General features: G+C 70.1%; 58 protein-coding genes, 1 tRNA gene and 2 pseudogenes (2 of these 61 cut by a window edge). 44 read left to right on the forward strand and 17 right to left on the reverse strand.

Annotation, left to right across the window (positions count from 1 at the left end; translation table 11 throughout):
* From AC07NI_RS24120 to AC07NI_RS24135, 4 genes are all read left to right on the forward strand, one after another.
* A protein-coding gene (locus AC07NI_RS24120) for a c-type cytochrome (RefSeq protein ID WP_494623861.1) crosses the window boundary here: on the forward strand, positions 1-26 show its 3' portion. It extends 376 nt beyond the left edge of the window; only the last 26 of its 402 coding nucleotides appear in the window; its start codon lies off the left edge, out of view; the stop codon is at positions 24-26.
* A gap of 150 nt (positions 27-176) precedes the next feature.
* The gene (locus AC07NI_RS24125) at positions 177-1,655 is read left to right on the forward strand and encodes a tyrosinase family protein (protein WP_494623863.1); all 1,479 of its coding nucleotides are present in this window, start codon (positions 177-179) and stop codon (positions 1,653-1,655) included.
* A 4-nt stretch (positions 1,656-1,659) separates the two neighbouring features.
* Positions 1,660-2,427 carry a copper chaperone gene (locus tag AC07NI_RS24130; RefSeq protein ID WP_494623865.1) on the forward strand — a complete coding sequence of 256 codons (768 nt, stop codon included), beginning with the start codon at positions 1,660-1,662 and terminating at the stop codon, positions 2,425-2,427.
* Positions 2,420-4,327 carry a hypothetical protein gene (locus AC07NI_RS24135; RefSeq protein ID WP_494623867.1) on the forward strand — a complete coding sequence of 636 codons (1,908 nt, stop codon included), beginning with the start codon at positions 2,420-2,422 and terminating at the stop codon, positions 4,325-4,327. Before AC07NI_RS24130 ends, AC07NI_RS24135 begins: the two co-directional genes overlap by 8 nt.
* On the opposite strand, the gene AC07NI_RS24140 is transcribed toward AC07NI_RS24135, so the two are convergent.
* The 3 genes from AC07NI_RS24140 to AC07NI_RS24150 form a co-directional block, all read right to left on the reverse strand.
* Positions 4,324-4,797 carry an SRPBCC family protein gene (locus tag AC07NI_RS24140; protein ID WP_494623869.1) on the reverse strand — a complete coding sequence of 158 codons (474 nt, stop codon included), beginning with the start codon at positions 4,795-4,797 and terminating at the stop codon, positions 4,324-4,326. The two genes, AC07NI_RS24135 and AC07NI_RS24140, sit on opposite strands and share 4 nt — an antisense overlap.
* Positions 4,794-5,105: an ArsR/SmtB family transcription factor gene (locus AC07NI_RS24145; RefSeq protein ID WP_494623871.1), complete on the reverse strand. Its 312-nt coding sequence runs from the start codon at positions 5,103-5,105 to the stop codon at positions 4,794-4,796. Before AC07NI_RS24145 ends, AC07NI_RS24140 begins: the two co-directional genes overlap by 4 nt.
* A 132-nt stretch (positions 5,106-5,237) precedes the next feature.
* Positions 5,238-6,821: an aldehyde dehydrogenase (NADP(+)) gene (locus AC07NI_RS24150; RefSeq protein WP_494623873.1), complete on the reverse strand. Its 1,584-nt coding sequence runs from the start codon at positions 6,819-6,821 to the stop codon at positions 5,238-5,240.
* A 119-nt stretch (positions 6,822-6,940) separates the two neighbouring features.
* On the opposite strand from AC07NI_RS24150, the gene AC07NI_RS24155 reads away from it, so the two are divergent.
* The 3 genes and pseudogenes from AC07NI_RS24155 to AC07NI_RS24165 all read left to right on the forward strand — a co-directional run.
* Complete coding sequence (locus tag AC07NI_RS24155) at positions 6,941-7,822, forward strand: oxygenase MpaB family protein (protein ID WP_494623875.1); 882 nt, start codon at positions 6,941-6,943, stop codon at positions 7,820-7,822.
* Positions 7,823-8,001: 179 nt separating this feature from the next.
* On the forward strand, positions 8,002-8,382 hold the full coding sequence (locus AC07NI_RS24160) for a hypothetical protein (RefSeq protein ID WP_494623877.1): 381 nt from the start codon (positions 8,002-8,004) through the stop codon (positions 8,380-8,382).
* A pseudogene (locus tag AC07NI_RS24165) lies at positions 8,315-9,517 on the forward strand (DNA-packaging protein); the annotation flags it as partial. The gene AC07NI_RS24160 and the pseudogene AC07NI_RS24165, both read left to right, overlap by 68 nt.
* On the opposite strand, the gene AC07NI_RS24170 reads toward AC07NI_RS24165, so the two are convergent.
* Entirely contained in the window at positions 9,514-9,915 is a 402-nt protein-coding gene (locus AC07NI_RS24170; protein WP_494623879.1) for an endonuclease domain-containing protein, read from the reverse strand. The pseudogene AC07NI_RS24165 and the gene AC07NI_RS24170 sit on opposite strands and share 4 nt — an antisense overlap.
* Positions 9,916-9,987: 72 nt before the next feature.
* Between AC07NI_RS24170 and AC07NI_RS24175 the strand changes: the two are divergent.
* From AC07NI_RS24175 to AC07NI_RS24220, 10 genes and pseudogenes are all read left to right on the forward strand, one after another.
* Positions 9,988-11,194 (forward strand): annotated as a pseudogene (locus AC07NI_RS24175) (phage portal protein).
* A complete protein-coding gene (locus AC07NI_RS24180; RefSeq protein ID WP_494623881.1) occupies positions 11,191-11,445 on the forward strand; it encodes a hypothetical protein in 255 nt (84 codons plus the stop codon). Before AC07NI_RS24175 ends, AC07NI_RS24180 begins: the two are co-directional and overlap by 4 nt.
* A complete protein-coding gene (locus AC07NI_RS24185; RefSeq protein ID WP_494623883.1) occupies positions 11,435-11,845 on the forward strand; it encodes an HK97 family phage prohead protease in 411 nt (136 codons plus the stop codon). Before AC07NI_RS24180 ends, AC07NI_RS24185 begins: the two co-directional genes overlap by 11 nt.
* A gap of 32 nt (positions 11,846-11,877) precedes the next feature.
* Positions 11,878-13,101 carry a phage major capsid protein gene (locus AC07NI_RS24190; protein ID WP_494623885.1) on the forward strand — a complete coding sequence of 408 codons (1,224 nt, stop codon included), beginning with the start codon at positions 11,878-11,880 and terminating at the stop codon, positions 13,099-13,101.
* Positions 13,102-13,156: 55 nt separating this feature from the next.
* Entirely contained in the window at positions 13,157-13,411 is a 255-nt protein-coding gene (locus tag AC07NI_RS24195; protein ID WP_494623887.1) for a head-tail connector protein, read from the forward strand.
* A complete protein-coding gene (locus tag AC07NI_RS24200; RefSeq protein ID WP_494623888.1) occupies positions 13,408-13,800 on the forward strand; it encodes a DUF3168 domain-containing protein in 393 nt (130 codons plus the stop codon). Before AC07NI_RS24195 ends, AC07NI_RS24200 begins: the two co-directional genes overlap by 4 nt.
* A 14-nt stretch (positions 13,801-13,814) precedes the next feature.
* A complete protein-coding gene (locus AC07NI_RS24205) occupies positions 13,815-14,225 on the forward strand; it encodes a phage major tail protein, TP901-1 family (protein ID WP_494623890.1) in 411 nt (136 codons plus the stop codon).
* A complete protein-coding gene (locus tag AC07NI_RS24210) occupies positions 14,226-14,510 on the forward strand; it encodes a GTA-gp10 family protein (protein WP_494623892.1) in 285 nt (94 codons plus the stop codon).
* On the forward strand, positions 14,507-14,683 hold the full coding sequence (locus tag AC07NI_RS24215) for a phage tail assembly chaperone (protein ID WP_494623894.1): 177 nt from the start codon (positions 14,507-14,509) through the stop codon (positions 14,681-14,683). The genes AC07NI_RS24210 and AC07NI_RS24215 overlap by 4 nt, the downstream gene beginning before the upstream one ends.
* Positions 14,680-15,174 (forward strand): phage tail tape measure protein, encoded by a 495-nt coding sequence (locus tag AC07NI_RS24220; protein WP_494623896.1) that lies wholly within the window; start codon positions 14,680-14,682, stop codon positions 15,172-15,174. The genes AC07NI_RS24215 and AC07NI_RS24220 overlap by 4 nt, the downstream gene beginning before the upstream one ends.
* Here AC07NI_RS24220 and AC07NI_RS24225 read toward each other — a convergent pair.
* A complete protein-coding gene (locus AC07NI_RS24225; RefSeq protein WP_494623898.1) occupies positions 15,171-15,635 on the reverse strand; it encodes a DUF805 domain-containing protein in 465 nt (154 codons plus the stop codon). The genes AC07NI_RS24220 and AC07NI_RS24225 overlap by 4 nt on opposite strands.
* A 156-nt stretch (positions 15,636-15,791) precedes the next feature.
* Here AC07NI_RS24225 and AC07NI_RS24230 point away from each other — a divergent pair, with 156 nt between their 5' ends.
* The 9 genes from AC07NI_RS24230 to AC07NI_RS24270 all read left to right on the forward strand — a co-directional run bounded on the left by AC07NI_RS24230 (position 15,792) and on the right by AC07NI_RS24270 (position 26,326).
* Complete coding sequence (locus tag AC07NI_RS24230) at positions 15,792-16,391, forward strand: phage distal tail protein, Rcc01695 family (protein ID WP_494623900.1); 600 nt, start codon at positions 15,792-15,794, stop codon at positions 16,389-16,391.
* The gene (locus AC07NI_RS24235; protein ID WP_494623902.1) at positions 16,391-17,017 is read left to right on the forward strand and encodes a phage/gene transfer agent baseplate hub protein; all 627 of its coding nucleotides are present in this window, start codon (positions 16,391-16,393) and stop codon (positions 17,015-17,017) included. Before AC07NI_RS24230 ends, AC07NI_RS24235 begins: the two co-directional genes overlap by 1 nt.
* A 26-nt stretch (positions 17,018-17,043) precedes the next feature.
* On the forward strand, positions 17,044-17,571 hold the full coding sequence (locus AC07NI_RS24240) for an NlpC/P60 family protein (protein ID WP_494623904.1): 528 nt from the start codon (positions 17,044-17,046) through the stop codon (positions 17,569-17,571).
* Positions 17,559-21,224, forward strand: a complete 3,666-nt coding sequence (locus tag AC07NI_RS24245; protein WP_494623906.1) for a baseplate multidomain protein megatron — start codon at positions 17,559-17,561, stop codon at positions 21,222-21,224. The genes AC07NI_RS24240 and AC07NI_RS24245 overlap by 13 nt, the downstream gene beginning before the upstream one ends.
* A gap of 87 nt (positions 21,225-21,311) precedes the next feature.
* On the forward strand, positions 21,312-22,250 hold the full coding sequence (locus tag AC07NI_RS24250; RefSeq protein ID WP_494623908.1) for a DnaJ C-terminal domain-containing protein: 939 nt from the start codon (positions 21,312-21,314) through the stop codon (positions 22,248-22,250).
* 135 nt (positions 22,251-22,385) lie between these two features.
* A complete protein-coding gene (locus AC07NI_RS24255) occupies positions 22,386-22,712 on the forward strand; it encodes a PepSY domain-containing protein (RefSeq protein ID WP_494623910.1) in 327 nt (108 codons plus the stop codon).
* Positions 22,713-22,730: 18 nt separating this feature from the next.
* Positions 22,731-23,408 carry a response regulator transcription factor gene (locus tag AC07NI_RS24260; RefSeq protein WP_494623912.1) on the forward strand — a complete coding sequence of 226 codons (678 nt, stop codon included), beginning with the start codon at positions 22,731-22,733 and terminating at the stop codon, positions 23,406-23,408.
* Positions 23,409-23,412: 4 nt separating this feature from the next.
* Complete coding sequence (locus AC07NI_RS24265) at positions 23,413-24,792, forward strand: ATP-binding protein (protein ID WP_494623914.1); 1,380 nt, start codon at positions 23,413-23,415, stop codon at positions 24,790-24,792.
* 202 nt (positions 24,793-24,994) lie between these two features.
* The gene (locus tag AC07NI_RS24270; protein ID WP_494623915.1) at positions 24,995-26,326 is read left to right on the forward strand and encodes a hypothetical protein; all 1,332 of its coding nucleotides are present in this window, start codon (positions 24,995-24,997) and stop codon (positions 26,324-26,326) included.
* On the opposite strand, the gene AC07NI_RS24275 is transcribed toward AC07NI_RS24270, so the two are convergent.
* On the reverse strand, positions 26,323-27,075 hold the full coding sequence (locus tag AC07NI_RS24275) for a hypothetical protein (RefSeq protein ID WP_494623917.1): 753 nt from the start codon (positions 27,073-27,075) through the stop codon (positions 26,323-26,325). The two genes, AC07NI_RS24270 and AC07NI_RS24275, sit on opposite strands and share 4 nt — an antisense overlap.
* A 164-nt stretch (positions 27,076-27,239) precedes the next feature.
* Between AC07NI_RS24275 and ccmI the strand changes: the two genes are divergently transcribed.
* The 10 genes from ccmI (at position 27,240) to AC07NI_RS24325 (ending at position 37,188) form a co-directional block, all read left to right on the forward strand.
* On the forward strand, positions 27,240-28,343 hold the full coding sequence (gene ccmI, locus AC07NI_RS24280; RefSeq protein ID WP_494623919.1) for a c-type cytochrome biogenesis protein CcmI: 1,104 nt from the start codon (positions 27,240-27,242) through the stop codon (positions 28,341-28,343).
* Positions 28,340-28,828 (forward strand): cytochrome c maturation protein CcmE, encoded by a 489-nt coding sequence (gene ccmE, locus AC07NI_RS24285; protein ID WP_494623921.1) that lies wholly within the window; start codon positions 28,340-28,342, stop codon positions 28,826-28,828. Before ccmI ends, ccmE begins: the two co-directional genes overlap by 4 nt.
* Positions 28,825-30,807, forward strand: coding sequence for a heme lyase CcmF/NrfE family subunit (locus tag AC07NI_RS24290; RefSeq protein ID WP_494623923.1), 1,983 nt, complete (start codon positions 28,825-28,827; stop codon positions 30,805-30,807). The genes ccmE and AC07NI_RS24290 overlap by 4 nt, the downstream gene beginning before the upstream one ends.
* Positions 30,804-31,256 carry a cytochrome c-type biogenesis protein gene (locus AC07NI_RS24295; protein WP_494623925.1) on the forward strand — a complete coding sequence of 151 codons (453 nt, stop codon included), beginning with the start codon at positions 30,804-30,806 and terminating at the stop codon, positions 31,254-31,256. Before AC07NI_RS24290 ends, AC07NI_RS24295 begins: the two co-directional genes overlap by 4 nt.
* A 145-nt stretch (positions 31,257-31,401) precedes the next feature.
* The gene (locus tag AC07NI_RS24300; protein WP_494623927.1) at positions 31,402-32,985 is read left to right on the forward strand and encodes a Do family serine endopeptidase; all 1,584 of its coding nucleotides are present in this window, start codon (positions 31,402-31,404) and stop codon (positions 32,983-32,985) included.
* A 269-nt stretch (positions 32,986-33,254) separates the two neighbouring features.
* Complete coding sequence (gene uczR, locus AC07NI_RS24305) at positions 33,255-33,926, forward strand: two-component system response regulator UczR (RefSeq protein ID WP_494623929.1); 672 nt, start codon at positions 33,255-33,257, stop codon at positions 33,924-33,926.
* 32 nt (positions 33,927-33,958) lie between these two features.
* The gene (locus AC07NI_RS24310) at positions 33,959-34,174 is read left to right on the forward strand and encodes a hypothetical protein (protein ID WP_494623931.1); all 216 of its coding nucleotides are present in this window, start codon (positions 33,959-33,961) and stop codon (positions 34,172-34,174) included.
* A gap of 8 nt (positions 34,175-34,182) precedes the next feature.
* Complete coding sequence (locus AC07NI_RS24315; RefSeq protein ID WP_494623933.1) at positions 34,183-34,497, forward strand: type II toxin-antitoxin system RelE/ParE family toxin; 315 nt, start codon at positions 34,183-34,185, stop codon at positions 34,495-34,497.
* A 6-nt stretch (positions 34,498-34,503) separates the two neighbouring features.
* Positions 34,504-35,910 (forward strand): two-component system sensor histidine kinase UczS, encoded by a 1,407-nt coding sequence (gene uczS, locus AC07NI_RS24320; RefSeq protein ID WP_494623935.1) that lies wholly within the window; start codon positions 34,504-34,506, stop codon positions 35,908-35,910.
* A 138-nt stretch (positions 35,911-36,048) separates the two neighbouring features.
* On the forward strand, positions 36,049-37,188 hold the full coding sequence (locus AC07NI_RS24325; protein ID WP_494623936.1) for a threonine aldolase family protein: 1,140 nt from the start codon (positions 36,049-36,051) through the stop codon (positions 37,186-37,188).
* On the opposite strand, the gene AC07NI_RS24330 is transcribed toward AC07NI_RS24325, so the two are convergent.
* Both AC07NI_RS24330 and AC07NI_RS24335 read right to left on the reverse strand, forming a co-directional pair.
* Positions 37,185-38,069 carry a M56 family metallopeptidase gene (locus AC07NI_RS24330; protein ID WP_494623938.1) on the reverse strand — a complete coding sequence of 295 codons (885 nt, stop codon included), beginning with the start codon at positions 38,067-38,069 and terminating at the stop codon, positions 37,185-37,187. The genes AC07NI_RS24325 and AC07NI_RS24330 overlap by 4 nt on opposite strands.
* A 1-nt stretch (position 38,070) precedes the next feature.
* Positions 38,071-38,961, reverse strand: a complete 891-nt coding sequence (locus tag AC07NI_RS24335; protein ID WP_494623940.1) for a M56 family metallopeptidase — start codon at positions 38,959-38,961, stop codon at positions 38,071-38,073.
* Between the two features lie 196 nt (positions 38,962-39,157).
* Between AC07NI_RS24335 and AC07NI_RS24340 the strand changes: the two genes are divergently transcribed.
* From AC07NI_RS24340 to AC07NI_RS24360, 5 genes are all read left to right on the forward strand, one after another.
* Positions 39,158-42,040, forward strand: a complete 2,883-nt coding sequence (locus AC07NI_RS24340) for a bifunctional [glutamine synthetase] adenylyltransferase/[glutamine synthetase]-adenylyl-L-tyrosine phosphorylase (protein ID WP_494623942.1) — start codon at positions 39,158-39,160, stop codon at positions 42,038-42,040.
* Positions 42,041-42,261: 221 nt separating this feature from the next.
* Entirely contained in the window at positions 42,262-42,693 is a 432-nt protein-coding gene (locus tag AC07NI_RS24345) for an EF-hand domain-containing protein (protein WP_494623944.1), read from the forward strand.
* A 26-nt stretch (positions 42,694-42,719) separates the two neighbouring features.
* Positions 42,720-43,274, forward strand: coding sequence for an RNA polymerase sigma factor (locus AC07NI_RS24350; RefSeq protein ID WP_494623946.1), 555 nt, complete (start codon positions 42,720-42,722; stop codon positions 43,272-43,274).
* 13 nt (positions 43,275-43,287) lie between these two features.
* Positions 43,288-43,722: a hypothetical protein gene (locus tag AC07NI_RS24355; protein ID WP_494623948.1), complete on the forward strand. Its 435-nt coding sequence runs from the start codon at positions 43,288-43,290 to the stop codon at positions 43,720-43,722.
* Complete coding sequence (locus AC07NI_RS24360; RefSeq protein WP_494623950.1) at positions 43,719-44,366, forward strand: periplasmic heavy metal sensor; 648 nt, start codon at positions 43,719-43,721, stop codon at positions 44,364-44,366. Before AC07NI_RS24355 ends, AC07NI_RS24360 begins: the two co-directional genes overlap by 4 nt.
* A gap of 1 nt (position 44,367) precedes the next feature.
* On the opposite strand, the gene AC07NI_RS24365 is transcribed toward AC07NI_RS24360, so the two are convergent.
* From AC07NI_RS24365 to AC07NI_RS24390, 6 genes are all read right to left on the reverse strand, one after another.
* Complete coding sequence (locus AC07NI_RS24365; protein ID WP_494623952.1) at positions 44,368-45,051, reverse strand: lysozyme inhibitor LprI family protein; 684 nt, start codon at positions 45,049-45,051, stop codon at positions 44,368-44,370.
* A 3-nt stretch (positions 45,052-45,054) separates the two neighbouring features.
* Entirely contained in the window at positions 45,055-45,714 is a 660-nt protein-coding gene (locus AC07NI_RS24370) for a lysozyme inhibitor LprI family protein (protein ID WP_494623954.1), read from the reverse strand.
* Between the two features lie 48 nt (positions 45,715-45,762).
* The gene (locus AC07NI_RS24375) at positions 45,763-47,031 is read right to left on the reverse strand and encodes a dipeptidase (protein ID WP_494623956.1); all 1,269 of its coding nucleotides are present in this window, start codon (positions 47,029-47,031) and stop codon (positions 45,763-45,765) included.
* A gap of 104 nt (positions 47,032-47,135) precedes the next feature.
* Positions 47,136-47,882 carry a RadC family protein gene (gene radC, locus AC07NI_RS24380; protein WP_494623958.1) on the reverse strand — a complete coding sequence of 249 codons (747 nt, stop codon included), beginning with the start codon at positions 47,880-47,882 and terminating at the stop codon, positions 47,136-47,138.
* 65 nt (positions 47,883-47,947) lie between these two features.
* Positions 47,948-48,775, reverse strand: coding sequence for a type I methionyl aminopeptidase (gene map / locus AC07NI_RS24385; protein ID WP_494623960.1), 828 nt, complete (start codon positions 48,773-48,775; stop codon positions 47,948-47,950).
* A gap of 107 nt (positions 48,776-48,882) precedes the next feature.
* A complete protein-coding gene (locus AC07NI_RS24390) occupies positions 48,883-49,275 on the reverse strand; it encodes a hypothetical protein (RefSeq protein ID WP_494623962.1) in 393 nt (130 codons plus the stop codon).
* Between the two features lie 187 nt (positions 49,276-49,462).
* On the opposite strand from AC07NI_RS24390, the gene AC07NI_RS24395 reads away from it, so the two are divergent.
* Complete coding sequence (locus AC07NI_RS24395; RefSeq protein WP_494623964.1) at positions 49,463-50,758, forward strand: hypothetical protein; 1,296 nt, start codon at positions 49,463-49,465, stop codon at positions 50,756-50,758.
* Here the strand turns inward: AC07NI_RS24395 and sfsA are convergent.
* Positions 50,755-51,456, reverse strand: coding sequence for a DNA/RNA nuclease SfsA (gene sfsA, locus AC07NI_RS24400; RefSeq protein WP_494623966.1), 702 nt, complete (start codon positions 51,454-51,456; stop codon positions 50,755-50,757). The genes AC07NI_RS24395 and sfsA overlap by 4 nt on opposite strands.
* Positions 51,457-51,508: 52 nt before the next feature.
* Between sfsA and AC07NI_RS24405 the strand changes: the two genes are divergently transcribed.
* Positions 51,509-52,273: a competence/damage-inducible protein A gene (locus AC07NI_RS24405; RefSeq protein WP_494623968.1), complete on the forward strand. Its 765-nt coding sequence runs from the start codon at positions 51,509-51,511 to the stop codon at positions 52,271-52,273.
* A 3-nt stretch (positions 52,274-52,276) separates the two neighbouring features.
* Here AC07NI_RS24405 and AC07NI_RS24410 read toward each other — a convergent pair whose 3' ends face one another.
* On the reverse strand, positions 52,277-52,675 hold the full coding sequence (locus tag AC07NI_RS24410; RefSeq protein ID WP_494623970.1) for a helix-turn-helix domain-containing protein: 399 nt from the start codon (positions 52,673-52,675) through the stop codon (positions 52,277-52,279).
* A 244-nt stretch (positions 52,676-52,919) separates the two neighbouring features.
* Positions 52,920-53,004, reverse strand: a tRNA-Leu gene (locus AC07NI_RS24415).
* A gap of 104 nt (positions 53,005-53,108) precedes the next feature.
* On the opposite strand from AC07NI_RS24415, the gene AC07NI_RS24420 reads away from it, so the two are divergent.
* On the forward strand, positions 53,109-53,874 hold the 5' portion of the coding sequence (locus AC07NI_RS24420) for a Xaa-Pro dipeptidase (protein WP_494623972.1). 512 nt of this gene lie beyond the right edge of the window; the window shows 766 of its 1,278 coding nt (coding positions 1-766); the start codon lies at positions 53,109-53,111; its stop codon lies off the right edge, out of view.

A 53,874-nucleotide genomic window follows, 5' to 3' on the forward strand; every position in this document is an offset into this window, starting at 1 on the left:
AGCCGCCGCCGGCGGCGTCGCACTAGGGTCTCGTGGCGCGCGAAGACCCTCACGAAAAATTCGCGTATCAGCGTTATTCAGAGTCATGACAACTCTGAATTGTTGAGCTATCAAACACCCCTGATGGGCGTGGCGCGCGGCCACGCCCGGATCACGATCATCAGGGGGAAAGCGCCATGTCGGTTCGGCAGGATGTCGCGACTTTGGGTCCGGGTTGGAACAAGACCCTGCTTCACTACGCGATGGCGATGGAGGCGCTGGATGCGCTGGACATCAGCCAGCGCAACAGCTGGAAATTCCTGGGTGCGATGCACGGTTTCGACCGTTCGCTGTGGATCAGCGTCGGCCTGCTGGGTCCCTCGCAACCGGTCCCGCCGGACATCACCAACGCGTACGGCAACCAGTGCCAGCACGGCAGCTGGTACTTCGTCTCCTGGCACCGCGGCTATCTGGCGGCGTTCGAGGCGATCGTCGCCGCCAAGGTCAAGGAGCTGACCGGCGACGGCGACTGGAAGCTGCCCTACTGGAACTATCTGGACGCCACGAATCCGGACGCGCGCAAGATCCCCGACGCCTTCCTGGCCGACACCTATCCGCACCCCAACGGTCCTCGGCCCAATCCGCTGAAGAAGTATCCGCGCCGTCCGGGCATCACCCATCTGCAGCCGGGTCCGCGCGATGCGTTCGACCTGACCGCGGGCCTGGAAAACGACTTCGTCGTCGGGGCCGGCGGCATCGGCTTCGGCGGCGGCATCACCGGCACCTTCGCGCAGTTCGCCCGCTGGACCGGCGCGCTGGAGAACAATCCCCACAACACCGTGCACCGCCTGATCGGCGGCTTCATGGGCGATCCGCGCCTGGCGGGGCTGGAGCCGCTGTTCTGGCTGCACCACTGCAATATCGACCGGTACTGGGAAGCCTGGATGCGCACGCCGGGCAAGAACATGGTCCGCGATCCGCGCTGGCTGACCGGCCCCAGCGACCGCAAGTTCATCATGCCCGACGCCGGCGGCGGTCCGGGCGCGACCTTCGTCAGCCGCGACACGTTGCAAGGCGGCAAATTCCATCCAACCTATGACGATCTGAAGAAGGGCACCGGTTTGTCGCCCGTGGGAGGAGCCGTGGCGCGCGTTGGCATGGGACCGCCCGAACAGCAGACGGTCGAACTGGTCGGCGCCAACAACGCCGTCGTGAAACTGGGCGACGCCCCGGCCAAGGTGCAGGTCGATCTCGACCCGGCCGCCGCCGATGCGGGCGTCAAGGCGATGGGCGCGACGGCGCAGGGCGAGACGGTCTCGCGCCTGTACCTGGCGCTGGAAGCGGTGCGCGGCAAGGCTCCGGCCCCGGCCGTGGCGGTCTATCTGAACCTGCCCGAAGGCGCTTCGGCCGACGACCACGAGGACCTCTTCGTCGGCGGCCTGACCCTGTTCGGCCTCAACGTCGCCTCGGACCCCAACGGCCCGCACGGCGGCGGCGGTCTGGGCTACACGTTGGACATCACCGACGTGGCCCAGAAGCTGGAGGCGGCCGGCGACTTCCAGCCCGACCACCTGCGGGTGACCCTGGTGCCGGTCGAGGGCGTGTCCGACGAGGAGCCGATCACGATCGAGCGGGTCAGCCTGCTGAAGCGCACTGGCGTCGTCACCGGCGAGTAAGGGCATGCGGCTTCCGGCCTGGCTCAGCGCCTTCGCCTATCCGCCCTGGCCGCTGCTGTTTTCTCTGGCGGCGGCCGGGTTTGCTGTCTCGGCCTGGGCGGCGTCCGGGCCGACGGCCCTTGGCGCCCTGTGCTCCGGAGGCTTCGTCCGTCCCCTGACGGCCGAGGGCTGGAGCAGCGTGGTCTGGCTGACCCTGGCGGTCAATCCGCCGGGGCGGCTGCTGGCCGACTGGATGCTGATGCTGCTAGCGATGATGCCGCCGCTGCTGGCCGCGCCGCTGATGCATGTCTGGAGCTCCAGCCTGCCGCGCCGGCGCGCCGGGGCGCTGGCCTGTTTCGTCGCCGGTTACCTGGCCGTCTGGCTGGCGGTCGGGCCGCTGCTGATCGGGACGGCGCTGGTCCTCCAGGCGGGGTTCGGGGCGGCCGGGGCGTTCGCCCTGGCCTTGCTGGCCGCGGGGGTCTGGAGCGCCAGTCCCTGGCAGCGCCGGGCGCTCAACGCCGCCCACCAGCCGCGCCGGATCGGCCTGTTCGGCTGGGCGGCCTGGCGCGACAGCGCGGCCTATGGCGGCGTCCACGCCGGCTGGTGCGTCGCCTCCTGCTGGGCTTGGATGCTGCTGCCGCTGACGGCGGGACGCTGGCACCTGGCGGCCATGGCGCTGACGGGCCTGGTCATGCTGGCCGAACGCCTGGCCGAGCCTGCTCGGCCCCGCTGGCGCGCCCCCCAGCCGTTGTCCTCGGCCCTGGCCCTGAAGTGGAGCCTGACCCATGGGTAGACGCGTCTGCCTGGCGATCGGCGTCGGCTCGATCACGCCGACCGGCAACAAGGCGATGAAGTTCGGCTATCTGGACGGGGCGGTGGTGGCCGCCCGGGGGATCGGCGAATGGGCGCTGCGTTCGGGCTTCGGCCCCGACAATGTCCGCGTCGTCGAGGACGAGAGCGGCCCGGTGACCCAGGCCGTGGTTCAGCAGGCCGTCGACGCGCTGTTCCCGGCGGGCGCCGAGCCCGTCGATCACCTGATCCTGGCCTTCTGCGGCCACGGCCTGACGGGCCAGCAGGTGCAGCAGATCTCCTGGCTGTTCAGCGACTCGCTGAACCAGCGCTATCGCGTCCTGGCCGGCGAGTTCTGCGAGGAGCTGCTGCGCTACGGCGTGCGGCGGATCACCCTGCTGTCGGACGCCTGCCGCGAGGCGCCGATCGGCCTGGACATGCTGCGCTGGGAGGCCCGGCGCGGCATCACGGTCGAGGACGACCAGCGCGCCGACAGCCCCCTGTTCGACCGCCTGGCCGCCACCCAGGACGGCCAGCTGGGCTACATGGTCTCCGAGCCGGCCTCGGCCCTGCCGGGCAAGTGCGTCTTCTCCGGCGTGGTCACCGACATCCTGTGGGGGCAGGAACCGGCCGCCTTTGTCGGCTCGACGATCACCACGACCTCGCTGGGTGTCTGCGTCCGCGCCCGCACGACCGAGCGGGCCAAGGCCTACAAGCTGAAGCTCAATCCGGACTGCCAGGTCGATCCCGAACCGGCGGTGCTCTACGACCAGGCCGCACCGCCGACCCCGATGGCGGAGCTGCAGCCGTGGCCCCAGGTGGCGGGGGCCGTCCCGCTCGGCGCCGAAACCGTGCTTGTGGGTGTGGGTGCGGCGAGTGTGATCACGGGCGGAGCGTCCTTTGATATGGTCGCGGCGCCCGCTCCGAGCCTGACCGCGTCGGTCGGCCGGATGTTCTCCTTCGCCGTCGAGACCGGCAAGTCGTGGCTGGGCGCCGGCGCCAAGCCCGAGCCGCCCGCGCCCGAGCCGGCGGGGTCCGACGCGCGCATGCAAGCGGCCGAAAGCGTGCGGCAAGGCCTGCGCGCAGCCCGCGCCAGCAATGGCGCCGATCTGGTCGTGACGGGCCGCGTGGCCAAGCTGTGGTCGGCCGGCCCGGTGAGGTTCATTCCGCGGGAAGGGGATGGCGCGGCCTTCACCGTCGGTCCCGACCTGAATGGCCTGCCAGCGCTGGTCGAGTTCGAGGACGGCGGCTTCGCACCCGTGACACCCTATGGCGGCCTTTTCGCCGTGGTCGAGCGCGAACCTTCGGGCGAAGTCTATGTCGCTTATGGCAAGGCCGACGTCGGAAGAGTGTTCGACGACGCTGTTGACGCCGTCACCCGGTTCGCGGCCGGCGAGCTGGATGCGGACCGTATCGACCAGCTGGCCATCGATCTGCGCCATGGCAAGCATCGCGACCCGGCCATCGGAGCGGTCTGCGCCCTGCTCTACAGGGCCGTCGGCGACTTCGACAGCATCCGGCGGATGGCCTATTTCTACCAGGAGAACGGCCAGCCCGCGCCGTTCGACATCGCCCTGCTGGGCGGCATGGCGGTGAGCGCCGAACCCGGCGGGGCCTTGCGAGTCCACGTCCCCGCGGTCAAGGCGCGCGAGCCTCGGCCGGGCGCCACGTCGCTGCCCCTGTTCGCGACCGAGGCGACGCCGGAGACCTCCGTCCTGGTGGCCGGCCGCTGTCCCTGGATCGGCTTGAGCTGGGACTATGTCGGCCTGGTGCGGGACAACGCCTTGCCGCTGGTCGCGGGCCTGGCCGAGCATGCGCCCCAGGTCCCGCGTGGCGGCTTCACCGTCCTGCCCGCCAAGACGGGCAAGGCGCTGGCCAAGCTTTGGGGGCTGAAACCGCGCTAGCCCTCGGCCACCGGCGCGATGGCGTCCAGCTGCAGGCGGATGCCGTGCTCGCGGCCCTCGGCGGAGTAGTAGCCATCCAGGAACGCCCCGACCTCGGTGACGGTCACCCGCGTCTGGGCGCCCTCCGCCCGGAACTCGATCGTCGCCACCGAGGCCGAGGCCAGCGGTTCGCCGTGGTGCATCCAGTAGGTGTAGACAATCCGCTCGTTCGGGATGATCTCCAGATAGCGGTTGTAGAACCGGTGCTTGGGCTCTCCCGGCGGGCCGCCGATGCTGTGCTCCTCGCCGCCGACGCGGAAGTCGTACTTCTGGTCGGGCGGACCCCAGGCGTCGGGGCCCTTGAACCACTGCTTCTTCTTCTCCGGATCGGCGAAGGCGGCGAACACCCGGGCGGGCGCGGCGGCGTAGGTCCGCTCGACGGTGAAGGTGGCGTGGATGACGTTTCTCTGAACCATAAGATTGGCGGTCATTTGGTTTCCTCCTCGTCCTCGGCGGCCAGGAACGCCCCGAGGCGGTCGAGGCGCTGCTCCCACTGGGTGCGCCTCTGGTTGATCCATTGTTCGGCCAGGCTCAGCACGTCGGGATTGATCCGGCAGGTGCGCACCCGCCCGACCTTCTCCGACGCCACGATCCCGCCGGCCTCCAGCATGGCCAGGTGCTGCATGACCGCCGGCAGCGACATGTCCAGCGGCCGCGCCAGTTCGCTCACCGAGGCGGGGCCCAGGCTGAGCCGCTCGACCATGCTCCGCCGCGCGGGGTCCGCGAGGGCCTGGAACATGAGGTCGAGCGAAGGCTGTTGGTTAGGCATGGGGTTAAGTATCGGGGTGTGGGTGGATAGTCAAGCAAATGCCTAACTATTGGCGCGGCAAAAAGCCCGCCATCCGGAGACGGCGGGCTCTTCGAACCAGCCTTAAGCCAGCTTCACCTTGCCATCGACGCGGCGAGCGATGCCCAGCGGGTTCTCCGTCCGCAGCTCCGCCGGCAGCAGGGCTTCCGGCAGGTTCTGGTAGCTGACCGGGCGTAGGAAGCGCGCGATCGCCAGGGTGCCGACCGAGGTCGCCTTGGCGTCCGACGTCGCCGGGAACGGACCGCCGTGGACCATGGCGTGGGCCACTTCCACGCCGGTGCCGAAGCCGTTGACCAGGATGCGGCCAGCCTTCAGTTCCAGGGCCGGCAGCAGGGCGCCGGCGATGGCGTGGTCGGCCTCTTCCAGGTGGATGGCGATGGTCAGCTGGCCTTCCAGGGCGTCGATGACCTTGGCCAGTTCGGCCTCGTCGGCGGCGCGGACCACCACCGAGGCGGCGCCGAACACCTCCTCGTGCAGGTGCGGATTGGCCAGGAAGTCGGCGGCCTTGACGCTGAACAGGCCCGCGCGGCCGGTGTGGCTGCCGTCGGCGCCGGGCAGGCCGCGCGCCACGGTGGTGACCGCCTTGTCCTCCGACAGGGCCGAGACGCCGTGGGCGAAGGCCTGGCAGATGCCGGGCGTCAGCATGACGGCGGCCGGGGCGGCTTCCACCACCTTGCCGGCGGCGGCGACGAAGGCGTCCAGTTCCGGACCGTCGATGGCCAGGACCAGGCCCGGATTGGTGCAGAACTGGCCCGCGCCCAGGGTCAGGGCGGCCACGAAGTCGGGGGCGATCTTCTCGCCACGTTCCTTGAGGGCGGCCGGCAGCAGGATGACGGGGTTGATGCTGCTCATCTCGGCATAGAACGGGATCGGCTCGGGGCGACCTTGCGCGACCGCGGCCAGGGCCAGGCCGCCCCGGCGCGAGCCGGTGAAGCCGGCGGCCTTGACGCGCGGATCGGCGACCAGGGCGACGCCCATCTCGTAGCCGCTGTCGTGGATCATCGAGAACACGCCCGGATGCAGGCCGACCGAGGCGACGGCGGCCTGGATGGCGCGGCCGACCAGCTCCGACGTGCCCGGATGGGCCGGGTGGGCCTTGACGATGACCGGGCAGCCGGCCGCCAGGGCCGAGGCTGTGTCGCCGCCGGCCACCGAGAAGGCCAGCGGGAAGTTTGACGCCCCGAACACGGCCACGGGGCCCAGCGGCACGTTGCGCAGGCGCAGGTCCGGACGCGGCAGCGGCTTGCGGTCCGGCATGGCCGGGTCGATGCGGGCTTCCAGGAAGCCGCCGTCGCGCAGCACGCTGGCGAACAGGCGCAGCTGGCCGGTCGTGCGGCCGCGTTCGCCTTCGAGGCGGGCGCGGGGCAGGCCGGTCTCGGCCATGACGCGGACGATCAGGTCGTCGCCGATCGCCTCGATGTGCTCGGCGATGGCTTCCAGGAACGTGGCGCGGGTCTCGTAGGGCAGGGACCGGTACGGGCCAAAGGCCTCGGCCGCCAGCGCCGCGGCCTGGTCGACATCGGCCTTGGTCGCGCCGCCGAACGCGGGCTCCAGGATCTCGCCGGTCGCGGGGTTGATCCCCTTGATCTCGCCGTGGGTTCCCTTGCGGCTCTCGCCGCCGATCAGAAGCTCGCCCGTCAGATGCACGTTCGTCGTCCCGTCTAAGAGTGTTTCGGTCGGTATAAATGGGAGCGCTAACATGACAAGTCCATGCGCGCGTCGGCGGGTTCAGGCGTTAGAAGAGGTTGGACCAGCCGGAGAACCCCTTGAAAGCCCGTTTCGCCGACGCCGCCAAGGCCTTGTTCGAGATTCCCGGCGGTCCAAGCGTCGATTTCACGAAACCGTCGGGCGAACCGGCGCTCGCCGCGCCGGACTCGGTGTCGTGGCGGGTGTTCAAGAACCCGGTCGCCCTGTTCGTCGGCGGGGTGACGGCGGTGATCCTGGAACTGGCCGAGCCGCGTGTGCGGACGGGGGTGTGGGAGCACTCGAGCTTTCGTGTTGATCCGCTGGGCCGGCTGAAGCGCACGGGCCTAGCGGCCATGGTCACGGTCTATGGCGCGCGGTCCGTGGCCGAGGCGATGATCGCCGGGGTGGGCCGCCAGCATGCGCGGGTCGGTGGGGTGACGCCGAGCGGGACGGCCTACCGGGCGGACGAGGTGGAACTCCTGGACTGGGTGCAGGCCACGGCCAGCTTCGGGTTCCTGGGGGCGTATCACAGCCTGGCTCAGCCGCTGTCGGCGGAGGACCGCGACCGGTTCTACAGCGAGGCGGCCCCGGCCGCGCGGCTCTACGGCGCGTTGGGGGCGCCGGCGTCGGAGGCCGCCTGGGAGGCTCAGCTGGCGGCGATGCTGCCGAGGCTGGAGCGCTCGGACATCGTGCTGGAGTTCCTCGACCTGATGCGCGGCGTGAAGGTGGCGGGACCGCTGAGCCGCCTGCAGCATCCGCTGATCCGGGCGGCGGTGGGGCTCGTGCCCGGCGAGGTGCGGGCGGTGCTGGGGCTGGGCGCCGAGTGGCTGCCGAGGCCGCTGGAGCTGCCGATGATCCGCGCGGCGGCGAGGCTGGCCGACCGCACCCCGATCCCGGGCGCGCCGCCGTATGAGGCCTGCGTGCGGGTGGGGCTGCCGGGGAACTGGCTCTATCGGCGCTGACCACGGGGATTGAGGCCGCTGTATCCCCGGCGTTGGCGATACGGAAGCGCGTCAAATCAACGGCTTGTCACTTTTATGGTCGGCTGGATCATCCGCGCCCGCTGGTCCCGTATCTTTGTGTCATGGCCGGAAGAAGCGACGAGACGCAGGGCTGGGGCGAGACGCACCAGCGCACGCTCATGGATCTGGTGGACGCCCAGATCGAACGCCTGAAACACACCACCGACCTCGCCGAGATCGCAGAGGTCGAGAAGATCACCAAGGCCTACGGAACCGTCGCCCGCACCGTGAAGGCGGTGGAGGCGATCGTCCCCGAGCCGAAAGCCAAGCCGGTCGCCCGCGCGGCGGCCGATGACGACGAGGCCCCCATGCATGACGGCATCCCCGACGATCCCGAAGAGCTTCACGCCGCTCTGGCCGAACGCTTCGCTCACGTGGCCGACCTCATCGAGCGCAAGCGACGCGAGGCGGTGGACGGCGGCGGAGACTCTGGATCGCCAACGCCTGCTGAGCGCGATGCTGGCCCGCCCGCTGGACCATCAACAGGCCCCGGATCATGAGACCTGGACCACCTGGCTGATGCTGGGCGGCCGCGGCGCGGGCAAGACCTTCGCCGGGGCGCGGTGGATCACCCGCCAGGCGCTGGTCCATCCCGCCCTGGCTCTGGTCGGTCCCACCCTGCACGACGTGCGCGAGGTGATGATCGAGGGGCCGTCGGGGCTGAAGGCGATGGGCGGGCCGCTGTTCCGCCCGAGGTGGGAAGCCTCCCGCCGGCGGCTGGTCTGGCCCAACGGCGCGACGGCCTACGCCTTCTCGGCCGAGGACCCCGACAGCCTGCGCGGGCCGCAGTTCCACGCGGCGTGGGCGGATGAATTCTGCGCTTGGCCGAAGCCGGCGGAGACCTTGGCGATGCTGCGGTTTGGGTTGCGGCTGGGCGAGGACCCGCGCTTGGTGGTGACCTCGACGCCGAGGCCGATCCGAGCGCTGAAGGCCTTGATCGCGGAGCCTGGTGTTTCGCTGACTCGCGCCGGAACGTCGGCCAACGCCGGCAACCTGGCGCCGGCGTTCTTGCGGACGTTGGAGACCTTGTACGGCGGCACCAGACTGGCCGCCCAGGAGCTGGACGGGATCATCGTCGAGACCGACGGCGGGTTGTTCCGGGCCGAGGACCTGGCGCGCTGCAGGGCCGCCAAACCGGCGCGCTTCGATCGCGTGGTCGTGGCGGTGGATCCGCCGGCTACCGCGACCGGCGATGCCTGCGGGATCGTGGTGGTCGGGCGACGGGACGACCGCGCCTTCGTGCTGGCCGACGAGACCGCGCGGGGCTTGTCCCCGGCGGGATGGGCCGCGAAGGCGGTGGCTGCCGCTCGTAGTTTCAACGCGGACGCGCTGGTGGCCGAAGCCAACCAGGGTGGCGACATGGTGCGCTCCGTGCTCGCGCAAGCCGACCCGCCGTGCCGGGTGAAGCTGGTGCGGGCGAGCATAGGCAAGCGTGCGCGGGCCGAGCCGGTGGCGGCGCTTTACGAGCAGGGCCGGGTGCTCCACTGCGGCGCGTTCGTGGCGCTGGAGGAGGAGCTGATGGCGCTGGGGTCGGGGGACCTGGAGCACAGTCCGGACAGGGCGGATGCGCTGGTCTGGGCGGTGAGTGAGTTGATGCTGGGAGGGCGGTCAAGCCCTCGGCTCAGGTCGCTCTAAGATCCTCCCCCGCGATGCGGGGGAGGTGGCCCGGAGGGCCGGAGGGGGCAAGCGCGGAGCTTCTCCAGTATGCTCCTAGCGACACCATCAGGTGACGCCAACACGTCGCGAGCCGGAATACGCAGGGTGGCGACGCCATGCGCCGCCAGCCAAGCATCTCGCTTCGTGTCTCGCTCGGGATGGTCGCCAAGGGCGTGCTGCTCGCCATCGACCTCGACGGCCAGCCTCGAGTCCTCGCAATAGAAGTCGAGAATATACGGCCCAATCGGGTGCTGGCGGCGGAAACGAAGCCCACTGAGCCGGCCGCCTTTCAGCTCCAACCATAGCAGGACTTCCGGAAGCGTCATTTCCCGGCGGAAGCGCTGCGCCGTCAGTCGCCGCTCGAGCGGGGGCCTCATCTCGTTCTCCCGCGCTCGCCCCCTCCGGCCCTCCGGGCCACCTCCCCCGCATCGCAGGGGAGGATCTGAGAACTGTGCCGCGCCTTCAGCGCTACCCTAAATTGTTCTTTATTTGTTCTCAATCCTTTCGGGAGCATCCATGCCCCTCTTCAAACCCCGCCCGCCGGAGCGCAAAGACTCCCGCGCCGCGCGCCTGATCGCCCTCACCACCGGCGGCCGGCCGCAGTGGACGCCCCGCGACTACGGCGCTCTGGCGTCCGAAGGCTTCGCCAAGAACCCCGTCGCCTATCGCTGTGTCCGCTTGATCGCCGAGGCCGCCGCGTCCACGCCGCTGGCCGTGTTCGTCGACGGCCGCCGCGCCGATGACCACCCGCTCAAGAAGCTCCTCGACCGCCCCAACCCCGAGCAGGGCGGGCCCGACCTCATGGAAGCCTTCTTCGGCAGCCTCCAGGTCGCCGGCAACGCCTACCTCGAAGCCGCCGGGGATCAAGCCCCGACCGAGCTCTACGCCCTCCGCCCCGACCGCATGACCCTCGTCCCCGGCCCGCGCGGCTGGCCGCTGGCCTATGACTACCAGGCGGCCGGGCGCACGGTGCGGATCGCGCGCGATCCCGACGGCTGGCTGCCCGTCCTGCACCTGAAGCTCTTCAACCCCACCAACGACCACTACGGCTTTTCGCCGCTGGAAGCCGCCGCCTTCGCGATCGACGTCCACAACGCCTCCAGCGCCTGGAACAAGGCGCTGCTGGACAACTCCGCCCGGCCGTCGGGGGCGCTGGTCTACTCCTCCAAGGACGCCGGCGACCGCCTGTCCGACGAGCAGTTCGACCGCCTGAAGACCGAGCTCGCTGCCGCCCACTCGGGCACAGCCAATGCCGGCCGTCCCCTCTTGCTGGAAGGTGGTCTCGACTGGCGGGCCATGTCGCTGACGCCGGCCGAGATGGACTTCACCGAGGGCAAGCACGCCGCCGCCCGCGAGATCGCCCTGGCGTTCGGGGTCCCGCCGCAGCTGCTGGGCATCCCGGGCGACAACACCTACGCCAACTACCGCGAGGCCAACGCCGCCTTCTGGCGCGGGACCGTCGCGCCGTTGGCCGAGCGGGCCGCACGAGCCTTGACCGGCTGGCTCGCCGCCAAGTTCCCGGGCGCCAAGATCGCCCCCGACCTCGACGCCGTGCCGGCCCTGTCGACCGAGCGCGACGCCCTGTGGAGCCGGCTCCAGGCCGCGTCCTTCCTCACCGACGCCGAGCGCCGGCGCCTGGCGGGGCTGGAGCATTGACCGCCCCCGCCACCCGCTGGCGGCTGGACCGCCAGGTCTCCGCCGCCGTCCTGGTCGCCGTGGCGCTGCAGGCCGCCGCCGCTTTGCTGTGGGCCGGCAAGGCCTCCGCCCGGATCGACGAGATGCAGCGGCGGCTCGAGGCCCAGGCCCCGGTCGCCGAGCGCCTCGCCCGGCTGGAGACCCAGGCCGAGGCCTCGCGCCAGAGCCTGGTCCGCATCGAGGCCCGACTGGAGCGCGCCGATGGCCGATGAGCTGAAGATCGAAGGCTACGCCTCGCTGTTCTGGACCCGCGACCTCAATGACGACGTCACCGCCGCCGGGGCCTTCGCCGAGAGCCTGGCCGCCGCCGCGCCGGTGATCATGCTGCACCAGCACGACGAGGCCGAGCCGGTCGGGGTCTGGGACGCGGTGGTCGAGGACGCCAAGGGCCTGTTCGTCCGTGGACGGATCCTGCGCGCCACGCCGCGCGGCCGCCTCGTCGCCGCGCTGGTCGAGGCCGGCGCCCTGGACGGCCTCTCCATCGGCTTTCGGCAGGTCAAGGCCCGCACCCAGGGCCGCCTGCGCGTGCTGTCCCGCGTCGAGCTGTGGGAGGTGTCGATCGTGACTTTCCCGATGCTGCCTGGCGCGCGGCTGACCCGATCCGCGCCCTAGCGGATTTCTGCTCCCCCAACCCGGAGACCCCCATGAAGGAAACCAAACACGCGGCCTCGCCCGAGGCCCGCGCGGCGCTGGCTGACGTCCTGACGGCGTTCGAGAGCTTCAAGGCCGCCAACGACCAGCGGCTTTCGGCGATCGAGACCAAGCGGGCCGACGTCCTACTGGAAGAGAAGGTCGGCCGCATCGACGAGGCCATGTCGCGGGCTCAGGACCGCCTGGATCGCATCATGAGCGACCTGCGCAGGCCGGCGCTGTCCGGTGAGACGCCGGTCGCCACGGTGGACGAGCGCAAGGCCGCCTTCGACCGCTATGTGAAGACCGGCGAGACCCCCGCCGCGCTGCTCGAAGCCAAGGGCCTGTCCGAGGGCACGGCCACCGCCGGCGGCTATGTCGCCCCGCCGGAGCTGGAGCGGCTGATCCTGCGTCGCCTGGCGGCCACCTCGCCGATGCGCGAGATCTGCCAGGTGCGCACCATCGGCGCCGGCACCTTCCGCAAGCCCGTCAGCCCGACGGGCCTGGCCGCCGCCTGGGTGGCCGAGACCGCCGCGCGGCCCGAGACGACCGCCCCCACCCTGGACGTCATCGACTTCCCTGCCGGCGAGCTCTACGCCAGCCCGGCCGCCACCCAGGCCCTGCTGGACGACGCCTATGTCAGCATCGACGAGTGGCTGGCCGAGGAGGTGCAGGACGCCTTCGCCGCCCAGGAGACCACGGCCTTCGTGACCGGCGACGGGGTCAACAAGCCCAAGGGTCTGCTGAGCTACACCGCCGCGCCGGACGCGTCTTACGCCTGGGGGCAGGTCGGCTACCTGGCCACCGGCGTCGCCGGCGCCTGGCCGGCCAGCAACCCGACCGACAAGCTGATCGACCTGATCTACGCGGCCAAGACCCAGTACCGCCAGAACGGCCGCTTCGTGATGAACCGCCGCACGGTCAGCGCGGTGCGCAAGTTCAAGGACGCGCAGGGCAACTACATCTGGAATGCGGCCCTGCAGCCGGGGCAGTCGGCGAGCCTGCTCGGCTTCCCGGTCACCGAGATCGAGGCCATGCCGGACGTCGGCGCCAATGCGTGTCCGATCGCGTTCGGCGACTTCGAGAAGGGCTATCTGATCGTCGACCGCGCCGGCGTGCGGGTGCTGCGCGATCCCTATTCGGCCAAGCCGCACGTGCTGTTCTACACGACCAAGCGCGTGGGTGGCGGGGTACAGAACTTCGACGCCGTGAAGCTGCTGAAGTTCGCGGCGTCGTAGCCGCCTGGCGCCCCGTCGCCTAGCGGCGGGGCGCGCCTTTCCAGGACATTCCCAAATGCCCCAATCCCTCACCCTGGCCGAGGCCCGGGCGTTCCTGCGCGTGCCGGACGCCTCGGAGGACGCCGTCCTCACCATCCTGATCGACGCCGCCGAGGCCCATGTCGCCGAGGCCGCCGGCGTGGTCCTGACGCCTGCCAGCCCCGCGCCGCTGCGGTTGTCGGTGCTGACCCTGGTCGCCCACGCCTACGAGCATCGCACCAATCCGGAGCCTCAGCCCTGGCTGGCCCCGTACCGAAAGGCGCGGCTGTGAGCGACAAGCCCCTGATCGACGCCCTGGTCGTGACCTTGAAGGCCGCGCCCGCCGTCACCGCCGTGGCCGGCCAACGCATCCACGCCGCCAGCCCCCGCGTGCCGACCTATCCCTGCGTCGTCGTCACCCGGTCCGAGGGCCGCCCGGCCGGCGAGAACGACGCGGTCGAGCACCTTCTGACGATCACCTGCGCCAGCCGTTTCGGCGGGCCGGAGGAGGCGCGGGCGCTGGTCGCCGCCGTCCGTGTGGCGCTGCACGACGCCAAACCCGCGCTCGACGGTCGACGGTTGGTGACCCTGCGCGTGCCCTATGCCGACGTCTTCGCCGGCGCCGACCGCGAGACCGCCCTTGGCATCGTCCGCGTGCGGGCGGTGACCGAACTTCCCTGAAAACGGAGAGACCCATGGCCGCCCAAGCCGGCAAGGACATCCTGCTGAAGATCAGCGATGGGGCGTCCAGCTTCGTCACCGTCGCGGGCCTGCGGGCTCGCACCATCAGCCTCAACGCCAAGACCATCGACGCCACCGACAGCGACAGCACCGGCCGTTGGCGCGAGCTGCTGGCCGGGGCCGGCGTGCGCTCGGTCGCCGTCTCGGGCTCGGGCGTGTTCCGCGACGCCGCCTCCGACGCCCAGGTGCGGACCAGCTTCTTCGACCAGTCGGCGCGGACGTGGCGGCTGGTGATCCCGGACTTCGGCCAGCTGGAGGGACCGTTCCTGGTCGCGGCCCTGGAATATGCCGGCGAGCACGACGGCGAGGCGGCGTTCGCGCTGAGCCTGGCGAGCGCCGGCGCCGTGACGTTCACGGCGATCTAGATGCTGCCGCCCAATACCGCGCGCGGCGAGGTCGTGGTGACCCTGGCCGGCGCGCCCCGCCGTCTATGCCTCACGCTCGGCGCGCTGGCTCGCATCGAGGCAGCGCTGGGCCTTTCGGACTGGTCGCAGTTGCCGGAGCGCATCGCCACGCTCAGCGCCGGCGACCTGGCCGCCGTGCTGGCGGCGCTGCTGGACGGCGGCGGAGAGCCTGCGGAGATCGCCACCCGCGCCACGGTGCCGGAGGCCGCCAGCGCGCTCGCGGCTGCTCTGGCCGCTTCCGCATGAGCTGGGCCGAGCCGCTGCGGCTGGCCGTCCGGCTCGGCATCGCGCCGGACGTCTTCTGGCGGCTGTCGCTGGTCGAGTGGCGGGCCCTGACCGAGGCCCCGCCGTCGCCGGTCCTGACCCGCTCGGGCCTCACCGCCCTGATCGCCCGCTATCCCGACGAGGAGATCCCATGAGCTTTGAAGATGACGGTCTGTCCGCCGTCCCCGCCCGCGCCGCCGAGGCCGCCGCGTCGTTGGAGGCCCTCAAGGCCCCGGCCGAGCGCGCCGCCCGCGCGATCGACGAGGCGTTCTCGCGCGCGGGGACCTCGCTGGCGAGATCGCTGGCCCGCGCGGCGTCGGATGGTCAGGTGTCGTTGGGCGAGCTGGCCCGGGCCGTGCTGGGCGCGGCGGGGGCGGGTCTCTCGCAAGCGCTGGGCAAGAGTTTCGCCGGCGCCCGCGCCGACGGCGGGCCGGTCTTGCCCGGCGGCAGCTATCTGGTCGGGGAGCGGGGCCCGGAGGTGTTCCGTCCGGCCTCGGCCGGGAGCATCGAGCCGGCCGGTTCGACGGGGGGGATCTCGGTGACGGTCAATGTCCAGGGCGGGGAGGCGTCGGGCTTGATCCGCTCCGACGCCCAGATCGCCCAGGCCTTGGCCCGGGCGGTCAGCTTGGGGGCGAGAGGCCTCTAGATGGCCACCGCCGCGGCGTCGGTCGGGACCGAGCCGTACTTGTTGTCGCGCGGCTCGCCGGTGCTGCAGCCGACCCACAGGGTGAAGGCCAGCCAGATGGCGAAGGCGATGAACATCGACATGAACAGGCCGCCGATGGTGGCGAACAGGGCCGCCGAAGGCTCGCCGCCGTTGAAGGCGGTCATGATCGCCGAGATCCCCACCGAGGCGATGGCGCCGAACACCAGGACCGGGCCCAGCACCCACGGCAGCACCTGCCACCAGCCGGTCTGACCCATGTCGTGCAGGCGCTTGGAATGGATGCAGACGCTGGGATAGATCAGGGCCAGGGCCGCGAGGTGACCGATGCCCGGCACCACGTTCAGCACCATGCTGGCGCCCAGAAGGCAGAGCCAGCCGATCCAGAACGACTGCCGGCCGATGCGGCCCTCAGGCGACAGGAACAGGGTCTTCCAATCCATTTCGGTCTCCAATCTCGAACCCATAAGTAGGGCCCGACGACCCGCCGATGAAGTGAAAAGCGGGTCATGACGCAGACTTAATCGCGTTCGCCCGCCAATGGCTCCGCTTGGCGGCCCGTTTTTCCGCAAACCATTTCATACAGCAAGGGGATCGCGATGAGCGAGTTCCACGAGGCGCGCCTGCCCGCGCGCCTGGCGTTCGGCTGCACGGGCGGGATCGAGCGACGCACGCAGGTCGTCACCCTGGCCTCGGGCTTCGAGCGCCGCACCAGCTCGTGGGCGCAGGGCCGCCGCCGCTACCTGATCGCCACCGCCGCCCGGCCGCTGGACGAGATCGCCGAGCTGACCGCCTTCTTCGAGGCGCGGGGCGGGCGGCTGGCGGGCTTCCGGTTCCGCGACCCGGCCGACTTCAAGTCGTGCGCGCCGTCGGGGCTGCCGAATGCGGGCGATCAGCCGCTGGGTGTCGGCGACGGGACGCGGAAGGCGTTCCAGCTAGTCAAGGGCGCGCGGATCATCGCCAAGCCGGTGGCCGGCACGGTCAAGGTGGCGGTGGGCGGCGTCGCCGCGCCGTTCGGCGTCGATACGACCACGGGCCTGGTGACTTTGGCTGCGGCGCCGGCGGTAGGGGCTGTGGTGACGGCGGGGTTCGAGTTCGACACGCCGGTGCGCTTCGACCTCGACCGGCTGGACGTGACCTTGGAGGGCTTCGCCGCCGGTCGGGTCGTCGCCTGCGCCCTGGTCGAGGTCAGGGTCTGATGCGCGTCCTGCCCGAGGGGATGGACGAGGCCCGCCTGTGCCGCGCCTGGATCGTGGTCCGCGCGGACGGGGTGAGGCTGGGCTTCACCGATCATGATGGCGACCTGGTGGTCGACGGCGTCACGTGCCGGGCGCGGGGCGGCTGGAGCCCTGGCGCGCGCGACACGGCGGCCGGCTACGCGCCGGGGCAGGGCGCGGCGTTGGGCGTGCTGGAGGACGCCGGGATCTCGGAGGCCGAGCTGGCGGCGGGACTCTACGACGGCGCCCGCGTCGCCGAGCTGTGTGTCGACTGGAGCGCGCCGAGCCGGCTGGTGCGGCTGTGGTCGGCGACGATCACGGCGGTCAGCCGCGAGGGCGAGGCGTTCAAGGCGACGCTCGCCGGGCCGTTGGCGGAGCTGGATCGCGTGGCCGGGCGGACGTTCACGCGGCTTTGCGATGCGAAGCTGGGTGATGCGCGGTGCGGGATCGCGGTGGCTCCGGGCGCGGTCTGCGACAAGCGGTGGGCGACGTGCGTTGGGACGTTCGGGAATGGCTTGAACTTCCGGGGATTCCCGACCGCGCCGGGCGAGGACTTCCTGACGCTGTACCCGGTCGAGGGTGAGCGGAACGACGGTGGAAGGCGGTGAGCTCGCCGCATAGATGCTCCCCCGCGATGCGGGGGAGCTGTCGCGGAGCGACTGAGGGGGCTAACGCAGCCTCGCTCCAGCTCGCCCCCTCCGGCCCTCCGGGCCACCTCCCCCGCATCGCGGGGGAGGATCTTATCCTCCGCCACACCCGCCTCTGGCTCGGCACCCCGTACCGCCACCAGGCCTCCACCCTGCACGCCGGCTGCGACTGCCTCGGCCTAGTCCGTGGCGTCTACCGCGCCCTCCACGGCGCCGAGCCCGAACCGCCGCCACCGTACCGCCCCGACTGGGCCGAGACCGGCGGTCGGGAGCTGCTCCTGGAAGCCTTCCACCGCTGGCTCATCCCCACCGACACGCCGCGCCCCGGCGACGTCCTCGTCTTCCGCATGGCCCCCGGCGCGGTCGCCAAGCACTGCGCGATCCAGTCCGGTCCCGACCGCATGATCCACGCCTATTGGGGCCGAGCCTGCGTCGAGAGCCATCTCGGCCGCTGGTGGCGCGAGCGCCGTGTGGCCGCCTTCAGATTTCCCACGGAGAATCCATGGCCCAGGTGATCCTCTCCAGCGTCGGCGCGGCGATCGGCGGTCCCCTGGGGGCCGTGGCCGGCGCGGCCCTGGGCGGCCTCGTCGACCAGGCGGCGATCAACGCCCTGACCCCGGCCCGCCAGGTCGGCCCACGCATCCCCGAGCTGCGCCTGACCGGCGCGGCCGAGGGCGCGGCGCTGCCTTGCGTGTTCGGCCGCGCCCGCGTCGGCGGCCAGGTGATCTGGGCCGCCCGCTTCCGAGAGAAGCGCGTCGAGGGCCGCGTCGGCGGCTCCAAGGGCCAGAAGACCAACAGCTACGCCTACAGCCTGTCGTTCGCGGTCGCCGTGGCCGAAGGTCCGATCGACGGCCTGGGCCGCGTCTGGGCCGACGGCAAGGTCATGGACATGACCGGCGTCACCATGCGCCTGCATCGCGGGACCGAGGACCAGGCGCCCGACCCACTGATCGCCGCCATCGAGGGCGACGCCCCGGCCTATCGCGGCGTCGCCTATGTGGTGTTCGAGGACCTGCCCCTGGACGCCTTCGGCAATCGCCCGCCGCAGCTGTCGTTCGAGGTCTTCCGCCGGCCGCGCGCGCCCGGAACCCTCGGCCTGGAAGACCGGCTGAAGGGCGTCTGCCTGATCCCCGGCGCGGGCGAGTTCGTCTATGCGACCGAGGCGGTGCTACGCCGCAACGGCCTGACCCGCACCGAGTCCGAGAGCGTCCACAACGCCGAGGGCCGGCCCGACCTGGTGGTGGCGCTGGACCAGCTGCAGGCGCAGCTGCCGAACGTCGATCACGTCACCCTGGTGGTGGCCTGGTTCGGGACCGACCTGCGCTGCGGCCGCTGCCAGATCCGGCCCGGCGTCGAGCAGGACGCCAAGGACACCCTGCCGCTGACCTGGAGCGTGGCGGGCCTCGGGCGCGGTCAGGCGCATCTGGTCTCGCGCAAGGACGGCGCTCCGGCCTATGGCGGCACGCCCTCCGACGCGGTGGTGCTGCAGGCCATCGCCGAGCTGAAGCGGCGCGGGCTGAAGGTCACGCTCTATCCGTTCATCCTGATGGACACGCCGACCTATCCCTGGCGTGGGCGGATCACCTGCGATGCGGGCACGGACGGCACGTTCGGGGCCATCGGCCAGGTCAGCGCCTTCTTCGAGGGGACCTGGGGCCTGCGCCGGATGGTGCTGCACCAGGCCTCGTTGGCCGCCCAGGCCGGCGGCGTCGACGGCTTCGTCATCGGCTCGGAGCTGCGCGGCCTGACCACGGTGCGCGGGTCGGGCGGGACCTATCCGGCGGTGCCCAAGCTGAAGGCCCTGGCCGCGTCGGTGCGCGCGGTGGTCGGACCGGAGACCCAGCTGGGCTACGCCGCCGACTGGTCGGAATATTTCGGGCATCAGCCGGGCGGCGGCCACGCCGTCTTCCACCTCGACCCGCTGTGGGCCGATCCGAACATCGATTTCGTCGGCGTCGACTGGTACCCGCCGGTCACCGACTGGCGCGAGGGCGAGGACCATCGCGACGCCGAAGCGGGCTTCTTCGGCCCGCACGACCCGGCCTATCTGCGCGCCGGCCTGACGGGCGGCGACGCCTTCGACTGGTTCTACGCCAGCCAGGCCGACCGCGACGCGCAAGTGCGCACCCCGATCACTGACGGCGCTTATGGCGAGCCGTGGATCTGGCGCGCCAAGGACCTGAAGTCGTGGTGGAGCCAGCCGCACCACGACCGGCCGGGCGGGGTGCGCTCGGCGACGCCGACGGCCTGGGTCCCGATGTCCAAGCCGATCCGCCTGACCGAGTTCGGCTGTCCGGCGGTCGACAAGGGGGCCAATTCCCCGAACCTCTTCATCGACCCGAAGAGCTCCGAGAGCTTCCTGCCGCCCTATTCGACCGGGGCGCGCGACGACTTCGGCCAGCGCCGCTACCTGGAGACCGTGCTGGCCTGGCTGGAGGAGCCGGACGCCAATCCGATCTCGCCGCTCTATGGCGGGCCGATGATCGAAAGCGCCAGCGCCTGGTGCTGGGACGCGCGGCCGTTCCCGGACTTTCCGGCCCGGTCGGACGTCTGGAGCGACGGCGGCAACTGGGTGCTGGGCCACTGGCTGACCGGCCGCGCGGGTATCGCGCCGCTGCCCGAGCTGATCGAGGCCCTGGGCGCTCGCGCCGGCGTGGCCATCGATCCGGGCGAGGCCGGCGGGACCGTCGGCGGCTATGTCGTCGACCGGCCGATGCGGCTGCGGGATGCGCTCGCGCCCTTGACCGAGGCCTTCGCCCTGGATCCGGTCGAGCGCGGCGATCACGTGAAGATGCTGGCCCGCTCGGGTGTCGCCGTTACAGCCCTGACCGAGGACGACCTGGCGCTGCCGGACGACGGGCCGGGCGAGACGGAGACCCGGACCCTGGACCCGGCCGCCGAGGCGTTGCGCCTGAGGTTCCTGGACGCGGCCCGCGACTACCAGGTCGGGGCGCTGGTCGTGCGGCGCGAGGCCGGGCAGGGGACCCGCGACGCCGATGCGCCGATCGTGCTGGCCGCTTCGGAAGCCGAGGCCGTCGCCCGCCGGATGCTGGCCGCCGACGCGGCGGCGCGGCGGACGCGGATCGTGCATCTGTCGCCCTCGGCGGCCTTGCGGCTGGAGGCCGGCGACCGCGTGGCCGTGGACGGCGCGACCTGGCGGGTGCAGCGGCTGGACCTCGACGAACAGCCCCGCGCCACCCTGGTCCCGACCCTGGCCGAGATCGGCGTGGGCCGAGGCCTCGACTGGAGCCCGGCCCCGCCGCGCGATCCGCCCGCTCCGCCGGTGCTGCACGTGCTGGACCTGCCGGCGGATGGCGGCCTGACCGACGATCCTCGGCCTTTGGTCGCCGCCGCGAGCGAGCCGTGGCGACCGCTGGAGGTTCATGCCGGCGCCGGGATCGACACCCTGAAGGTCCGCGCCCGCGTCGCCAGCCCGGCCACCCTGGGCGCGACCCTGTCCGACCTGCCGCCGGCCTTGCCGCACCGTCTCGACCGCACGGGGAGCCTGACCGTGCGGCTGGAGGGCCGGAGTCTCGCCTCCGCGCCGCTGGCCGCCGTCCTGGCCGGCGACAACGCCCTGGCCGTCCGCGCCCCGTCCGGCGATTGGGAGGTGATCGCCTTCCAGGCCGCCGAGCTGGTGGCGCCGGATGTCTGGCGGCTTTCGGGCCTGCTACGGGGCCAGCGCGACGGCGCGGCGAGCGAGGTCACGATCCCCGCCGGGGCGCCGGTGGTGCTGCTGGACGAGGCGGTGGTCCGCCTGGACGTCGCCGCCTTCGAGCGCGGGACGCCGCTGATCGTCCGCGCCGCCCCGGCGGGCGGTCCGCCATCAGGCTCGGCGATGACCGAGATCACGACGACCTGGACCGGCCGCGCCCTGCGTCCGCTGGCGCCGGCACATCTGCGCGTTCGGCGGATCGGCGGCGACCTGCACGTCTCGTGGATCCGCCGCGCCCGCATCGGCGGCGATGTCTGGGCGGGCGAGGTCCCGCTGGCCGAGGGTGTCGAGCGCTATCGCGTCCGGGTTCTGGACGGCGACACGGTGCTCCACGAAGCCGAGGTCACGGAGCCGGCCATCGTCGTCACCGCCCCGCCAGCGGTCCGGATCGAGGTCGCCCAGGGCTCCTCGCTGTACGGCTGGGGCAGCCCCGCGACATCAGGTCTGTGGTAAATTAGCCACACGGGGCCTTGCGCGGCGCTCTGGACGTTCTAGATGGAGGGCGGTACCCACAGCCCCTGCTTTTCTAGAGGACACTCCTTGGCGCGCGACCCCTATCAGGAACTCGGCGTTTCCCGCACCGCGACCGCGGACGAGATCCGCAAGGCGTTCCGCAAGCTCGCCAAGCAGTACCACCCGGACACCAATCCGGGGGACAAGAAGGCGGAAGACAAGTTCAAGCAGGTCAGCGCCGCCTTCGACATCGTCGGCGACGCCGAGAAGCGCAAGAAGTTCGACCTGGGCCAGATCGACGCCGACGGTCGCGAGACCGCGCGCGGCTTCGGCGGCCAGCCCGGCAACGGCCCGTTCAACGCCGGCGGCTTCGGTCGCGGCGGCTTCCACCGCGACGAGGGGCCGGAGATCGACCTCTCCGACCTGTTCGGCGGCATGTTCGGCCAGGGCGGCGCGCGCGGCCCGTTCGGCGGCGGCCAAGCCGGCCCGGGCGGCGGCTTCTCGGCCAAGGGCGCCGACATCAAGGCTCGCCTCGACATCGACCTGGAAGAGGCGATCAAGGGCGGCAAGAAGCGCGTGGCCTTCTCGGACGGCCGCACGATCGACGTCACCATCCCGGCCGGCGCCCAGGAAGGCCAGACCCTGCGCCTGAAGGGCCAGGGCAGCCCAGGCCGTGGCGGTCAGGGCGACGCCCTCATCGAGCTCTCCATCAAGCCGCACCCGATCTACCGCCGCGAGGGCGAGGCCTTGGTCATGGACCTGCCGATCTCGATCCCCGACGCGGTCCTGGGCGGCAAGATCGAAGCCCCGACCCCGGACGGCAATGTCATGCTGAACGTGCCGAAGGGTTCGAACAGCGGCCAGACCCTGCGTCTGAAGGGGCGCGGCATGCCCGACGCCAAGGGCAAACGCGGCGACCTCCTGGCCAAACTGGTCGTGACCCTGCCCGAGACGGTCGAAGAAGACCTCGAAAAGTTCGCCCAGGCCTGGCGGGATCAAAAGCCCTACACGCCGAAGCGGAAGTAAGCGGACGCCTGAACTCTGCTCACGTGGAAGGGGAGGAGAGGCGTAAAGCTTGTCCGCTCGTGACAGAACGTCGCAGCCCGTTCATAACCCGGGCGTTCAGTCTCCATTCAGCCGCGATCCCTTAGACCGGAGAGCATGAAAACGATCCGCGCCATCATCGTCGCCGCCGCGCTGGCCGCCGCCCTTCCGGGCGTCGCCTCGGCGCAGCGTCATGACCGAGGTCCCGACAGCCTGGGCGCCGACTGGCGCGCGGGATCGGGCCAGGCGCGCGACGGCGTGCAGTCGGGCCAGTTGGTGCCGCTGTCGCGGGTGATCGACATGATCGGTCGCCGCGTGCCCGGCCGCGTGCTGGACGCCGGCCTTGAAGGCTCGAACTATCGCGTGCGCTGGGCCACCGCCGACGGCCGCCGCATCGACTTCATCGTCGACGCCCGCACCGGCCAGATCCTGAGCGGCGGCTAACACGGTTTAGGAGCTTCCATGCGTATCCTGCTCGTCGAGGACGATCCCGACCTGTCGCGCCAGCTGAAGCTGACCCTGGGCGACGCCGGCTATGCCGTCGACCACGCCCCGGACGGCGAGGAAGCCCAGTACCTGGGCGAGAACGAACCCTACGACGCGGTGATCCTCGACCTGGGCCTGCCCAAGGTGGACGGCGTGTCGGTGCTGGAGCGCTGGCGCCGGGGCAACATCGCCACGCCGGTGCTGATCCTGACCGCGCGCGGCGCCTGGAGCGACAAGGTCGCCGGCTTCGACGCCGGGGCCGACGACTATCTCGCGAAGCCCTTCCACACCGAAGAGCTGCTGGCCCGCCTGCGCGCCCTGCTGCGCCGCTCGGCCGGCCACGCCGCGCCGTCGCTGTCGTGCGGCGCCCTGCGCCTGGACCCGCGCGCCGCCCGCGCCAGCGTCAATGGCGAGCCGCTGCGCCTGACCTCGCTGGAATACCGCCTGCTGCACTACATGATGATGCACCAGGGCCGGGTGATCGGCCGCACCGAGCTGGTCGAGCACCTGTACGACCAGGACTTCGACCGGGACTCCAACACCATCGAGGTGTTCATCGGCCGCCTGCGCAAGAAGCTGGGCGCCGACCGGATCGAGACCGTTCGCGGCCTGGGCTACCGCCTGGCCCCGCTGCCCGGCGAAGAGGCCGCCTAAGCCGTTGCTGGACCTGCGCCGCCGTTCGCTGGTCCGCCGCCTGGTCCTGATCGCCGGGATCTGGACCCTGCTGGTCGTGCTGATCGCCGGGGTGTTCCTGACCGCCCAGTTCCGCAGCGCCGCCATCCGCCGCTTCGACCAGTCGCTGGCGGTGCTGACCGACGACCTCTATGCCGGCTCGACCGTCGAGGACGGCCAGCTGCGCGCGCCGGTGCTGACCGACATCCGCGCCACGCGGGCCTATTCGGGCCGCTACTGGGTGATCCTGGACAAGTCGCTGGACGGGGCGATGAGGCCGGTCGAGCGCTCGCGCTCGCTGTTCGACAGCGACCTGATGCTGTCCTCGGCCCAGATCGACCAGTTGGACGCCGCCCCGGGCCAGACCCAGTACTTCAACATGCGCGGACCGCAGGACAAGCCGCTGCGCGCCGCCGCCATCCTGGCCCGCCTGCCGGGCTATGCCGATCCGGTGGTGTTCCTGGCCGCCGAGGACCGCACGCCGATCGACGCCGACGCGGATCGCTTCGCCGGCGTCACCGCCATCGCCCTGGCCATCCTGTCCGGCGGCCTGATCCTGGCCACTGTGGTGCAGGTGCGCTTTGGCCTCACGCCGCTGTTCCGCCTGCGCCGCGAGGTGGCCTCGGTCCGTCGGGGCAAGGCCGAGCGGGTCGAGGGCATCTATCCGGAAGAGCTGGAGCCGCTGGCCGTCGAGCTGAACGCCCTGCTGGCCCACAACCAGGAGGTCGTCGAGCGCCAGCGCACCCACGTCGGCAACCTGGCCCACGCCCTGAAGACGCCCCTGTCGGTGATGCTGACCGAGGCCTCCCAGCAACCGGGCCAACTGGCCGAGGTGGTCGAGCGCCAGGCCCAGACCATGCGCGAGCAGGTCGACCACCACCTGCGCCGGGCCCGCGCCGCCGCCCGCTCCCAGACCAGCGGCGAGCGCACGCCGGTCGAGCCGATCCTGGACGAGCTGGCCGTGACCCTGGAGCGGATCTTCCAGGACAAGGGCGTCGAGATCGACTGGCGCTGCCCGGAAGACCTGTGCTTCCAGGGCGAGAAGCAGGACTTCCTGGAAGTGGTCGGCAACGTCATGGAAAACGCCGGCAAGTGGAGCAAGGGCAAGATCCGGGTCGACGCCGCGCCCTCGGGCGAGGCGCGCATGACCGTCACCGTCGACGACGATGGTCCTGGCCTGCCGCCGGAAGAGCGCGCCCAGGCCCTCAAGCGCGGCCAGCGGCTCGACGAGAACGCCCCCGGATCGGGTCTGGGCCTGTCGATCGTCGACGAATTGACCCGCGCCTATGGCGGATCGGTGCAGCTTGGTGAATCCCCGATGGGCGGACTACGTGTGGTTCTCGACCTTCCGAGAGCCGAAACGTAACTTCCGGTTGCGCCCAATTGTCACAGAACCGGGTTTGGCCAGTCCTCGACACCGGTGACCTAAACTTCTGGTAGATAACGGCTTTTCCGGCCGCGACATTGCGCTGCGGACCGCGTGAAATTTTCACGATTTCGGAAATCCTTAACCTCGTTACGAACATGGTTGACGCCTGTCGGAATCGGTTTCTCCGACACGGGGGACCATGGGCACTATCGCCGCGCATAAATTGCAGATCATCCGGACGCTGGTGGAAACCGCTCCGGACGCGGCGCTACGCAGCCTGGAGCTGGCCCTGTCCAGCGCCGGGGCGACCGGTTCTCTGGCCGCCGTGCGCGGCCTGGTCGAGGACGAGACCGCCAACCGCTTCGTCCGCAACAATATCCTCAGCCCGATCGTCCCGCTGTGCGCCAAGCGCCGCGACGGTCAGGTGCAGTTCCCGCCGGCCGTGCTGTCGCGCCTGTGGCGGGCCCTGAAGTCGGTGGCCCCCTCGCGGGTCGAGGAAGCCGCCGCCAAGTGCAATCCGTGGGACCTCGAGACGGGCGTGCCCGACGTGTTCGACGACCTGTGCAAGACCGCCGCCTCGGGCCTGCGCGATCCGGAGAACGGGGCGTTCGACAGCGTCCGCTCGCTGTGCGACCCCGAGCAGCTGGCCCTGTGCCTGCAGCTGTCGTCGATCACCCGCACGTGCCTGCCCAAGCTGTCGGAATGGATCAGCCGCATGTCGGAAGAGCGCGCGGCCGCCGCGCGCCTGGCCTATCGCGACGCCTGCCGGATCAGCGATGACGCCGGTCCGCTGATGCTGGACATCCTGTCGGCCCACCTGCCGGACGACTGGCGCATCCTGCGCGTGATCTCGGCGGTCATGGACCGGCCCAGCGACCGCTATCTGGCCTCGTCCGAGGTCAAGGAATTCGGCGAGCGGGTGCTGGCCGAGATCGACGCCTCGATCGTCCAGATCGAGACCTTCAACTTCTCGGACGGCGAGCGCGCCGGTCGCGAGGCGGCGCAGGCCGCCCACCGCGTGCAGCTGCAGATCGTCGAGTTCCAGCAGTCGGTCGACGTCGCCAAGGACGGCCCGTGGGGCAAGCGCCTGGGACGCCACAAGCAGCAGATGGCCAAGGTCTGCGAGCAGCGCATGGACCAGGCCGACAAGACCCTGGAAGCGGCCCTGCCGCTACGGTCGCTGTCGATGATGTCCAAGAAGGGCAGCAAGGGCGCGGCCAAGCTGACCGACGAGCCGGACGAGGCCCTGATCCGCCGCGCGCAGTCGGCCCTCGCCTTCATCGCCGAGCTGCGCTCGTGCGCCGACAAGGCCGGCTACGGCACCTCGCGCAACAAGATCCTCGAGAAGCTCAACAGCCGCCTCGATCCCTATATCGAAGACGTCCTGCACGTGGCCCGCACGGGCGACGGCGGCGACTCCGGCCTGGCCGTGAAGTACCTGGACGTGGCGGCCGGCTTCATCGCCTACACGCGCGATGACAAGACCGCCGAGATCGTGCGGCGACGGGCGGCGGCGGCGATCGCGGCCTAGGTCTTCTTCGGACCACGCTGCCGTGACCTTTTCGGAGCCGTCGGGGGAGGCGGCAGCGGTGGCGTCGGCGAGGCTACCGGCGGGGTGATGGGCTGGATGGAATTGGCCTCTTCAGTCAGCTTCCGAGCGTGATTTTCGATCCGCCGGCGTTCACCGTCCGCCCGTCGCTTCTCTTGTTGTTGCTCAACTTTTGGGGCGTGGTCGGAGACGTACTTCGACAGCCTTTCAGCGGCCGACCTATCCACCTCTGGCAACTTGAATTGCTCAGTAAGGAGGACAATGAGGCGTTGCGCGGATTGAGCCAGCAGCAACGCCTCCTCGGCGGTAAAGTCGAAGACGTCTTCCCGCTCCACGAGTTCCATTTGCTCATGGAGGTAGGCTTGCCGGTCGGAGATTTCAGCTCGCAGGCCCATGAGCTTTGCGGCCAAATCGGCGCCGATGCTGGGCCAGCGAATCCAAGACGGGAACTCGCCCAAAACCGGCAAGCTGGTTGCGATCCTGCCGAAAATACCGCCGCTGCTTTCATGCCCACCGTGTTCTTCGTGAACAGACACGCACCTGGTTGCGAACAGCCTCAACTCTTGGACGATGAACAGCGTCGCGCTGCCGGTCTCTTCGGCGCGCTGCTTGCGGTCCCGCAGCGCAGTGCCAAGCTGGTTCAGGAAGGCGCCGGCAAGGCCTCCGGTGAATGCCGCTACGAGAGGGCTTATCAGGGAGGATGACTCTAGGACCGTATTATAGTCGGGCATCGTTCGGCACTCCAAGCTTCACTGTGGAGTGGTTCTAGGTAGAAATCCTTTATGCCCTGATAAGTTGTGTAGTTGATGATCTGCTGCTTTGCGCGAGTCTTAACCACCTCACTTAAGCGCTTTTTCCGCTAACGGCGGGCGTGGGAACACGCTAACACGCCGCCATGATCGCTTTCTGGATCGCTGCGGCGGGGCTGTCGGCCGCGACGGCGGGGCTGGTGCTGCGGGGCGCGGCGCGGGCTCGGCCCGTGGACGACGCCCAGGCCCGGCTGGAACCGCATCGCCGCCGTCTGGCCGAGGTCGAGCGCCTGGCCATCGACGGCCTGTTGGCGCAGACCGAGCTCAAGGCCGCCCGCGCCGAGGCGGGCCGGGGCCTGCTGGCCGCCGCCGACCAGGCCGAGGTCTGGGAGCGCGATGGCGTCGGCCCCCGCAAGGCCGTCGTGATCAGCGTCGGTGCGGCCTGTGTCGCCGCTCTCGGCCTCTATGTCACGCTGGGCAAGCCCGAGATGGCCGACCAGCCCTACGCCAAGCGCGTGGCCGCGTGGAAGGCCGCCGATCCGGCGACCCTGGAGCCCGAGAAGATCGCCGCCGTGCTGGAAGGCGTCGCCGCCGAGCGGCCGGCCGATCCCGAACCGCTGGTGTTCCTGGCCAAGGCCCGCGCCGCCGCCGGCGACCTGCCCGGCGCTGAGGCCGCCCTGCGCAAGGCCGTCCGCATCGCCCCCAAGCGCGCCGACATCTGGAGCCTGCTGGGCGAGACCTTCGTCATGGAGGCCAAGGGTGTGGTCGGGGGCGACGCCAAGCTCGCCTTCACCGAGGCGCTGAAGGTCGCGCCGAACGACATCCGGGCCCGCTACTACATCGGTCGCGGCAAGGTCGCTGACGGCGACGTGGCTGGCGGTCTTTCCGACTGGCGCGCCCTCGTGGCCAGCCTGCCGGCCAACGATCCCGGCCGTGTGGCCCTGGGCCAGGAGATCGCCCAGGTCGAGGCCAGCGGCCGCCTGCCCAGCGACCAACCGGCCGCCGACGCCAATCCGCAGGTCCAGGGCATGATCGCCGGCATGGTCGAGGGCCTGGCCGCGCGCCTGGCCCAATCGCCGGACGACACCGATGGCTGGGTGCGCCTGGTCCGCGCCTATGCCGTGCTGGGCGAGACCGCCAAGCGCGACGCGGCGCTGGCTTCCGCCCAAGCCCGCTTCAAGGACCAGCCCAAGGTGCTGTCGGCCCTGCGCCAGGCCGCCGACACGCCTGCTCAGAAGATCGCGCAATGAGTTTCTGGCCGAAATCCCGCAAGGCGCGTCGGCGCCTGACGATCCTTCTGGCCGTCGCGCCGGTGCTGGCCCTGGCCGTGGGCCTGGCGATGTATGGCCTGCGCGACAGCATCTCGCTGTTCTACACGCCGGCCCAGGCCCAGGAAGCGCACGTCGCCCCCGGTCGCAAGGTGCAGCTGGGCGGCCTCGTCCAGCACGGCAGCGTGGTCAAGCATCCGGGCGGTGACGTCGAGTTCGTGGTCGCCGACCAGCGCGCCACGGCCAAGGTGACCTATCACGGCGACCTGCCGGACCTGTTCCGCGAAGGGCAGGGGATCGTCGCCGAGGGGACGTTCGACGCCAACGGCGTGTTCGTCGCCAAGCAGGTGCTGGCCAAGCACGACGAGCGCTACATGCCCCGCGACGTCGCCAAGGCGCTGAAGAAGCAGGGCGAGTGGCGCGGGGAAGGCGCTGCGGCTCCTAGCTACGGAAAACCCACGACATGATCGTCGAACTGGGCGCCTTCGCCCTGATCCTGTCGCTGATGCTGTCGGTCGCGCAGACCGGCCTGTCGGCCTTCGGCGGCGCGCGGCGCTCGCCGGTGCTGGCCGGCGCCGGGCGCGGCGCGGCCGTGGCGACCTTCGTGGCCGTGGCCGTGGCCTTCGCGGCGCTGATCCACGCCTTCGTGGTCTCGGACTTCTCCGTCGCCAACGTGGCCAACAACTCCCACACCGCCAAGCCGCTGCTCTACAAGGTGGCCGGGGCCTGGGGCAGCCACGAAGGCTCGATGCTGCTGTGGTGCCTGGTGCTGACCGGCTACGGCGCGGCCATGGCCTTCTTCGGCGACAGCCTGCCGCCGCGCCTGCGGGCCTACGCCATCGCCATCCAGGGCGCGCTGGGCGTGATGTTCCTGGCCTACACCGTGTTCGCCTCGAACCCGTTGACCCGACTGGTCGATGTCCCGGTCGAGGGGCGCTCGCTCAATCCGCTGCTGCAGGACTGGGCGCTCGCGGTGCACCCGCCGTTCCTCTACAGCGGCTATGTCGGCTTCTCGGTCGTCTATTCGCTGTCGCTGGCGGCGCTGATCGAGGGTCGGATCGACGCGGCCTGGGCGCGCTGGGTGCGGCCCTGGACCCTGGCGGCCTGGAGCCTGCTGACCGTCGGCATCACCCTGGGCGCTTTTTGGGCCTACTACGAACTCGGCTGGGGCGGCTGGTGGTTCTGGGACCCGGTCGAGAACGCCAGCTTCATGCCGTGGCTGATCGGCGCGGCTCTGCTGCACTCGGCCATCGTCACCGAGAAGCGCGGGGCGCTGCCAGGCTGGACGGCGTTCCTGGCCCTGGCGGCCTTCACCTTCTCGATGCTGGGCGCCTTCCTGGTGCGTTCGGGCGTGCTGACCAGCGTCCACGCCTTCGCCGTCGACCCGACGCGCGGCGTCTTGCTGCTGATCATGATGGGCGTGGCGGCCGGCGCGGGGTTCCTGCTGTTTGGCCTGCGCGCCGGCAACCTGAACCCGGGCGGACAGTTCCGTCCCGTGAGCCGCGAGAGCGCCATCGTGCTCAACAACATCCTGCTGTCGACGGCGACGGCGGTGGTGCTGCTGGGCACGCTGTATCCGCTGATCCGCGAGGCCATGGACGGCGAGGCCGTCTCGGTGGGCACGCCGTTCTTCAACCTGACCTTCGTGCCGCTGATGATCCTGGCGTTCTGCGTGCTGCCGGCAGGTCCGCTGTTGGCCTGGAAGCGCGGCGACGCCAAGGGCGTGGCGCGCAAGCTGTGGATCGTGCTGGCCGTCGCCGCCGCGCTGGGCCTCGTGGCCTATGGCGTGGTGCAGCCGCGCAAGGCCCTGGCCAGCGCCGGCCTGGCCCTAGGCTTCTGGCTGCTGGGCGGCGCGCTGCTGGAGATGGCCGAGCGCCTGAAGCTGTTCCGGGCTCCCGCCGCCGAAAGCGCTCGCCGCGCCAAGGGCCAGCCGCGCGGCGCCTGGGGCACGACCCTGGCCCACGCGGGCCTCGGGATCTTCGTGCTGGGCGCTTCGTTCGAGACCGCCTGGCGCGTCGAGGCGGCCCAGGCCCTGAGCCTCAACGACAGCCACGCCCTGGGCGCCTACACCCTGACCCTGACCGATGTCGGCACGGTCGAGGGGCCGAACTACCTGGCCGAGCGCGGGATCGTGAAGGTCGTCAACAAGGCGGGCGTGGAAGTCTGCCACGCCGAGCCGGAGCGCCGCTTCTATCCGACCGGCGGCCAGACGACCTCTGAGGTCGCCATCTGCCCCCGCGCGCTGGACGACATCTATGTCGTGCTGGGCGAGCGCCGTGCGGGCGAGGGCGGCAAGCCGGCCTGGCTGGTGCGCGCCTATGTGAACCCGTGGGTGCGTCTGATCTTCCTGGGCCCGTTGATCATGGCCCTGGGCGGCGTCGTGTCGCTGTCCGACCGCCGCGTGCGCCTGGGTGTCGGTCGTCGCGCCGGCGAGGTCGTGTCGTGAGCCGCGTCCGCGCCCTGCTGGTGGCCGTGGCCGCCGTCGCCCTGATGGGCAGCGCGTCCGAGCCGTCCGAGCGCCTGAACGATCCGGGGCAGGAAGCCCGCGCCCGCGTGCTGTTCAAGGAAGTCCGCTGCCTGGTCTGCCAGAACGAGTCGATCGACGACTCCGAGGCCCAGCTGGCCGGCGACCTGCGGCGAATTGTCCGCGAGCAGGTCAAGGCCGGCCGCAGCGATGGCGAGATCCGCGCGTTCCTTGTGCAGCGCTATGGCGAGTTCGTGCTGCTGAAGCCGCGCTTCTCGGCCGGCAACGCCGCGCTGTGGCTGGCCCCGGTCGGGGTTCTGCTGATCGGCGGGGTGCTGATGGTCGGTCTGCTGCGCCGTCGGGAGGCGGCCGAGACAGAGCTTTCACAGGAAGAAGAAGACCGCGTCGCCAGATTGCTTCAAGACGATTGACACGATTGCGCCGAAATGGAGCCGCATGAAGCGAGCTCCAATGACGTAAAGGTAATTCGAGAACCATTGCACCTTTCGCCGTCACGGCTAGGTTCTCAGGTCCAACGGGACCGCGCGTAGGACGCGCGGGTGAGGAAAGCAGAGAATGACCGCTAGGAAGTCGGGTTTCGTTGTGGGCGCCATCGCTGGCGCGGGCGTGGCTTGCGCCGCTCTGGCCGGTGTGGGCATGCGCATGGGGACGGCCGCCGCCGAAGCCCCGGCCGCGCGTCCGGTCGTGGCCGGCGCCCCGGCCTTCGCGCCGCCGCCGGGCGCGCCGATGTCGTTCGCCGACATCTTCGAGAAGGTCTCGCCCGCCGTCGTCCAGATCAACGTGACCTCCAAGGCCTCGCCGCAGGCGCTGCGCATCCCGGGCCTGGAAGGGTTCGACATCGTGCCGCGCGGCCAGAAGGGCAAGCCGGGCCAGAAGGACTCCGACGGTGAAGACGGCGACTCGCCGGCCACGCCGAAGCAGCAATCGGCCGGTTCGGGCTTCTTCATCTCGGCCGACGGCTACATCGTCACCAACAACCACGTCGTGGCCGACGCCGACGACATCCAGGTGGTGCTGAAGGACGGCCGCGAGCTGAAGGCCACCCTGGTCGGCCGCGACGAAGGCACCGATCTGGCCGTGATCAAGGTCATCGACCCCAAGGCCAAGGGCGCGGACTTCCCGTATGTGAACTTCGAGAACCAGGCCAAGCCGCGCGTCGGCGACTGGGTCATCACCATCGGCAACCCGTTCGGCCTGGGCGGCACCGCCACGGCCGGCATCATCTCGGCCTATAACCGCGACCTGGGCGACAACACCTCGTCGTTCGTCAACTACATCCAGATCGACGCGCCCATCAACCGGGGCAACTCGGGCGGTCCGTCGTTCGACATCTATGGCCGCGTGATCGGCGTCAACAGCGCCATCTACTCGCCGTCGGGCGGCTCGGTCGGCATCGGCTTCGCCATCCCGGCGGACATCGCCGAGGCCACCGCCAAGCAGCTGATCTCGGGCGGCAAGGTCGTTCGCGGCTATATCGGCGTCACCATCCAGGACTTCAGCGCCGAGTCGGCCGAGGCCCTGGGCCTGAAGGACGTGAAGGGCGCGATCGTCGCCGAGCTGGTCCCGGGCGGTCCCGCCGCCAAGGCCGGCCTGCTGCCGGACGACATCCTGACGGGCGTCAACGGCGTGACCATCGCCAACCGCTCGGAACTGACCCGCGAAGTGGCCAAGGCCCGTCCGGGTGAGAGCATCAAGATGTCGATCATCCGCGACGGCAAGACGCGCGTGGTGGACGTCAAGTCGGGCACCCGTCCGGCCGAGAACGCGCTTGGCCTGAACGACGACGATGACGACAAGGACGGCGGCGCCGCCCCGACCCCGGACAAGCCCGTCACCCAGAAGATCGACGCCCTGGGCCTGACGCTCGGTCCGATCGACCCGGCCTCGCGTCAGACCTACAAGATCGACAGCGAGATCAAGGGTCTGCTGGTCACCGGCGTGAAGGGCGACAGCGACGCCGGCGAGAAGGGCCTGGCCAAGGGCGACGTGCTCTCGACCATCAACGGCCTGCAGGTGAACAACGCCGCCGACGTGACCAACGCCGTGGCCTCGGCCAAGAAGGCCGGTCGCAACAGCGTGCTGGTCAAGATCATCCGCCAGAACCGCCCGGTCTTCGTGCCGCTGAAGATCGCGCCGTAGAAGCCTGGAAGGCTTCTACGAATGTGATGGCGAGCCTGTTTATCCTGATCGGCTTGGGTAAGCCGATCAGGACAGGCTCTAAGCGGACGACTGATCGCTGAACGACAGAGCCCCGCTCCGAGAAATCGGAGCGGGGCTTTTTCTGTCCAAGGTTTAAGTTACGGCGCTCTCCGAAACGGCTATCAACCTCACAACTGTCGCGCGATGCGCGGAATCGGGAGAACGTCGTCGTTCCGCCATTCCGCCTGAGCGCATGAGGGGCTCTGACGATGCGTATTCTGATTATCGAGGACGATCTGGAAGCCGCCGCCGCGATGGCGCACGGGCTGAAGGAGGCTGGCTACGACGTCGAGCACATGCCCGACGGCGAGGCCGGTCTGGCAGAGGCCCAGAAGGGCGGCTTCGACGTGCTGGTGGTCGACCGCATGATGCCCAAGATGGACGGCGTCACCGTGGTCGAGACGCTGCGCCGCGAGGGCGACCAGACGCCGGTGCTGTTCCTGTCGGCCCTGGGCGAGATCAATGACCGCGTCACCGGCCTGCGCGCCGGCGCCGACGACTATCTGGTCAAGCCGTACGCCTTCCCCGAGCTGGTCGCCCGCGTCGAGGCTCTGTCGCGCCGCCGCGAGACCGGCGCCGTGGCCACGACCCTGAAGGTCGGCGAGCTGGAGATGAACCTGATCAACCGGACGGTCCATCGCCAGGGCAAGGAGATCGATCTCCAGCCCCGCGAATTCCAGCTGCTGGAGTTCATGATGCGCCACGCCGGCCAGTCGGTGACCCGCACCATGCTGCTGGAGAAGGTCTGGGAATACCACTTCGACCCGCAGACCAACGTCATCGACGTGCACATCTCGCGCCTGCGCTCGAAGATCGACAAGGGCTTCGACCGGGCCATGCTGCAGACCGTGCGCGGCGCCGGCTACCGGCTCGATCCGTAGGCGATCGCGGGGCGGCGTGGTAGGATCAGACCATGAACAAGCCTGCCAAACCCGAGGCTGATGATCTCGACGACCTGTTCGGCCCGGCGCCGACCGAGGCCGAAGAGGCCGCTTGGTGGGACCGCAACCGCGAGGTCATCGGCGAGCTGGTGGCAGAAGCGCTTGCTGAAACCGAACCGCCTACGCCTTGGGATTCTGAGGCGATCATGGCCGAAGTGCGCGAGCAGCTTCGTAAGGAAGGCCGCTAGCGTCGCGTATGGCGGGGGCGGAGGTCACGTACAGCGCCAAGGCGCGCAATGATGTCGTCCGGCTGGCTCTGTGGATCGCCAAGGACGGCGGAGAGGCGCGTGCGCAGGACCAAGTCGATCGGATCGGAGCGACCCTTCAGCGCCTGGCGCGTCGTCCGAGACTTGGGTGGCAGGACGTGACTACGCCTGGAGAGCCACGAGTGTTCAGCGTTCGGCCTTGGAAGATCGTCTATCGGCCACTTCCCGACGGAAGTGGCATCCTTGTTCTCCGTATCCTCGACAGTCGCCAGGATTTAGCGGCGCTGCTCGGCAAGAAGATCTAAGAGCCCATGCGTCTGCCGCGCCTTCTCCGCACCACGCCGTTCCGGCTGACCCTGCTGTTCCTGGCCCTGTTCGCGGCGGCCGCCAGCGCCTTCCTGGGCTATATCTACGTGGCCACGGCGGGCGAGGTGAACCGCCGCGCCCAGGCCGAGATCAGCCGCGAGTTCGAGAGCCTGGAGGCGGCCTACCGCCAGGGCGGCGTCGACGCCCTGAACCAGACCATCGTCGAGCGGGCGACGGGCGAGAAGCCGTTCCTCTATTTCCTGGCCGACAAGGCCGGCAAGCGCATCTCGGGCTCGATCGAGGAGTCGCCGGTCAGCGACTTCACCGGCGACGGGCCGACCTGGGCCAGCTTCAAGGTCACCGAGACCGACCTGGACGGGGCCGAGGTCAAGGCCGCCGCGCGGGGCGTGCAGCAGCGGCTGGACCACGGCGAGATTCTGTTCGTCGGGGCCGATGTCGACGCTTCGGAGGCCTATGTCCGCAAGATCGTCCGGGCCCTGTGGGGCGCGGGCGCGCTGGTCATCCTGCTGGGGATGGCCGGCGGCATCCTGATCAGCCGCAATGTCAGCCGCTCGATGCAGGGGCTGGTGGACGTGGTCAACGACGTCCGCGCCGGCGACCTGCACGCCCGCGCCCGGGTGCGCGGCACCCGTGACGAGTATGACGAGCTGGCCGAGGGCCTGAACGACATGCTCGACCGGATTGAGCGCCTGATGGGCGGCCTGCGCCACGCCGGCGACGCCATCGCCCACGACCTGCGCTCGCCGCTGACCCGCCTGCGCGCCCGCATGGAGGTCGCCCTGATCGACGCCGAGAACGGCAAGGGCGATCCGGTGGCGGCGCTGGAGACCGCCTTGCAGGACGCTGACGGGGTGCTGAAGACCTTCAACGCCGTCCTGGCCATCGCCCGCCTGCAGGCCGCCGGTTCGGCTCCGGACCAGAGCAATTTCGACGCCTCGGAACTGGCCACCGACATGGCCGAACTCTACGAGTTCTCGTGCGAGGACAAGGGCCTGGACTTCAAGGCCGAGATCACCCCGGCCCTGACCATCAAGGGCAACCGCGAGTTCCTGGCCCAGGCGCTGGCCAACATCCTCGACAACGCCATCAAATATACGCCCGAGGGTGGAGCGATCATGCTGCGCGCGCGGCGCACCTCGTCGGGCGAGCTGGAGTTCTCGGTCACCGACACGGGGCCGGGCGTGCCTGAGGCCGACCGTCCCCGCGTGGTCCAGCGCTTCGTGCGCCTGGAGAACAGCCGCAGCGAACCCGGCGCGGGCCTGGGCCTGTCGCTGGTCAGCGCCGTGGCGGTGTCGCACGGCGGCCGGCTGGAGCTGGCCGAGGGGCCGGGCGAATACAACGGCATGGGTCCGGGGCTCCGGGTGGCCCTGGTGCTGCCGCGGGTGGAATGATGCTCCCCCGCGATGCGGGGGAGCTGTCGCGAAGCGACTGAGGGGGCTAGCTGGACGTATGCCGGGCTAGCCCCCTCCGGCCCTCTGGGCCACCTCCCCCGCATCGCGGGGGAGGATCTTGGAAGGAGGGTGTCTTCGATGGATCGCCGCCAGTTTCTCGCCGGATCGCTGGCCCTCGCGCCCGGCGTGGCCTTCGCCCAGTATCAGGCCCTAGCCCAGCCCGCCCCGCCGCCGTTCCCGCCCGTTGACGCCAAGAGCGTCTGGCTGGTCGGCGACAGCGCGCCGCCGGATGCGGTCCGCACCGCCACGCGCCTCGTCGAGCTGGTCCAGAAGGGCAAGCCGCGCGACGGCTATCTCGCCGGCGGCGCCGTCACCGAACTGGAGAAGCGCTTCGCCACGCTGCTGGGCAAGGAGGACTGCGCCTTCCTGCCGACAGGCACCCTGGCCAACCACGTCGCCGTGCGCATCCTGGCCGGCGACGCCACGCGGGTCATCGTCCAGCACGAAGGTCACCTCTATCGCGACGAGAGCGACGCGACCCAGCTGCTGTCGGGCCTGAACCTCGTGAACCTGGCCCCCGGCCGCGCCGGGCCGTCGCTGGACGAGATCAAGGCCGCTGTCGACGAGGCCGAGAACGGGCCTTATCCACTGCGCATCGGCGCGATCTCGCTGGAGAGCCCGGTGCGCCGCGCCCATGGCGAGCTGTTGCCACTGTCCGACCTCACCGCGATCTCGGCCTACGCCAAGGGCAAGGCCATCCGGATGCACCTGGACGGCGCGCGCTTGCTGCTGGCCCCGCCCAGCTACGATGTGGCCGGCGCGGCGGCGCTATTCGATACGGTCTATGTCTCGCTCTACAAGTACCTGGACGCGCCGTTCGGGGCGGTGCTGGCGGGCTCCAAGGCCGACATCGCCAAGGCCCGCGCCCTGCGCCACCAGTTCGGCGGCACGATCTATCAGGGCTGGGAGAGCTCGGTGCTGGCCCTGGCGGCGCTGGACGACTTCCAGGCTCGCCAGAAGGCCGCCTTCGCCACGGCCGACCAGGTGTTCGCCGCGCTAGACAAGGCGGGCGCCGCCAAGCTGAAGCCCGCGCCGAACGCCTCGAACATCCGGCAACTGGTGCTGAAGCCCAAGGTCGCCGAGGGCCTCTTCGACCGCATGCGCGTGGCCGGCGTGCGCCTGCCCAAGCCCGACAAAGACGGCGTGGTCGAGTTCTGGGTCAACGACACGATCAACCGCCGGCCAGCCGACGAGTACGTGAAGCTGTTCCTGGGTTAGGACTTGGGCAGCTTCCAGCCGTGTTCGGCGCTGGGGACGTAGAGCGCGTCCGGGGCCATGGCCAGGGAGTCGAAGCCGCGCGGCGACAGGCTCCAGACGCCCACGAAGGTCGCGATCGCCAGCACCGGCAGGACGACATAGCCGGCGATCTGGCGGCGGGCGCTGGGCTCGGCCTTGCCGACGAAGCCGACGCGCAGCACCAGCGGATGCGTGCCCCAGCCGCAGGCCAGGGGCGAGGCGACGCCGGAATGCGAGACCTTCAGCAGGGCGCGGGCGTAGTCGGCGCGGATGCCGGAGCGGACGGCCAGCACCGTGGCGTCGCAGGCCAGCTCCTGGTCGATGCGGGCGAGGGCCGCGCCCAGGTGGATCATCGGATTGCACCAGCCCACGACGCGGCAGCCGGCCACGATCAGGTTGGCCACCGGATCGCCCCGGCGGATGTGGGTGCGCTCGTGCAGCAGGATCAGGTCGCGCTCGCGGGCGCTGAAGCGTTCCGCGAAATCGGCCGGCAGCACCAGGCGAGGCCACAGGGCGCCCATGACGGCCGGACCAGCCAGACCGCGCGCGGCCCGGCGGCGGAAGGCGTACTCCTGCAGCACCATGAGGCCGGTCAGCAGCGCCGCGCCGGCCATCCAGGCCAGCAACACCTTCAGCGCCAGGCCGTGTCCCAGCGGCTGGGCGGCGACTCCGGTCTTGGTGGCGTCGGCCAGGCTGGGGAACAGGCCGGCGATGGCGGCGGTCGGGACCAGCATCCACAGGCCGTAGGCCAGGCGCGGTCCGAACAGCCAGCGGGCGGGCAGGCGCAGCAGCAGCACGGCCAGCACGCCCAGGGCGGCGGCGATCTGCACGCGCATCAGCGCCAGGACCAGCAGGTCGATCATCCTAGTGGTCGGCCTTCACCCAGATGATCGCGCCCGTATAGGGGTCCATCCGCGCCACCACGCCGGGGTTCAGGTCGCTGGAGAGGGGACCGCGCGGGGCGATGCTCCAGACCGTGCCCATGGCCGCCAGCGCCAGGAAGGTCATCGTCAGAAAGCCCATGACGTCGCGGGTCAGGCCCGGCTCGCGGCGGTTCAGCAGCGAGACGCGCAGGATCAGCGGATGGGTGGCCCAGCCGCAGGCCAGGGGCGAGACCGAAACGCTCAGCTGCGCCTTCATCAGGGCCTTGGCGTAGTCGGCGCGGATGTCGGTGCGCAGGGCCACGACCGTGGCGTCGCAGGCCAGCTCCTGGTCGATGCGGATCAGGGCCGAGGCCAGGTAGATCATCGGGTTGCACCAGCCCAGCACGCCGATCGCGGCGACCACCAGGTTGGCGATCGGGTCGCCGCGATTGATGTGGGTGCGCTCGTGCAGGGTGATCATCTCGCGCTCGCGAGCGTCGAAGCGCTCGGCGAAATCGGACGGCAGCACGATGCGCGGCCACAGGGCCCCGACCACGGCCGGACCGGCCTGGCCCTTGTCGACCCGGCGGTGGAACAGGTGCTCGCGCACGACCAGCACCGCCGTGGCGATCGCGCAGCCGACCAGCCACAGCAAAACAAGCTTGCCGGCCAGGGCGCCCCACGGACGAGCGGGGTCGCCGATCTCCATGGTTTCGGCCAGGCTGGGGAAGAAGGCGGCGGCGGCCGCGGCCGGCACGATGGCCCACAGGCCATAGGCGCGGCGCGGTCCGAACAGCTGGCGCGCGGACGGGCGCAGCATCACGACCAGCAGCACCGCGGCGGCGGCGGCGATCTGGGCCCGAACCAGGGCGAGGGCGAAAAGCTCGATCATCGTCGAAGCGGTTCCTGCCGTTTCCTCAGGTTGAATGGTTACAACTGTAATTTCGAACGTCAAGCGCCCTCATCTCTGCTCGGACGAGCAGAGATGAGATTCAACTAGCTGGAGCGCGTTCGGGCGGCGAACCGCAAACACTTCGCCTAACGCGCTCTGGCTTGTTCCACGCGAAAAGCCGGGTCACGGTGCCGGCATGACTCGCCTCTCCGAACGCCTTGTCCCTTGCGGTCCGATCCTCGATGCGAAGGCCGCCGAGCGGGCGCACGAGATGATCGCCAAGCGGGTCGGCGAGGCCATGGCCAGCGTCGATGCGGCCTGGCCGGCGCTGACCCCGGTGTTCGGCGCCTCGCCCTATCTGGCCAGCCTGGCGCGGCGCGACGGCAAGCGCCTGCCGATGATCCTGGCCGGCGATCCGGACGAGACCCTGGCCGCCACACTCGCGGCGGCTGAAGCCGTCGCAGCCGAGCCGGACTTCGAGACCGCCCGCCGGACCTTGCGCGAGCTGAAGGCCGACCTGCACCTGCTGACGGCCCTGTGCGACCTCGGCGGGGTCTGGGACCTCGACCAGGTGACCGGCGCCCTGACCCGCTTCGCCGACGCCACCCTGCGCGCCGCCCTGGCCCAGGCCGTCCGGCAGGAAGTCGATCGCGGCGCGCTCACCCACGTGGGAGAAGGCGAGGACGGCCCCGCGCCGGGCCTGTTCTGCATCGCCATGGGCAAGCACGGCGCGTTCGAGCTGAACTATTCCAGCGACATCGACTTCTCGATCTTCTACGCGCCCGAGAAGCTGCAGGTCGCCGACGGCGTCGAGCCCCAGGCCGTGGCGGTGCGGATCGCCAACCACCTGGGCCGCGTGCTGCAGGAGCGCACCGCCGACGGCTATGTGTTCCGCATCGACCTGCGCCTGCGGCCCGACCCGTCCTCGACCCCGCCCGCCATGCCGGTCGACGCGGCCATGGACTACTACGAGAGCGTCGGCCAGAACTGGGAGCGCGCCGCCCACATCAAGGCCCGGATCGCGGCCGGCGATTTCAATGAGGGCGCGGCCTTCCTCGAGGGGCTGCAACCCTTCATCTGGCGGCGGAACCTGGACTTCGCGGCCATCGCCGACATCCATTCGATCAAGCGCCAGATCCACATCTACAAGGTCGACGACCGCCTGACCGCCAAGGGCGCGGACCTGAAGCTGGGGCGCGGCGGCATCCGCGAGATCGAGTTCTTCGTCCAGACCCAGCAACTGATCCTGGGCGGCCGCCAGCCCGACCTGCGCGGCCCGCGCACGCTGGACGCCCTGCTGGCGCTGGCGACGGCCGGCCACGTGACCCTGGAGGACGCCGGCTGGCTGTCCAAGGCCTACCAGGACCTGCGGGCCCTGGAGCACCGCGCCCAGATGATCGCCGACGACCAGACCCACAAGCTCCCGGAGTCGGACAACGACCGCAAGAAGGTCGCCGCCCTGTGGGGCCAGGACAATCTGCGCAGCTTCGACGCGGCGGTCGGCAAGATCATCAAGGGCGTCAATGTCCGCTACGGCCGCCTGTTCGCCGGCGAGGAGGAGCTGTCCTCACGCTTCGGCAGCCTGGTCTTCACTGGAGTCGAGGACGATCCGGAGACCCTGGCCACCCTCAAGCGCATGGGCTTCTCCAGCCCTGAGCGCGTCGCGGCCACCATCCGCGGCTGGCACCACGGCCACATCGCCGCCACCCGCACCGAGCGGGGGCGGGAGCTGTTCACGCGCCTGGCCCCGCGTCTCCTGGACGCGGCCAACGCCACGGGCGCGCCGGACCAGGCCTTCAACCGCTTCGCCGACTTCTTCGCGTCGTTGAGTTCCGGCGTGCAGATCCAGTCGCTGTTCCTGGCCCAGCCGCGCCTGTTCGAGCTGATCGTCGAGGTCATGGCCTTCGCCCCGCGCCTGGCCACGACCATGGCCAAGCGGCCCACGGCCCTGGACGCCCTGCTGGACCCCAGCTTCTTCGGCCCGATCGAAACGCCGACTGTCGCCCCGTGGGACCCGGCCGATTTCGAGGGTGCGATGGACGCCGCCCGGCGGCTATTCCGCGACCAGAGCTTCCGCATCGGCGTGCGGGTGATGAGCGGCAGCGCCGACGCCCGCGACATCGGCCGGGCCTTCGCCGAGCTGGGCGACCTGATCATCGGCGGCCTGGCCCCGGCCGCCCTGGCCGAGACCGAGCGCCTGGGCGGCGCCTTCCCCGGCCATGTCGCCGTGGTGGCTCTGGGCAAGGCCGGTTCGCGCGAGATGACGGCCAAGTCCGACCTTGATCTGATGACGCTCTACATCGCCGACGATCCGGCCGGCGCGTCGGCGATCAAGGAGTGGAGCGCCGACACCTTCTACGCCCGCTTCACCCAGCGCATGACCTCGGCCCTGTCGGCGCCGACGGGGGAGGGGACGCTGTACGAGGTCGACCTCAAGCTCCGCCCCTCCGGGACCAAGGGTCCGGTGGCGGTCAGCTTCGCGGCGTTCGGCGACTATTACGAGCGCGAGGCCGAGACCTGGGAGCTCTTGGCTCTGACCCGCGCCCGGGTGGTCTGGGCCAGCTCGTCGGCGTTCAAGGCCCAGGCCGAGGGGGCGATCGAGGCGGCCCTGCGCCGGCCGCGCGAATGGAAGAAGACCGCCGCCGACGTCATCGACATGCGCGAGCTGATGGAGCAGGAGCGCCCCGGCAAGGGCGACTGGGACCTGAAGCTCGATCCCGGCGGCCTGGTGGACATCGAGTTCGCCGCCCAGTTCCTGCAACTGGCCCACGCGGCCAAGGGCGGCCCCCTGCGCCAGAACACCGGCGAGGCCCTGGCGGCCCTGCGTGAGGCGGGCCTGGCCGACGCCGGGGCGCTGACCCGGCTGGAGACCGCCTGGCGGCTGGAGCAGGACCTCAGCCAGCTGATCAAGGTCGCCCTGGAAGACGGCGGCGACCCGGAAGCCGAGCCCAAGGCCTTCAAGGCCTTGCTGGCCAAGGCCGGCCACGTCAGCCAGTTCAAGTCGCTGAAACCCAAGCTGGCCAAGGCCAAGGCCGAAGCCCGGGCGGCCTATTCCGCGATCGTGAAGGCGCCGGGGTAAGCCTGCCCAACTCCGATTTCCCCGGCGAACGCCGGGGTCCAGATCGAACCCACGAGCTTCTGCCGTGGGGTGCTGACTTGGGCGAGAACACCCAAACCTCACCGGATGAATCTGGGCCCCGGCGTTCGCCGGGGAAATCGGATTTTGGGAGCGACGGAATTCCTTCTCCCGCGCGTTCAGTCTGATGGGACGGGCCTTCCTCCATGGAGACCTTGAGACTGATGATTGTACGCACCCTGATCGCCGTCGGCGCCGTGCTGGCGCTGGGCGGCCCCGCGCTGGCCCAGAACGCGCCGACCAAGGCCGCTCCGGCGGCCACCGACGGCATGACCCTGCAGCAGTTCCAGGCCAAAAACGGCGACAAGCTGTTCGCGCGGCTGGACACCGACAAGGACGGCAAGATCTCGCCCGACGAGTTCGCCGCCTACCGCAAGCAGAACGCCGAGGTCGACGCCAAGGCCTCGGGCAAGGCCGGCAAGCGCGGCAAGCAACTGTTCGCCCGCTTCGACAAGGACAAGGACGGCATGCTGTCGCGCGCCGAGGCCGACGCCCTGCTGGCCTGGCGCTTCAAGCGCATGGACACCAACAATGACGGCGTTCTGACGCTGGAAGAGTTGAGCGCCAAGCCGGGCAAGGCCAAGGTCGGGGTCTGATGACGACGTGCGCGGCGGAGTGACGGTTGGCGTCCGACGGGAACGATCCCGACGAAGCCTTGCTGGCGGGGGTGGGACGGGGCGACCCGTCCGCCGTCCGCACGCTGCTGGACCGACGCCTGCCGCGTATCCTGGCCCTGGCCCGGCGGATGCTGAACGACTCCGGCGAGGCCGAGGACGTGGCCCAGGAGACCTTCCTGCGCGCCTGGAAGCAGGCAAGGGCCTGGAAGCCGGGCGCTGCGAAGTTCGACACCTGGCTGCACCGGGTGGCGCTGAACCTCTGCTACGACCGGCTGCGGCGACGGCGCGAGATCGCCACCGACACGCCGCCCGAGCAGGTCGACACCGGCCCGGCCCCGGACGCGGGCCTGATCGGGGCGGACCTCTCCAAGCGCGTCGAGGCGGCGCTGGCGGCCCTGCCGCCTCGCCAGCGCGAGGCGATCGTGCTTTGCCATCACCAGGGCTTGGGCAATATCGAGGCCGCCGGACTGATGGAGATCAGCGTCGAGGCGCTGGAGAGCTTGCTCTCGCGCGGGCGGCGGACGCTGAAGGCGTCGCTGGCGGATTTGGCGGGGGGATGAGGGACGCATGGTCATGATGACGCTCGAGAGGTTCGAGGCTCTGGCCGAGACCTATGGCGGCGAGATCGCTCGTTGGCCGGAAGATGAGCGCGAGGCCGCGCGTGGCCTGCTGGCTGAGAACGCCGCGCGCCTGTCGCCGGTGCTGGCCGAAGCCGCGCAGCTGGACCGCCTGCTGGATCTGGCCCCCGCCCAACGCCCTGACGCCGCCCTGCTGGGCCGCCTGATTGCCGCCGCGCCGCAGCCGGCGGCCGCCGGTCGTCGCTGGATAGCGGGCCTCGGCGCGGCCCTGGGCCTGTCGGCCGCCGCCTTCGCCGGCATCGCCGTCGGCGTGGCGGTGGGCCGTCCGCAGGCCGCCGCGCCGGTGGTCGTGGCCGAGCAGCCGGTGGTCACGGCCGTCGACACCTCCTCGGCCCTGCAGGACGCCCTGGCGGAGCCCTCCGAGCTATGACCTCGCGGCCCTGGATCATCGCCCTGGCCGCCTCGGCGGTGGTCAATGTGTTCCTGATCGGCGGCCTGGCCGGGCTGGCCTATGCGCGACTGACCGCGCCGCCGGTCGTCGTGGCCGCGCCGGCCCCGCGCGTCGTCATGGCGCCCAGTCCCCCGCCGGTGGTTCCCACCGCGCCGGTCGAAGTTCAGCCGAAGCCGACCCATCACGCAACGGTTCCTGCGCCTCAGCCGGTAGCGGCCCCGCCACCGGTGGTCACGGCTCCCCCGCTCGACACGACCGCGCCGGCCGCCCAGGCCCGACCGCCGCTGATCTCGGCCGGCGACGTGCTCTCGCCCGACAGCCGCAAGGCCTTCCGCCGGGCGCTGAGTGAAGCCAACAAGAAGAACAGGCCCCTGACCCAGCAGGCCCGCGCCGAACGGCAGGCGGCGCTGGCGGCTCTCGGCGCGCCGGGCTACGACGCCGCCGAGGTGTCGCGCCGCCTGGCTTCGGCCCGCGCCCTGGACCAGCAGGCCCGCGGCAATGTCGAGGCGGCCCTGGCCAGCTTCACCGCCTCCCTGACGCCCCAGGAGCGTTCGGCCCTGGCCGACGGCCTGGCGCGGGTCTACACGCCCGCGGCGGCGCGGCGCATGGAAGGGCCGAACTGACCTAGAACAGTTCGGCTTCCGGATCGCGGGCTTGGTCCCGCATCCAACGGCCGCCGAGCTTGGCGCCCGAGCACGGGCCTTTCTGGGTCAGGACCATGGCGTCGGCGGTGAACACCGCGTCCAGCCGGCAGGCGTCGGGACCTTGGCCGGTCAACGGGAAGGTCACCGCCGTCTGGCCGGGCGTGACGCGGATCGGCTGGGTGTCGTCGGTGAAGCCCTGTGTGGCGCTCGTATCGGCCAGGGCGTAGCCGAAGTTCAAGCCCGTCGGCATGGCCTTGAGGCTGATGAAGTCCTGGCCGCGCGCATAGATGCCGCTGAGCCGGAAGCCTGGGCTCTTCAGCACCGCGATGCGGTCGGCGTGGATCTGGCGCAGGCAGGTCAGGCGGCTGGCGTCGTCCTCGCAGAGCGCGCCGTCTCCGCTCAGGCCCGGCGGGGTCAGCGATCGCGCGCCGACCCAGCCGCGCTGGCTCATCTTCACATAGGCGATGATCTTGCCGTCCCAGACCTTCTGCGCCTCGGCATAGGCGGCGGCGACTTCGCTGTCCTGGCGGGAGAGCTGGGGATCGGCGCAGATCAGCTTCTCGACCTTGGTGCGGGCCTTGCCGCAATCGAAGCTGGCGGCGGCGGCCGGACTGGCCAGGGCGAGCACGATCAGGCCCAGCAGGGCGGCGACGAGGCGGGCCATGGGTCAATCCTCGTTGAGGAAGGGCGAGCGCGCGGGATCGCGGCGGAAGACCCGCTCGGCGAACAGAAGCTTGCAGTTTCCCGTGCTGGGACCGGACACCGTGACAGTGTCCTGGGTGAAGACCAGGGTGATCGGGCAGTTGGCGTCGCCCTTGTAGTCCAGCCGGCCCATCGCGTCGGGCATGCCGCGGACCTGCTGCAGCATGTTCCCCGCCGCGTTGGGGCAATAGTAGATGTCGATCGACAGCTCGTCCTGGGGATAGCTGGGCGCGGCGTCGAGGAAGACGCCGTCCTTGGGGCAGTTGCCGGCGACGTAGCGGCCCGTCCATTTCAGGCTCCGCCGCTGCAGGTAACCCAGCCGCAGTTCGTAGTCGCGCTTGAGGCAGGCGATGTCGCCGCCCTTGCAGATCGTGTCGCGATCCTTGAGCCAGTTGCGCTGCTCGGTGCGCAGATAGGTCGACCAGTTTCCGGCCGGCCAGAGCGTCAGCGCCGTCTTGTAGGCGGCGGCCACCGCCTCGTCCTGCTTGGACAGCGCCGGGTCACGGCAGATGGCCTTCTCGGTCGCCGTGCCGGCCTTGGCGCAGTCGAAGCTGGCGGCTCTCGCGCCGGGCGCGGCCAGCAGCAGGAGGGCGGCGAACCCGACCAGATACGCGACGCGACCCATGGGCGGACCTCCCCAGCCGATGCCGGGGAAGTCTAATCGAGAACGATGTTATTCGGTAGGCTTGGCCGTCGCCACGCTCTTGGCGTAGGCCTGCGCGCCAGCGATCAGGCGCAGGACGTTGCCGCTCCAGATCGCCTGGATGTCGGCGTCGCTATAGCCCTCGGCCTTCAGGCGGGCGGTGATCTTGGGCAGGTCTGCGACATCTTCCAGGCCTTCGACGCCGCCGCCGCCGTCCCAGTCGGCCCCGACGCAGACGGCCTTGGGACCCGCCACCTTCAGGGTGTGCAGCATGCTGGCCATGAAGATCTCGAAATTGGCGCGCGGCGGGAACGTGTACTTGGCCTTGAGCGCCGCCATCTTGACCATCCGGGCCTTGACCTGGGCCTCGGTGGCCTCGTCGTCCATCGGACCCAGGGCTTTCAGCTCGGCCATGAGTTCCGGGCTCGGTTGCTCGGAGGCCTTCAGATAGACCGAGTTGATGCAGATGGCGCCGCCGCTGTCGGCGATCTTCTTTATGCGGGCGTCGTCCAGGTTACGCGGGTGGTCGAAGATCGCCTTGGCCCCCGAGTGCGAGGCGATGATCGGGGCCTTGGACAGGGCCACCGACTGGTCGACGATGTCGTCGCTGGCGTGGCTGACATCCACGAGAATACCCAGGCGGTTGGCCTCGGCCAGCCAGCGCAGGCCCAGCGGCGAATAGCCATGCCAGATCGGCTTGTCGGTCGAGCTGTCGGCGAACTGGTTGTTGCGGAAGTGGACCGGCCCGGCCATCCGCACGCCGGTGGCGTAGAAGGTCTGCATCAGGGTCAGGTCCTCGCCGATCGGCCAGGAGTTCTCGATGCTCTGGAAGACGAAGCTCTTGCCGGCCTTGTTGATCCGCACCGCGTCCTCGGCGGTGTAGGCCAGCTCGAACTGGTCGGAGTGGGCGGCGACCATCTCGCGGATCTCGGTCGCGCGGTTCAGGGCGAAGTCGCGGGCCTTGCGGTAGCCCTCGGCCGTCAGCTCGCCCTGGCCGGTGTAGATCACGTAGAAGCCGCCATCCAGGCCGCCGGCCTTCATGCGCGGCAGGTCGACCTGGGTGCCGTCCTCGGAGACCGCGTGGCGGTCCAGCATTGACCAGCCCTGACGCGAGAAGTGCTCGGGCGTGTCGAGGTGGGTGTCCAGGATCAGGAAGCTGTCGTGCAGCGTCTTGATCGCCTTGGGGATATCATCCGGCTTCACCGGGGTCTTCTTGGCGTCGGCGGCCCAAGCACCATGAGGCGCGACGCCGGTCAGCAGGGCGGCCGAGCCGAGGAGAACGGTGAGCAGGCGACGCATGCGGGGACTCCGGAGCAAACAGGAGCCGTGACGCTAAGGTCTGGGGGCAGGGCGTCAAGCCAAGCTCGGCGATCCCGTTAAGAAATTAATGTCCTGATCCGGATTCACATCAGCCCCAGCGCCTTGAAGCTGGCCACGCCCTCGCGGCCGACGACCAGGTGGTCGTGGACGGCGATCTTCAGCGCCTTGCCGGCTTCGATGATCTGCTTGGTCATGTCGATGTCCGGCCGCGACGGAGTCGGGTCGCCGGACGGGTGGTTGTGCAGGATGATGATGTTGCTGGACGACAGCTCCAGCGCCCGGCGCATCACCTCGCGCGGATAGACCGGGGCGTGGTCGACCGTGCCGCGGTTCATCACCTCGTCGGCGATCAGCTGGTTCTTCTTGTCGAGGAACAACACCCGGAACTGCTCGCGCGACTCGTTGGCCAGGGCGACGCGGACATAGCCCAGCAGGGCGCTCCACGAGCTGATCACCGGCCGCTTGACGATCTTGTCGCGGCCGGCCCGCAAGGTCGCCTCGTGCAGCAGCTTGATGTCCATGGCCGCCGTCTCCCCGACGCCGGGCACGGTGGCCAGCTCCTCGATCGTCGCGCCCAGCACCGCGCCCAGCGAACCGAAGCGGGCCAGCAGGCCCTTGGCCAGCGGTTTGACGTCGCCGCGCGGATAGGTGCGGAAGAGATAGAGCTCCAGAAGCTCGTAGTCGGGCAGGGCGACGAAGCCGCCGGCCTTGGCGCGCGTACGGAGCCGTTCGCGATGGCCGGCATGGTGCGTGTGCGCCGAGACCTTCTTCGCCTTGACCGGCAAGGCAGGCTCGGCGTCGGACACGCCCAGGGATTTGACGCTGACCATGCCGCCCCCGACTTTACGGGAACATCTTGGCGGCATCGCGTCAGGGTTGTCTAGTGGCTAGGTGCTCAGCCCAGGATCGGCGGCTGGAACAGGCCGGCCGGCGAGGCGGTGAACACCTCGTAGCCGTCCTCGGTCACACCGATCGAGTGCTCGCACTGGGCCGACAGCGACTTGTCGCGGGTGACGGCGGTCCAGCCGTCGTTCAGCACCTTCACGGCCGGCTTGCCCAGGTTCACCATTGGCTCGACGGTGAAGAACATGCCCGGCTTCAGCACCGCGCCCTGACCGGGACGGCCGAAGTGCAGGATGTTCGGGGCGTCGTGGAACACCCGGCCCAGGCCGTGGCCGCAGAAGTCGCGGACGACCGAGCAGCGCTGGGCCTCGACGTAGCTCTGGATGGCGTGGCCGATGTCGCCCAGCGTCGCGCCGGGCTTCACGGCGTCGAGGCCGCGCTTCATGCCTTCATAGGTGATCTCGACCAGGCGGCGGGCGCGCGGGCCGACTTCGCCGACGCCGTACATGCGCGAGGTGTCGCCGTGCCAGCCGTCGACGATGGCGGTGACGTCGATGTTGACGATGTCGCCTTCCTTGACGCTCCACTCGCCCGGGATGCCGTGGCAGACGACGTGGTTGCGCGAGATGCAGACCGTCTTGGGATAGCCGCGATAGTACAGGCACGCCGGCAGGGCGCCGTGGTCGAGGATGAACTCGCGGGCCAGGGTGTCCAGGTGATCGGACGAGACGCCCGGCTGCACGTGCGGGATCAGCATGTCCAGGCACTCGGCGGCCAGCTTGCCGGCCTTGCGCATGCCCTCGAAGTCTTCGGCCTTATGGATCTTGATCTGACCCGTGCGGGTCTCGGCTTCGATCTCGAGGGTGTTGTCCAAGGTCATGCTCTACTCGGGCGTCGCCGCCGCGTTTCAGGCGGCGATCTGGTCGGCGGAAGGGGCGTATCTCGCGATCCTAGCACAGATTTCAACCCCGGACCCCCTCAGAACGCCTAGCCGGTCGGGTTGATGCGCCGCACCGTGTCGGTGGCCGGGCGCACTTCCTTGACGAAGCTGGCGTCCAGGGTCGTGGGCTTGTCGCGCCGCACGTGGCAGACGCCCCGGTAGCGCGTGATGCGGCCGGTGCCCTTCTCGGTGACGTCGGCGGTGAACTTGACGTCCCACTCGCCCTGCCGGCCGGTCGAGACGGGGTCCATGTCGTTGGAAGTGACGCCGGAGATCGCCTTGAGACCGAAGCGGTCCTCCAGCTTGCCGGTGCAGGCCTTGAACGCGAACACGGCCCGCAGACCGGTCATGAAGCCGCTCTCGGGCTTGCCGGGCTCGCTGGGCCCGCACCCGGAAAGGGCGAGCGTCAGGATGGCGGCGGCCAGGATGGTCTTCCTCATGCGATCCCCTCAGTTCGCGGCCCCCTTCCGAGAGCGAGCGAATGGGTAGCGAACTGCGAGCGAATTGCAGGTTAAATCGGTGTTAGGTGCGGGGGGGCTGCGGCGCCGTTGTCATTCAAGGTTGCGATGTTCGGAAGGCTCGACCATAGGGAATCCTAACGAGGTTCGCTAAGGGGAGGAACCGACCATGGCCACCGTCACCGCGGGCGCCGCCTATCCACTTGATTTCCGGCTGCTCGACCTGACCGCGCTGCTGACAGGCACGGTCAAGGTCCAGAACAGCACGACGCTGGTCGTCGACTATGGCGACGGGGATCGCGACGAGTTCAGCGGCGTCGGCATCGGCTACAACGCCTTCGGCGAGCCGATCTCGGGCACGCTCACCGGCTATCGTAGCTATGTCGGCGACAAGCTGGTCGCCCAGGTCGAGGGCGGCTCGGCCTCGGTCGCGCAGTTCATGGGCTATGTGAAGAACGGCGACACGGTCGGTGGCGTCTTCCTGGTGCTGAACGGCAATGACCAGGTCTCCGGCTCGGCCTTCGCCGACTATCTGGCCGGCGGCGCGGGCGCCGATGTCCTGTCCGGCTTCGGCGGCGACGACACCCTGATCGGCAATGACGGCAACGACGTCCTGAACGGCGGCGGCGGCGTCGACACCGCCTTGTACGGAGCGGCCTCGACCAACTTCACCCTGGGCCGCACCACGGTCGGTTGGCTCGTCTCCGACAGGACCGGCGTCTTCGGCCAGGACCAGCTGATCGATGTCGAGCTGCTGCAGTTCAGCGACAAGCTAGTCGACCTGCGCAAGTCCGACGCAGCCGTGAACACCATGTCGGCCAGCGTCCTGCGCACGCCCGTGACCCACCTGCTGTCGACCCTGGTGGCCAATGGCATGGCGCCGCGCGGCGACGCCTTGCCGGCGATCCTCAAGGACGCGGCCTCGACGACCTCGGTGGCGACGCTGGCCTACGAGTTCTTTACCGGCAAGGTGCCGACCCAGGTCGGTGTCGACTTCCTGATCTCGGCGACGGGCGGCAACGCCAACAACCTCAACAGCGCCTACTACGCCAAGTTCGACACGGTGAACCGCTACATCAATTTCGCGGTGAACCTGGGCCGAGACGGGGATGGCAAGGCCAGCTTCGCGGCCAGCTACGGATCGCTCAGCCTGTTCGACGCCACCAAGAAGGCCTATGCGGCCATCTTCGGCGGGACGCCGACGGACGCCAAGGTCCACGGCCTGATCGACACCCGCGTCGACTACCTGGCCTATTACGGCGGCGACGGCGCGACCGGGATCGGCACCAAGGCGGCCATGGTCGGCTTCCTGCTGGCGGCGGCGGCCACCGAGGACGTCGGGGTCATGGCGCGGTCCAACGACGCTTGGCTGACCGATCTGTCGGACGGTTCGGCGCCGTTCGCGGTCGATATCCTCGATCCGGCCAAGGGCTACTACAAGGCCGAGTTCATCTTCGGGGGCTAGCCGCGCCAGGCGATCCGGCGGTCGATCCGCACCTGCTCGGTGCTCATGGCGCAGGCATAGACCAGCACCTCGACGCCGGCCTTGGCCGCCGCGTCGAGGCCCGCCGCGAACTTGGGGTCGAGGTCGGCGCAGGCCTGGAAGGTCTCGCAGTCCTCGCGCTGCACGACGAACAGCACCACGGCGCGGTCGCCTTGCGCGACCTGGGCGGCGAGGTCGCCGAGGTGGCGGGTGGAGCGGTCGGCCTTGCAGTCAGGGAACTCGGCCAGGCTTGGCGTGCGGCTGAAGTGGCAGTTCTTGACCTCCAGCCAGCACGGCGGGCGGTCCGGGTGGGTCAGCAGGAAGTCGACACGGCTCGCCTCGGCGTATTTCACCTCGGGGCGGATGGTCGCGTAGCCGGTCAGTTCGGGGATCGTGTCGGAGGCCAGGGCCTCGGCGACCAGCTTGTTGGGCAGCAGGGTGTTGATCCCCACCAGGGCGTTGCCCTGTTCGACGCATTGCAGCGTCCAGGCCAGCTTGCGCTTGGGATCGTCGGACCACGACACCCAGGCGCCCTGGCCCGCGTCGCGGACGCCCAGCATGGCGCCGGGGTTGGGGCAGTGGGCGGTGATCTCCCGCCCGTCGTCCAGCACCAGGTCCGCGAAGAAGCGCTTGTAGCGGCTGACCAGCCGGCCATGAACGAGCGGTTGCGGGAGCAGCATGCGGAGCCTAGATCGGAGCGGTAAGAACGACAGGCTTTAGGGGATCGAACGCATGACGACCAGCGAACGCGTGACGGCCGCCGTTATGATCATCGGCGACGAGATCCTCTCGGGCCGGACCCAGGACGTGAACCTGTCGGCCATCGCCAAGTACCTGGCGACCTACGGCGTCGACCTCTGCGAGGCCCGCGTGGTGCCCGACATCGAGGAAGAGATCATCGACGCGGTCAACGCCCTGCGCGGCCGCTACGACTACGTCATCACCACCGGCGGCATCGGCCCGACCCACGACGACATCACCGCCGACTCGATCGCCAAGGCCTTCGGCGTGACGGCCCCCGAGCATCCCGAGATCATGGCCATGCTGCGCGAGCGCTGGGGCGAGCCGAACGCCGCCCGCCGTCGCATGGCGCACGTGCCGGAGGGCGGCAGCCTGGTGAAGAACCCGGTGCAGGGCCCGCCCGGTTTCCAGAAGGACAATGTCTTCGTGCTGGCCGGCGTGCCGGCGATCATGCGCGGCATGCTGGAGGACGTCGGTCCGCGCCTGCGCACGGGCGCGGTGGTGCTGGCCAAGACGGTGCGGGTCACCGGCACGGGCGAGGGCACGATCGCCGCGCCGCTGGAAGCGGTGGCCAAGGCCCACCCGGACATGTCGCTGGGCAGCTATCCGTTCTTCAGCCCGCCGGACGTCTACGGCGCCAACCTGGTGCTGCGCGGCCGCGACGCCGCCGAACTGGACGCGGCGGTCGCCGAGCTGATCACCGCCTTGACCGAGGCCAAGGCGCAGAACATCGAGTTGCTGGCCGATCCGACCTAGGGGTTATTCCTCGCCGGCGATGGCCTTGGCGAGGTCGACCAGGTGCTTGCGCATGCCGGTGGACTCGATCCCGACATAGGAGCGCGCCAGTTCCGGACCGCCGGGCAGCGACCAGAAGCTGGCCATCTCGTTGGCGAGGTCGGCGGCGGTGGTGTCGGCGTGTTCCGGGTCGTCCAGGCCTTCGAAGAAGAAGCCGATCGGCGTCTTCAGGAACATGGCCGTGGCGTGCAGCTTGCTGGCGCTGATCCGGTTGGACCCGCCCTCGTACTTCTGCACCTGCTGGAAGGTCAGGCCCAAGGCGTCGGCCAGGGACTGCTGGGAATAGCCGAGATCCTTACGGCGCATGCGTAGGCGACGACCGACATGAATGTCGACGGGATCGGGGGTCTTGTCTTCAGCCATGCTCACAAACTCGGACGCGACGGTGGGGGAGGAATCGACTCATCGAGCGGCGATACACGAACGCCGTGCACGATCTTGTGCGGAGTCGAGCCCCCGAGAAACGCATATTCGGTATTGGACGATTTATTCACGTAAGACGGGTAATCGTAGCCGATATACGCTCTTCGGTCACATCACGTGTTGCGGGTCGTCGCGCCGAACACAACCGGCGCCGTAGCGATGGCAGGGGTGATGGTAGGGGTGATGGTAGGGACGGTGGGACTCGAACCCACACGGATTGCTCCAACGGATTTTAAGTCCGGTGCGTCTACCGATTCCGCCACGTCCCCATCCATCGACCCCATAAGCCATCGGTCCGGCGGGGTCGAGGCTCGACACGGCGCGTCCGGGTGCTAGCGTCCTAACGCTCAAGTTTAAAACGGGGACGGATCGAATGCGTGAGGGGATCAAGGCCGCGGCTCTGGCTGCGGGCGTGCTGGCGGCGGGCGCGGCGAACGCGGCCCAGGTCGAGGCGGTCAGCGCCGCGCGGCTGCTGGACGTGGTCAGCGGCAAGTATGTGGAAAACCCGCAGGTGATCGTCACCGATGGGCGGATCACCGCCATCGGCAAGAAGGGCGACGCGGTCCCCGCTGGGGCCAAGGTGGTCGACCTGCCGGGCGCGACCCTGCTGCCGGGCCTGATCGACATGCACACCCACATCGACGGCCTGGCCGAGATCGGCGGCTATAACGGCCTGGAATACAGCGACCGCTTCTGGAGCGTGGTGCAGGTCGCCAACGCCAAGAAGACGCTGGAGGCGGGCTTCACCACCATTCGCAATGTCGGCTCGGCCGACTTCGACGACGTGGGCCTGCGCGAGGCGATCGACGCCGGCTACGTGATCGGGCCGCGCATCGTCACGGCGACCTGGGCGATCGGGGCCACCGGCGGTCACTGCGACTCGACCTTCTTCCCGCCGTCGATGGACGAGAAGGGTCCCTACAATATCGACAGCCCCGACGAGGCGCGGAAGGTGGTCCGCACCCTCAAGAAGTACGGCGCCCAGGTGATCAAGATCTGCGCGACGGGCGGCGTCTTCTCGCGCGGCGACGAGCCAGGCCAGCAGCAGCTGACCTATGACGAGATGCACGCCGTGGCCGACGAGGCCCACATGGCCGGCCTGAAGGTCGCCGCCCACGCTCACGGCGCGGCCGGTATCC

The sequence above is a fragment of the Caulobacter sp. GW821-FHT10E02 genome (assembly GCF_059415225.1).

Coding starts and splice junctions, on each gene's coding strand:
- AC07NI_RS24125 (WP_494623863.1), top strand. CDS start 177: ATGTCGGTTCGGCAGGATGTCGCGACTTTGGGTCCGGGTTGGAACAAG.
- AC07NI_RS24130 (WP_494623865.1), top strand. CDS start 1,660: ATGCGGCTTCCGGCCTGGCTCAGCGCCTTCGCCTATCCGCCCTGGCCG.
- AC07NI_RS24135 (WP_494623867.1), top strand. CDS start 2,420: ATGGGTAGACGCGTCTGCCTGGCGATCGGCGTCGGCTCGATCACGCCG.
- AC07NI_RS24140 (WP_494623869.1), bottom strand. CDS start 4,797: ATGACCGCCAATCTTATGGTTCAGAGAAACGTCATCCACGCCACCTTC.
- AC07NI_RS24145 (WP_494623871.1), bottom strand. CDS start 5,105: ATGTTCCAGGCCCTCGCGGACCCCGCGCGGCGGAGCATGGTCGAGCGG.
- AC07NI_RS24160 (WP_494623877.1), top strand. CDS start 8,002: ATGGATCTGGTGGACGCCCAGATCGAACGCCTGAAACACACCACCGAC.
- AC07NI_RS24170 (WP_494623879.1), bottom strand. CDS start 9,915: ATGAGGCCCCCGCTCGAGCGGCGACTGACGGCGCAGCGCTTCCGCCGG.
- AC07NI_RS24185 (WP_494623883.1), top strand. CDS start 11,435: ATGGCCGATGAGCTGAAGATCGAAGGCTACGCCTCGCTGTTCTGGACC.
- AC07NI_RS24190 (WP_494623885.1), top strand. CDS start 11,878: ATGAAGGAAACCAAACACGCGGCCTCGCCCGAGGCCCGCGCGGCGCTG.
- AC07NI_RS24195 (WP_494623887.1), top strand. CDS start 13,157: ATGCCCCAATCCCTCACCCTGGCCGAGGCCCGGGCGTTCCTGCGCGTG.
- AC07NI_RS24205 (WP_494623890.1), top strand. CDS start 13,815: ATGGCCGCCCAAGCCGGCAAGGACATCCTGCTGAAGATCAGCGATGGG.
- AC07NI_RS24210 (WP_494623892.1), top strand. CDS start 14,226: ATGCTGCCGCCCAATACCGCGCGCGGCGAGGTCGTGGTGACCCTGGCC.
- AC07NI_RS24215 (WP_494623894.1), top strand. CDS start 14,507: ATGAGCTGGGCCGAGCCGCTGCGGCTGGCCGTCCGGCTCGGCATCGCG.
- AC07NI_RS24220 (WP_494623896.1), top strand. CDS start 14,680: ATGAGCTTTGAAGATGACGGTCTGTCCGCCGTCCCCGCCCGCGCCGCC.
- AC07NI_RS24225 (WP_494623898.1), bottom strand. CDS start 15,635: ATGGATTGGAAGACCCTGTTCCTGTCGCCTGAGGGCCGCATCGGCCGG.
- AC07NI_RS24230 (WP_494623900.1), top strand. CDS start 15,792: ATGAGCGAGTTCCACGAGGCGCGCCTGCCCGCGCGCCTGGCGTTCGGC.
- AC07NI_RS24235 (WP_494623902.1), top strand. CDS start 16,391: ATGCGCGTCCTGCCCGAGGGGATGGACGAGGCCCGCCTGTGCCGCGCC.
- AC07NI_RS24240 (WP_494623904.1), top strand. CDS start 17,044: ATGCGGGGGAGCTGTCGCGGAGCGACTGAGGGGGCTAACGCAGCCTCG.
- AC07NI_RS24245 (WP_494623906.1), top strand. CDS start 17,559: ATGGCCCAGGTGATCCTCTCCAGCGTCGGCGCGGCGATCGGCGGTCCC.
- AC07NI_RS24255 (WP_494623910.1), top strand. CDS start 22,386: ATGAAAACGATCCGCGCCATCATCGTCGCCGCCGCGCTGGCCGCCGCC.
- AC07NI_RS24260 (WP_494623912.1), top strand. CDS start 22,731: ATGCGTATCCTGCTCGTCGAGGACGATCCCGACCTGTCGCGCCAGCTG.
- AC07NI_RS24270 (WP_494623915.1), top strand. CDS start 24,995: ATGGGCACTATCGCCGCGCATAAATTGCAGATCATCCGGACGCTGGTG.
- AC07NI_RS24275 (WP_494623917.1), bottom strand. CDS start 27,075: ATGCCCGACTATAATACGGTCCTAGAGTCATCCTCCCTGATAAGCCCT.
- ccmI (WP_494623919.1), top strand. CDS start 27,240: ATGATCGCTTTCTGGATCGCTGCGGCGGGGCTGTCGGCCGCGACGGCG.
- ccmE (WP_494623921.1), top strand. CDS start 28,340: ATGAGTTTCTGGCCGAAATCCCGCAAGGCGCGTCGGCGCCTGACGATC.
- AC07NI_RS24290 (WP_494623923.1), top strand. CDS start 28,825: ATGATCGTCGAACTGGGCGCCTTCGCCCTGATCCTGTCGCTGATGCTG.
- AC07NI_RS24300 (WP_494623927.1), top strand. CDS start 31,402: ATGACCGCTAGGAAGTCGGGTTTCGTTGTGGGCGCCATCGCTGGCGCG.
- uczR (WP_494623929.1), top strand. CDS start 33,255: ATGCGTATTCTGATTATCGAGGACGATCTGGAAGCCGCCGCCGCGATG.
- AC07NI_RS24310 (WP_494623931.1), top strand. CDS start 33,959: ATGAACAAGCCTGCCAAACCCGAGGCTGATGATCTCGACGACCTGTTC.
- AC07NI_RS24315 (WP_494623933.1), top strand. CDS start 34,183: ATGGCGGGGGCGGAGGTCACGTACAGCGCCAAGGCGCGCAATGATGTC.
- uczS (WP_494623935.1), top strand. CDS start 34,504: ATGCGTCTGCCGCGCCTTCTCCGCACCACGCCGTTCCGGCTGACCCTG.
- AC07NI_RS24325 (WP_494623936.1), top strand. CDS start 36,049: ATGGATCGCCGCCAGTTTCTCGCCGGATCGCTGGCCCTCGCGCCCGGC.
- AC07NI_RS24330 (WP_494623938.1), bottom strand. CDS start 38,069: ATGATCGACCTGCTGGTCCTGGCGCTGATGCGCGTGCAGATCGCCGCC.
- AC07NI_RS24335 (WP_494623940.1), bottom strand. CDS start 38,961: ATGATCGAGCTTTTCGCCCTCGCCCTGGTTCGGGCCCAGATCGCCGCC.
- AC07NI_RS24340 (WP_494623942.1), top strand. CDS start 39,158: ATGACTCGCCTCTCCGAACGCCTTGTCCCTTGCGGTCCGATCCTCGAT.
- AC07NI_RS24345 (WP_494623944.1), top strand. CDS start 42,262: ATGATTGTACGCACCCTGATCGCCGTCGGCGCCGTGCTGGCGCTGGGC.
- AC07NI_RS24355 (WP_494623948.1), top strand. CDS start 43,288: ATGATGACGCTCGAGAGGTTCGAGGCTCTGGCCGAGACCTATGGCGGC.
- AC07NI_RS24360 (WP_494623950.1), top strand. CDS start 43,719: ATGACCTCGCGGCCCTGGATCATCGCCCTGGCCGCCTCGGCGGTGGTC.
- AC07NI_RS24365 (WP_494623952.1), bottom strand. CDS start 45,051: ATGGCCCGCCTCGTCGCCGCCCTGCTGGGCCTGATCGTGCTCGCCCTG.
- AC07NI_RS24370 (WP_494623954.1), bottom strand. CDS start 45,714: ATGGGTCGCGTCGCGTATCTGGTCGGGTTCGCCGCCCTCCTGCTGCTG.
- AC07NI_RS24375 (WP_494623956.1), bottom strand. CDS start 47,031: ATGCGTCGCCTGCTCACCGTTCTCCTCGGCTCGGCCGCCCTGCTGACC.
- radC (WP_494623958.1), bottom strand. CDS start 47,882: ATGGTCAGCGTCAAATCCCTGGGCGTGTCCGACGCCGAGCCTGCCTTG.
- map (WP_494623960.1), bottom strand. CDS start 48,775: ATGACCTTGGACAACACCCTCGAGATCGAAGCCGAGACCCGCACGGGT.
- AC07NI_RS24390 (WP_494623962.1), bottom strand. CDS start 49,275: ATGAGGAAGACCATCCTGGCCGCCGCCATCCTGACGCTCGCCCTTTCC.
- AC07NI_RS24395 (WP_494623964.1), top strand. CDS start 49,463: ATGGCCACCGTCACCGCGGGCGCCGCCTATCCACTTGATTTCCGGCTG.
- sfsA (WP_494623966.1), bottom strand. CDS start 51,456: ATGCTGCTCCCGCAACCGCTCGTTCATGGCCGGCTGGTCAGCCGCTAC.
- AC07NI_RS24405 (WP_494623968.1), top strand. CDS start 51,509: ATGACGACCAGCGAACGCGTGACGGCCGCCGTTATGATCATCGGCGAC.
- AC07NI_RS24410 (WP_494623970.1), bottom strand. CDS start 52,675: ATGGCTGAAGACAAGACCCCCGATCCCGTCGACATTCATGTCGGTCGT.